The following is a 55,749-nucleotide window of genomic DNA, read 5'->3' on the forward strand; positions in this document are numbered from 1 at the left end:
CGGCGGGGCGACGCAGGTCGAGCGCCGGGAACGGGGTGTGGTCGAGGGTGATGCTCATGATGGCCTCCGGGGAAGTTCGGGCTGTCGTGCTGTTCGATTCGATCAGGTGTTCTATCGAACACACGAACGACTGTACGGGTCGGCTCCGACAGAATCGAGCATCGTCGAAATTTTGTTCGAATCGGCGTGTCGTGCGGGCCGCCGCACGCGCCGCTAGCGTCGAGGCATGTCGATCGTGCGCACCTTCCTCACCGCGTGGCGTCAGGCCTCGGCCCGCCAGGCGCCACTGCTGGCCGCGGGCGTCGCCTTCTACCTGTTCACGTCGCTCTTTCCCGCGCTCATCGCCGCCGTCTCGATCTACGGCCTGGTCGCCGACCCCGAGACGGTGGCCGAGCAGACGACCCGGATCTCCGACGCCCTGCCCGCCGACGCGGCGTCGCTCGTCAACGGCCAGCTCGAGCAGCTGACCTCCGCCCCGTCCGGCTCGCTGGGACTCAGCGCCGTGATCGCCATCGTGCTCGCCGTCTACGCCGCGTCGGGCGGCATCGGCAACCTCGTCACCGCGATCAACCAGCTGTACGGCGTGCAGGACGGACGGTCGTTCGTGAGGAGCAAGGCGCTCGCCCTCGGCCTGACGGGTGCCGGCGTGGTGTTCGGCCTCGTCGCGATCTCCCTCGTGGCCGTGGTGCCCGCCGTCCTCAACCTCGTCGACGTCGTGCCGGGGATCAGGCTGCTGGCCAACGTGCTGCGCTGGGTGTTGCTGGCCGGCGGCATCGTCGTGGCGATCGGCGTGCTCTACCGGGTGGCGCCCGACCGTCCGGCCACGGGCAGCATCGTCACGAAGGGCGTGCTGATGGCGTCCGCGCTGTGGCTGCTGGTGTCCGTGGGCTTCTCGCTGTACGTCGACCTGTTCGGCAACTACTCGAAGACCTACGGCGCGCTCGCCGGCGTGGTCGTGCTGCTGCTGTGGCTCTGGATCGGCATGTACGCGATCCTGCTGGGCGCCTGCGTCGAGGCCGCCCGCGAGCACATCGTCACGCGCGAGACCCTCAGCGAGGATGAGGAGCTGGCACGCCGGCGCTCCCACGAGGCCGAGATCGCGGCGGGTCTCGACCGCTTCACCGACGAGCTCGACGACCAGACCCGGCGCTAGGACTCAGCCGAGCAGGCGGCCGAGGAGGAAGGCGAGCGCGCCGACCACCACGACCAGCGCGATGACCCCGCTGACGATCTCGACCGGGCGCAGCCCGTGGTCGGGCACGCCGCGACGCTGCAGGTCGACCTCGAAGTCGGGCAGCAGCAGCTGCAGGTCGACCGTGGCGTGGTCGGCGACGCCGTGCTCGCGCAGCACCTCGCGGGCCGACGCCTCGATCTCGGCCAGGTCGTCGGCCGTGGAACGACCCACCCCCGACACGTCGACCGTCCAGCCGTCGCCCTCGCGCGTACCCACGACCACGTAGCTCACGCCCACACCCTAGGCCACCGACACCGGACACGCCGTATCGAACACGTGTTTGATCCGCGGTCGCCCCGCGGCTACCGTCGTGCCATGAGCGAGAACCTGGACGAGCCGGTCGACCTGACGGGACTGACCAAGCGCCAGCGGCGCATCCTGGTCTTCCTGAAGGACCACATCGAGTCACGCGGCTACCCGCCGAGCATGCGCGAGGTCGGCGCCGCGTGCGACCTGGCCAGCACGTCCTCGGTCTCGCACCAGCTCCGGATGCTCGAGCGCAAGGGCTTCATCCGCCGCGACCCGAACCGTCCGCGCGCGCTCGAGATCTTCCTGCCCGACGCGAAGCCCGCGATGCGCAGCCGTCCGGTCGAGGTCGACGAGACCGACAGCGGCGACGCGGTCCCCCAGCCGGCCTACGTGCCGATGGTGGGCCGCATCGCGGCCGGCGGCCCGATCCTGGCCGAGCAGCGCGTCGAGGAGGTCATGCCGCTGCCCCGCTCGCTCGTCGGCGACGGCACCCTGTTCCTGCTCGAGGTCAAGGGCGACTCGATGGTCGAGGCGGCGATCTGCGACGGCGACTACGTCGTGATCCGCCAGCAGCAGGTCGCCGAGAACGGCGAGATCGTCGCCGCCATGATCGACGGCGAGGCCACGGTGAAGACGCTCAGCCGCAAGGACGGCCAGGTCTGGCTGCTCCCCCAGAACGCGGCCTACGAGCCGATCGACGGCACCGACGCGCAGATCATCGGCAAGGTCACCGCGGTCCTGCGTCGCGTCTGACGCTCAGTCGTCGGCAGGCTCGACCGGTCGGGCCTGCCACGCACTGGCGACCATGTCGTCGAGGGTGTGCGTGAGCTTCCAGTCCAGGTCGCGCGCCGCCCGCTCCCCCGAGGCCACGATGCGGGCCGGGTCGCCGGGGCGTCGTCCCATGACCTCGGGCTCGAAGTCCACGCCCGTGGCGGTCGAGACCGCCTGCATGATCTGGCGCACGGACACGCCGTCGCCGTTGCCGAGGTTGTAGACCGGCTCGAGGTCCCGGCCGTCCAGCAGTCGGCGCACCGCGGTGACGTGCGCCTCGGCGAGGTCGGCCACGTGCACGTAGTCACGCACGCACGTGCCGTCGGGCGTCGGATAGTCCTCGCCGAAGATTCTCGGTCGGTGTCCCTGCGAGAGCGCCTTGATCACCAGCGGGAAGAGGTTGTGCGGGCTCGAGTCGTACAGGTCGGGCTCACCCGAGCCGACCACGTTGAAGTACCGCAGCGAGGTGTGACGCAGTCCGGTGGCGACCCCCTGATCGCGGATCATCCACTCCCCCACGAGCTTGGACTCGCCGTACGGCGACTCCGGATGGGTCGCGGTGTCCTCGGTGACCACCTCGACGTCGGGCGTGCCGTAGACCGCGGCGCTGCTGGAGAACACGATCGCACCGATGTCGAGACGCTCCATGGCTCGGAGCAGACTCAGCGTGCCGCCGACGTTCTGGCGCCACGTGTGCACCGGCTGCTCCACCGAGACGCCCGCGTACTTGAACGCGGCCAGGTGGATGACTGCCTCGATCGGGTGATCGGCGAGCTGGTCGACCAGCTGCTTCGCGTGCAGGACGTTGAGGTCGATGAACGGGACGCCTGGCCGGACGAACTCGCGGTGGCCGCTGGAGAGGTCGTCGACGACCACCGACTCCAGACCCGCCCGCTCGAGCGCCCGCACCACGTGCGCGCCGATGTAGCCGGCTCCGCCGGTGACCAGGATCGCCATGGTGGCAGCCTAGGACGCCGGACTACTGCCGGAAGCGCAGGGTGCCGACCGACTTGTTCTTGCCCCGGGTGACCTTGACGGTCTTGGCCCCGGAGAAGCCGCGCGAGATGCCGCGCCACGAGTCGGCGTTCACGACGATCCGGTAGCGACCCGACGCCAGGCCGGTGACCTTGAACTTGCCGGCGCCGTCGGTCATCGCGGTGCGGTAGACCTTCTTGCCGTCGGTGGACGTCAGGCGGATCATCAGCTCGGTGCGGGGCTTGACCTTCGCCGCCGTCACGCGGCCGCTGACCGAGCCGCCCTTGTAGTTCTTCAGGCCGACCCGCATCGACGAGCCCTTGACGTAGACCAGCTTGTAGGTGCCCGAGGTCCAGGCACGGCAGTGCTGGCGGTACATCCGGTAGTTCTTGGCCTTCCACTTCTCGAAGCCACGGTCGAGGCCGTTGAAGTAGCCGTCGTTGTTCTTGTAGCGGCTCTTGTACCAGGCGTGGCAGCCGGTGCGGCGGCCCATCTCGAACCAGTACCAGCCCTCGCCGAGGCTGACCTTGCGGCCGGTGCCGGCGCGCACGACGTCGGAGGCCAGGATCTTGCGGCCCTTCGCGTACTCACGGACGGTGAGGTAGCGGTCGACCTTGGCCGAGCTGGCCTTGCCCTGGTAGCCGCCGGCGACGACGCTGACCGTGGTGCGGCCGCGGCCGATGTTCTGCACGCGGCCGGTCAGGCCGGCGTTCGGCAGGTGCAGCATGCGCGCGGTGGAGCGCGACTCGCCGCGGTTGTTCACGACGGCGTGGCACGTGCCCCAGGCACGGTCGTTCGAGCCGAACCACAGGCTGCCCGCGGGCTTGACCGCGTAGATGCGGTTCGCCGAGGTGGGCAGGAAGCCGACCTCGTAGCGGCCGCTGGAGTTCGTGCGGGTACGGCCGTAGACGTTGCCGCAGGACATGAAGTCGAGGTCACGCAGCACGCGCGAGGACCTCGACCAGTACGGCGGGCGGCCGACGACCGTGACCTCGGTGCCGGAGACGGCCTTGGAGCCGTTGACGACCTGGCCGCGGATCGAGGAGTAGCGGGCGTTGGCCACGTAGCGGTAGTTGAGGCCGCGGGTCACCTTGATCTTGGTGCCGGCGCCCATGTCGCGCGCACCGCCGACGAAGGCACCCTTGCCGTTGCCGCGCCACCACCAGGAGCGACGCTCGCCACCGGAGGTGCCGATGACGTGCAGCTTGTACGTGGCCGACGGCGAGTTGTTCGCGCCCATGCGGACGCGGAACGCGAACCGACCGGCGTTGCGCTCGACGTCGGAGGCGGTGGAGACCAGCACGTTGCGGTTGCGCGAGCCGATGCGCCACAGCTCGACCTTGACGCCGGTGGCGGCCGCGCCGCCCGTGCGGGCGACGGTGCCGGCGATCGTGCCGTAGGTGACCTTGGCCTGCTGGGTGATGGGGCGCGGGGACGCGCCGCTCATGCGCACCACGGCCTTGGGCTTGGCGCGCCAGTTCGTGTTGCGGAAGGTGACGTAGCCGGCGGACCTCGCCTTGACCTTGAAGCTGCGCTTCTGCGCGGAGGCGCCCTCGACCCAGATCGTGCCCTTGCAGGCCTTCTTCTTGGTGCAGCGCGCCCAGACCGAGCCGTAGCCGGCGTTGGTCATGGCGACGAGGGACGTCTTGGTCGACAGCGTGCCCGCGGCCTCCGCGGGTGCGACGGTGACGAAGAGAGATCCGACGAGCGCCAGGCATGCAGCGGCGAGCGAGGGAAGACGGAACGGCATGGGATCCCCGAGCTGGTTGAGCGATGAGTCCGGGCCACGGTATCAAACCGCGGCCGGATCCCCCGCCTTCGCCGACTCGTCGAGGCGTCGCAGTGCGGCGGTCACGACCTGACGGTCGGTGGTGCGCCACAGCGGCGGCAGGGACGACGCGAGGAACCCGCCGTAGCGTGCGGTGGCGATGCGCGGGTCGAGGATCGCGACCACGCCGCGGTCGGTGGAGCGCCGGATCAGGCGGCCCACGCCCTGCGCCAGCAGCAGTGCGGCGTGCTGGGCGGCGACCTGCATGAAGCCGTTGCCCCCGCGACGCTCGACCAGCCGCTGGCGCGCACTGCTGAGCGGGTCGTCGGGTCGCGGGAACGGGATCCGGTCGATGAGCACGAGGGTGCAGGTGTCGCCCGGGAGGTCGACGCCCTGCCACAGGCTGAGGGTGCCGAACAGGCACGCGCTGGGCTCGTCGGCGAATCGACGCGCGAGCTCGGGCAGCTGGGCGTCGCCCTGGCAGAGGATCTCGAGCTCGGGCAGCGACTCGCGCACGTACTGGGCGGCGCGCTCGGCCGCGCGACGCGACGAGAAGAGCCCGAGGGTGCGGCCTCCGGCCGCCTTGATGAGGGCCGTGATCTCGCCGAGCTGCTCGGCCTCGAGCCCGTCGCGGCCGGGGGCCGGCAGGTGCTTCGCGACGTAGAGGATGCCCTGGCGCTGGTAGTCGAACGGCGAGCCGACGTCGAGCCCGGTCCAGTCCGACCCCTTGAGGTCGAGGCCGAGCGAGGCGGCGACGGGGGCGAAGGAGCCGCCGAGCGTGAGCGTGGCGCTGGTGAGCACGACGGTCTTCTCGCCGAAGAGCTTCTCGCGCAGGGCGCCCGACACGTCGATCGGCGCGATGCGCAGGTGCAGACCGCTGCGGCCCTCGCCCAGCCACAGCACCTCGGTCTCGCGGCCGGCGGCCATCCGCTCGGCGACCTGGCGGACGTCGTCGATCGTGCTGCGGGCCTGCTGGCGACCGGGGTCGGCCTCCTCGCCCTTCTCCTTCGTGAAGTTCGAGAAGCAGGCGCGGGCGCTGTCGCGCACGAGCGCGAGCGCACCGGCCAGGGCCGGGTCGATCGCGTCGATGCGGCCGGGCTGGACGTGGGTGAGGGCGTCGGCCAGAGCGTCGGCGGCGTCGCCGAGGTCGTCGGCCGCGCCGCCGTCGTCGAGGTACGGACGGGCCCGGCGGGCGGCCCGCTCGACGAGGCCGGGATCGAGCTCGTCGGTGGAGGCCTGGGTGACGCGCGCGGCCAGCTCGTGGGCCTCGTCGACCACCACGGCGTCGAACTCGGGCAGCATCGGCACGCCCTCGATCGCGTCGATCGCGAGCATCGCGTGGTTCGTGACGACGACGTGGGCGTTGGCGGCGTCCTCCTTCGCCCGCTCGGCGAAGCACTCGGCCGCGTACTCGCAGCGAGAGGCTCCCAGGCACTCGCGCGACGACACGCTGACCTGGCGCCAGGCTCGGTCGCCGTGGGACGGGGCGCCGTCGCGATCGCCGGTGTGGCCGCCCTCGGCCTGCTCCTCGGCCCACTCGCGCAGCTGGACGACCTCGGCCCCCAGCGACCCCTCGGGCACCTCGACGAGGACGCCCTGGTCGTCGGGGGCGCCCTGGCGCACGCGGTGCAGGCAGGCGTAGTTCGCGCGACCCTTCAGCACGGCATGGTGCGGCACCGTGGACATGGTGTCGCGGGCCGCCTCCTTGAGCGCGGGGATGTCGCGCTCGACGAGCTGGTGCTGGAGGTTGAGCGTGGCGGTGGCGACGACGACGCGCTTGTCGTGGAGCAGCGCCGGGACCAGGTAGCCGAGCGACTTGCCGGTGCCGGTGCCCGCCTGCACGAGCAGGTGGCGCTCGTCGGCGAGGGCCTGGGCGACGGCCTCGGCCATCGCGACCTGTCCGGGGCGCTCGGCCCCGCCGACCGCCGCGACGGCGGCACCCAGGACGTCGGTCACACCGGGTCGGGAGGGCATGCGAGAACGCTACCCGGCTCTACCCCGGCAGCGAGCACCGATCCACAGCCCGCCCCGTCACGGGGCCGGCTGGGGTGAGCGGTGAGTCCTCAACCCCTCCCGCACGGCTCCGGTGACCCTTCGACCTCATCCCCGGCCATACGGTTGATCACCCACCGGGACAGCCGGCGAAGGGTTGAGGACTCACCGCCCCCGAGGCCGCTCAGGGCTGCTGCGCGAACGGGGCGAGGTCGTTGGCGAGCTCGGGATGCACCCGCGCGACCACGTGGGTGCCCTCGGCGACGTGCTCGAGCGTCTCGATCTCGGCGTGCAGGTGCAGTTGGTTGACCAGGTCGCCGCGCGAGTACGGGACGACCGCGTCGACCAGCACCTCGGGCACCGGCAGGTCGGCCTCGATGGCGCTCAGCAGCTCGTCGATGCCCTCGCCCGTGCGGGCGCTCACGACGACGGCGTGCGGCTCACGCGCCAGCAGCGCCTTCAGCACGAGCGGGTCGGCCTGGTCGGCCTTGTTGATGACGATGATCTCGGGGACCTTGAAGGCCTCGATCTGCGCGAACACCTCGCGGACCGCCGCGATCTGGCTCTCGGGATCGGGGTGCGAGCCGTCGACCACGTGCAGCACGAGGTCGGCGTCGGCCACCTCCTCCAGCGTGGACCGGAACGCCTCGACCAGCTGGTGGGGCAGGTGCCGGACGAAGCCGACCGTGTCGGACAGCGTGTAGACGCGGCCGTCCGAGGTCTCGGCGCGACGCGTGGTGGGGTCGAGGGTGGCGAACAGCGCGTCCTCGACGAGCACGCCCGCACCCGTGAGCCGGTTGAGCAGGCTCGACTTGCCGGCATTCGTGTAGCCCGCGATCGCCACGGACGGGATCTTGTTGCGGCGGCGCTCGGCCTTCTTCGTCTCGCGCGTGCCGCGCAGCTCCTTGAGCTCACGGCGCAGCTTGGCCATCTTGGCCTGGATGCGACGACGGTCGGTCTCGAGCTTGGTCTCACCGGGGCCGCGGCCGCCGATGCCCTCGCCGCCGGCCGCCCGCCCGCCGGCCTGACGCGACAGGTTGCCGCCCCAGCCGCGCAGGCGCTGGGTCTGGTACTGCAGCTGGGCCAGCTCGACCTGGGCCTTGCCCTCGGCGCTCTTCGCGTGCTGGGCGAAGATGTCGAGGATCAGCGCGACGCGGTCGACGACCTTGACCTTGACGCGGTCCTCGAGGTTGCGCAGCTGGCTGGGCGCGAGCTCGCCGTCGCAGATCACGGTGTCGGCACCGGTGGCCTGCACGGCGTCGCGCAGCTCGTCGACCTTGCCGCGGCCGATGAAGGTCGCCGGGTCGGGCTTCTGACGACGCTGGACGAGGGCGTCGAGCACGTCGGAACCTGCCGTCTCGGCGAGCGCCTTCAGCTCGGTGAGCGAGTTCTCGGCGTCCTCCACCGAGCCCTCGGTCCACACGCCGACGAGGACGACCCGCTCCAGCCGCAGCTGGCGGTACTCGACCTCGGTGATGTCCTCGAGCTCGGTGGACAGGCCGGCGACGCGGCGCAGCGAGGACCGGTCCTGCAGGTCCATCTCGCCGGGCTGGAGCTCGACGTCGGGACGGGTCTCCTCGGTCATCCGCGCCACTCCATGGTGCCCGCGGCGACGATGCGCGCCGGGCCCCTCAGGATCGTGCGATCGGGTGAGACGGTGACGTGCAAGGTGCCTCCGGGGACGTCGACGCGGTAGGTGGTGGGGTCGGGGGCGCCGTCGGCCTTCGCGGTGGCGATCGCCACGGCGCAGGCACCGGTGCCGCAGGAGCGGGTCTCGCCCGAGCCGCGCTCGTGCACGCGCATCGCGACGTGGTGCGTGCCGCGGCGCTCGACGAACTCGATGTTGACGCCCTCGGGGTAGACGGACTCGGCGTACCCGGGCTGCTCGAGCAGGGGGCCGGCGTCGGCCACGCGGTCGACGAACGCGACGGCGTGAGGGTTGCCGGTGTGGACCTCGAGCGCCTCCCAGGACTGGCCGCCGGCCGAGACCTTCGAGTGGGTGCCCGTGGTGAACGCGCCCATGTCGACGGCGATCTCGTCGCCGACGACGGTGAGGAACTTCAGTCCGTCGCGGGTGTCGATGGGGAACTCGGGACCCTCGACGAGGCCCTCCTCCAGCAGGTGCCGGGCGAAGACGCGGATGCCGTTGCCGCACATCTGGCTCAGCGAGCCGTCGGCGTTGCGGTAGTCCATGAACCACTCGGCGGGCGAGTTGTGACCGAGCGCGGTGCACCGCACGACCCGCATGACGCCGTCGGCGCCGAGGCCGCGGCGACGGTCGCACAGGGCGGCCACGAAGGCGGGGTCGAGATCACCGTGCAGGGTGCCGTCGTGGTCGGGCAGCAGCACGAAGTCGTTCTCGGTGCCGTGTCCCTTGAACCACGTGAATTCCATGTCCTCAGCCTACGGGGCTCCGGCGAGTGCCACAGCACGCGCGAGCAGGTCGGGATCGTCGAAGGGCAGCCAGTGGATCCGGGGGTCCTTGCGCATCATCCGGTCCTGGCGGCGGGCGAAGCGACGGGTGCCGGACTTCGTCTCCTCCTTCGCCTCCTCCTCGGTGAGGTCGCCCGCGAGCATCGCGAGCACCTGCTGGTAGCCCAGCGCCCGCGACGCGGTGGGCGAGCCGGCGAGTCCGGGCAGTCCTCGCACCTCGTCGACGAGGCCATCGGCCCACATCTGCTCGACCCGGGCGTCGATGCGCGCGTCCAGCACGTCGCGCGGCACGTCGAGGCCGATCATCACGACCTCGGGGTAGATCGACGCGTACGCGGGCATCGTGGCCGCGAAGGGCTCCCCGGTGAGCTCGCCGACCTCCAGGGCGCGCACGATGCGGCGCCCGTTCGTGGGCAGGATCGCCTCGGCCGCGGCCGGGTCGCGCCGCGCCAGCTCCTCGTGCAGCGCTTCGGGGCCGACCTCGTCGAGGCGCTCGGTCCAGCGGCGACGCACGGCGGGATCGGTGCCGGGGAAGTCCAGCGGGTCCAGGACGGCCCGCACGTACAGCGAGGACCCGCCGACGAGGATCGGGACGGCGTCGCGAGCGCGGATCTGCTCGATCGCGGCCCGCGCCTCGCGCTGGAACGCGGCGACGCTGGCCTCCTGGACGGGGTCGAGCACGTCGAGGAGGTGGTGCGGGACTCCCCCGCGCTCGTCCGGAGTCGCCTTGGCGCTGCCCACGTCCATCCCGCGGTAGAGCTGCACGGAGTCGGTGTTCACGACCTCGCCGTGCACGGCGCGCGCGAGGTCGACCGAGAGCCGCGTCTTGCCCGAGGCCGTCGGGCCCACCACGGCGACGACGGGACGGGGCGCGCTCATGGGGCCAGTCTTTCAGGCCGCCCGCGCCCGACCGCAGTACCGTGACGACCGGGACCCGACCGGCGGGACCGCAACACACGAGAGGGGAACCCCGTGGGCTTCCTGGACAAGTTCAAGGGCAAGGACGCGGAGCAGATGGTGGCCCGGGTCAAGGAGGAGGTCGCGCAGCGCGACGAGGAGGTCGACGCCGCGATCGACAAGGTGGCCGACCTCGCCGACCGCGCCACCGATGGCAAGTTCACCGAGAAGATCGACGACGCCGCGGCGAAGCTCAAGGAGGCCGCCGAGCGCCTCGACGACGAGCCGAAGGCCTGACGCAGCGCTGGGAGTGACGTGGGCGGGCCGATTACGGCGTGTCAGCCCCGGAGACGTCACGCTCAGCGCGCTCGCGGTAGTGGCGGCCCGCCCACACGAAGTACGCGAGGGCGAGGCAGAAGACCACGATCGAGGTCCAGATGTTCAGCCGGAACGGGCCGAGGTGGTTCACGGTGTCGATGCGCAGGGCCTCGATCCAGCCGCGACCCAGCGTGTAGAGCATCACGTAGAGCGCGAACACCCTGCCGTGGGTCAGCGCGAACCGCTTGCCCAGCCACACCAGCAGCGCGGCCGCCGCGAGGTTCCACAGCGCCTCGTAGAGGAACGTCGGGTGGAAGGTGGCGAACTGCTCGTAGCCGTCGGGCCGGTGACGCTCGGAGATCTCCAGGGCCCACGGCACCGTGGTGGGGCGTCCGAAGAGCTCCTGGTTGAAGTAGTTGCCCAGACGTCCGATCGCCTGCGCGACGAGCAGGCCGGGCGCCAGCGCGTCGGCCATCTTCAGGAAGTCGATGTCGTACCGCTTGCAGGCGATCCACGCGCCGACACCGCCGAACGCGATGGCGCCCCAGATGCCCAGGCCGCCCTCCCAGATCTTCAGCGCGTCGATGGGGTCGCGGCCGTCGCCGAAGTAGAGCTCGGGATCGGTGAGGACGTGGTAGATCCGCCCGCCGATGATGCCGAAGGGCACGGCCCAGATCGCGATGTCGCCGATCGCGCCCGGGCGGCCGCCCGCGGCCACGAAGCGCTTCTCGCCGATCCAGATCGCGGCGACGACGCCCGCGATGATGCACAGGGCGTAGGCGCGCAGCGGCAGCGGCCCGAGGTGCCAGACTGCCTGCTCCGGCGACGGGATGAAGGTGGCGATCGTCATGTCAGTCCCGTTCGACGCCGGCGCGCAGGTCGGCCGCGAGCTCGCGGATGGCGGCGAGGCCGGACGCCTCGTCGGGCTGGTCGAGCAGGCAGCGCACGAGCGCCGAGCCCACGATGACCGCGTCGGAGAACGCGGCGATCTCGTGGGCCTGGGCGCCGTTGCTGACGCCGAGGCCGACGCCCACGGGCTTGTCGGTGACCTTGCGCAGCCGTCCCACGAGCTCGGGAGCGAGGCTGCTGGTCTGCTCGCGCTGACCCGTCACGCCCATGACGGCCGTGGCGTAGATGAAGCCGCTGGCCGCGTCGGCCGTCATCGCGAGCCGCTCGTCGGACGAGGACGGCGAGACGAGGAAGATGCGGTCGAGGCCGTGGGCGCGCGAGGCGCGGTCCCACTCGGTGGCCTCGTCGGGGATCAGGTCGGGCGTGATGAGGCCCGCTCCCCCGGCGGCGGCCAGGTCGGCCGCGAACCGGTCGACGCCGCGGCGCTCGACCGGGTTCCAGTAGGTCATGACGACCGTCACGGCCCCGGCGGCGGAGGCCGCCTCCACGACGCGGAACACGTCGTCGACGCGGGTGCCGTTCACCAGCGCGGCCTCGGCGGCGGCCTGGATCGTGGGACCGTCCATCACGGGGTCGCTGTAGGGCAGGCCGACCTCGACCAGGTCGACGCCGGCCTCGACCATCGCCTCGATCGCGCGGATGGAGCCGTCGACCGTGGGGAACCCGGCCGGCAGGTAGCCCACCAGCGCGGCGCGGTTCTCGGCGCGCGTGCGCTCGAACAGCTCGTCGATCGGGCTCGTGACGCTCATCGGTCGGTCTCCGCCCGGTCGTTCTCGTCCAGCAGGCCGAAGTACGTCGCCGCCGTGTGCACGTCCTTGTCGCCGCGCCCCGAGAGGTTGACCAGGATCGTGGCGTCGGGCCCCAGCTCCTCGGCCAGGGTCACCGCGCCGGCCAGCGCGTGGGCCGACTCGATCGCCGGGATGATGCCCTCGGTCTTGCACAGCAGGTCGAACGCGGCCATGGCCTGCGCGTCGGTGGCCGGGCGGTACTCGGCACGACCTGTGTCGGCGAGGTAGGCGTGCTCGGGGCCGACGCCCGGGTAGTCCAGGCCGGCGCTGATCGAGTGCGACTCGATGGTCTGGCCGTCCTCGTCCTGCAGCAGGAAGGAGCGCGCGCCGTGCAGCACGCCGACCTCGCCCGCCGTGATCGTGGCGGCATGGCGGCCGGTCTCGAAGCCGTCGCCCCCGGCCTCGACGCCCACGAGGCGCACGCCCTCGTCGGGCACGAAGGCGGTGAACAGGCCGATCGCGTTGGAGCCGCCGCCGACGCACGCCACCGCGGCGTCGGGCAGCCGGCCGTCGAGCTCGAGCACCTGGGCCCGGGCCTCGTCGCCGATGCCGCGGGTGAGCTCGCGCACCATCGTGGGGAACGGGTGCGGGCCGGCCGCGGTGCCGAACAGGTAGTGCGTGGTGTCGACCGTGGTGACCCAGTCGCGCAGCGCCTCGTTGATCGCGTCCTTGAGCGTGGCGCTTCCGGTGGTGACCGGGATGACCTCGGCGCCCAGCATCTGCATGCGCGCGACGTTGAGCGCCTGGCGCTCGGTGTCGACCTGGCCCATGTAGACGGTGCACTCGAGATCGAGGTAGGCGCACGCGGTGGCCGAGGCGACGCCGTGCTGGCCCGCGCCCGTCTCGGCGATGCAGCGCGGCTTGCCGATGCGCTTGGCCAGCAGCGCCTGGCCGATGACGTTGCGGATCTTGTGCGCGCCGGTGTGGTTGAGGTCCTCGCGCTTGAGCAGGATCCGCGCGCCGACGGCGCGGCTGAAGCGGTGCGCCTCGTACAGCGGGCTCGGCACGTTGGCGTACTCGCGCAGCATCCGGTCGAGCTCGTTCCGGAACGCGGGATCGGCCTGCGCGGCCTCCCACTCGCGGGTGATCTCGTCGAGCGGGGCGATGAGGGCCTCGGGCATGAAGCGGCCGCCGAAGCGGCCGAAGTGCCCGGGCCCGTCGGGAAGCGCCGATCGCGACGGCGATCGGCCGGAGATGTCAGTCATGGTCGTCCTGGGTGAGGGGTCGGCAGGGAGCTGGAGGAGTCAGCTGGGCTGCCATCGATGCTGCAGGGCCGGATGAAGCCCCGCGGCGACCAGGTCGGCGACGGTGGCGCGCGGGTCGTCGCCCTTGACGAGCGTCTCGCCCACGAGCACGACGTTGGCGCCGAAGCGCGCGTACTCGATGACGTCGTGGGGTCCACGGACGCCGGACTCGGCGACCTTGACGATCGAGTCGGGGATCTGCGGCGCGAGGCGCTCGAACGTCTGGCGGTCGACCTCGAGCGTCTTGAGGTTGCGGGCGTTCACACCGATGAGGTCGGCGTCGGCCGCGACGGCGCGGCGCACCTCCTCCTCGTCGTGGACCTCCACGAGCGGCGTCAGGCCGATCGAGCGCGCGCGATCGATGAGCGACTCGAGCGCGTTCTGGTCGAGCGCGGCGACGATGAGCAGCGCCATGTCGGCCCCCGCGGCCCGGGCCTCCCACAGCTCGTACGAGGTGGTGATGAAGTCCTTGCGCAGCACCGGCACGTGGACGTCGGCGCGGACGGCGCGCAGGTCGTCGAGCGAGCCGCCGAAGCGGCGCTGCTCGGTCAGGACGCTGATGGCCGAGGCGCCACCGGCGGCGTAGTCGCCGGCCAGGGCGGCGGGGTCCTTGATGTCGGCGAGCGCGCCCTTGCTGGGGCTGGACCGCTTCACCTCGGCGATCACCGAGACGCCGTCGGACCGGAAGGCGGGCATCGGGTCGAGCGCGGGCGGCTGCTTGTCGGCCTGGCGCTTGAGATCGTCCAGGCTCACCCGGGCCTGGCGCTCGGCCCGGTCCTCGGCCACCCCCGCGAGGATGTCGTCGAGCACGGTCATCGCACTCTCCCTTCCCCTGTCGGGACTCGGCTCCGAACTGGCCTCCAGCGTAGCCCCGGGACGCCCGGAAGTGGCACGCGCCCTCCGTTTCGGGACGACAACACGGGGCGGAAGCGGTATACGGCCTCCTCGATCCTCCCTATGCTCGGCGCATGTCGACGAACGAACCGCCCCTCGGCCCCGACCCCGAGCGCCCGGACGGTCCCGTGCCCCCGCCGCCCCCGCAGCCGCCGTCCGACGGGCCGGCCTACCCGCCCCCGCCCGGCGACGCGCCCGGCTACGGCGGCAGCGCCTACCCGCCGCCGCCCGGCGGTGGTGGCTACGGCGGCTACCCGCCGCCGCCCGGTGGCGGCTCCGGGTTCGTCGAGCCGTTCAGCGCCCCGGACGCGATCGGCTACGGCTGGCGCAAGCTCACCGCGAACCTCGGGCCCTGGCTGGTCCTGGGCCTGATCGCCCTGGCCCTCATGGCCATCTTCTTCATCGCGATCTTCTTCTCCTCCGTGGGCGTCGCGCTGGCGGGTGACGAATCCTCCTTCGGCGGTCTCCTCGTCTTCTTCCTCATGGGATTCGCGCTGACGGTGGCCCTGTCCATCCTCAATGCGGTCGCCGTCCGCGGTGCGCTCGACGCCACCGAGGGAAGGGCATTCGACCTCGGCAACGCGCTGGGCCGGATCGATCTCGCGCCGGTCATCGTCCTGTCGGTGATCCTGGCGCTGATCGGCAACCTCGGCAGCCTCCTTCCGGGGTTCCTCGGCGCGATCCTGTCGCTGGTCGGCTTCGTGCTGACCTTCCTGACCTACTTCGCGATGACGTTCCTGGTGGATCGTGGGCTCTCCCCCGTCGACTCGCTCAAGGCGAGCATCGATCTCGTCCGGGCCAACCTCGGGAATTCGATCCTCTTGGCGCTCCTGTCCTTCGTGGTCATCCTCATCGGCGCCTGCCCGTGCGGCCTGCTGCTGTTCCTCGCCTATCCCGTCGTGGCGATCGCCTCGGCCTACGCCTACAAGAAGTTCCAGGACCAGCCCGTCGCCGCCTGATCGACCCCCACGGCGCGGCCCGGCGAGCAGCCGGGTCGCGCCGTCCTATGCTCGACCGGTGTCGAGCCATCCCCCGCCGCCGGGCGGCCAGCCCCCGTACGGCTACGTCTACGGACAGCCGGTCCCTGGCGACAGTGGCAACCAGGGCGTGTGGGCGCTGGTCGTCGCCATCGTGAGCATCCCGGCCGGCAGCTGCTGCGGGATCCTCGGCGTCGCTGGCGGCATCGTGGCCGTCGTGCTGGCTCGCGCCGAGCGCAGCCGGCTGCAGCAGTGGGGCGGGCCCTACGCCGACACGTCGATGGTCACGGCCGCCTTCTGGGTGGGTGTCGCCGCCATCGTGCTGGGCGTGCTGGGCACCCTCGTCTCGATGGGCAGCGCTTTCATCGACCTGGCCACACTCAGCTGACCCGGCGGGGCAGCAGCAGCGCCCCCACCGCCGCCGCCACCGCGAGCGCGCCGGCCAGGATCCACGCGGACGTGTAGTCGCCCGACGCCGCGCGCATCGCGCCGCTGGCCGCCGCGGCGACGCCCGCGCCGATCATGTGGGCGGCGAACACCCAGCCGAAGACGATGCCGCCGCGCTCGGCGCCGAAGGCCGAGCGGCACAGCACCACGGTCGGCGGCACGGTGGCGACCCAGTCGAGTCCGAAGAGCGCGATCACGACGAGCAGCGGCGGCTCCACCGACGGTCCCAGCAGCGCCGGCACGGCGAGCAGCGCCAGGCCCCGGAGTCCGTAGTAGGCGGCCAGCAGGACGCGCGGGTCGTAGCGGTCGGTGAGCCAGCCGGAGCCGATCGTGCCGACGATGTCGAAGACGCCCACGACCGCGAGCAGGCCTGCCGCGGTGGTCGCGGCCATCCCGTGGTCGTGCGCGGCCGGCACGAAGTGGCTGCTGATGATGCCGTTGGTGGTCCAGCCGCAGACGAAGAACGTGCCGGCCAGCAACAGGAACGCGCGGGTGGCGAAGACCTCGCGCAGCACGGTGACGGCATGGACCACGGCGGCCGTCGCGGTGGGCGGCGCGGCCACGACCACCTCGTCGTCGACGCCGCCGTAGGGCTCCAGCCCGACATCGGACGGGCGGTCGCGCAGCACGAGGGCGACGACCGGCAGCAGCACGGCGCAGCAGCCGGCGATGACGTAGGCGGCGGCGCGCCAGCCGAAGGCGTCGACCGTGGCGGCGAGCAGCGGCAGGAAGATCAGCTGACCGGTGGCCCACGCGGCGCCCAGGATGCCCAGCACGAGCCCACGGCGCGCGACGAACCAGCGGTTGACGACGATGGCGCCGAAGACGAGGGCGACCGAGCCGGTGGCGACGCCGATCACGCCGCCCCACAGGACGGACAGCTGCCACGGAGCGGTCATGACGGTGGACGCCAGGCAGCCGAGGCAGATGAGCAGGAGCGCCACGACGGCGGTGCGGCGGACGCCGATGCGCTCGAGCAGCGCCGCCGCGAACGGGGCGGCGACGCCGTAGACGATGAGGTTGATCGAGACCGCGATCGAGGTGTCGGTGCGGCTCCAGCCCAGGTCCTCCTCGATCGGGACCAGCAGGACGCCCAGGCTCGACCGGAACGCGGCCGAGGCGAGCAGGACGAGGAACGTGACCCCGGCGACCAGCCACGCGCGGTGCACCCGCGGCGCGCGACCGCGCCCCGACCCGGCGACCTCGGCCCCCGCGGCGGCGGGCGTCCCCCTGTCGGTCACGGCACTCCTTCGGACTCGCGGATCGTCACGCCCCTCCGGGACGCGAGATCTGTAGCAGTATCCCCCGGAATTCGGTGGATCCGAGGGACTTTCGGTGGCCAGCGCTACACATCTGGCTCACGTCAGGGAGCGAGCCAGGCGCCCCACGGGGTGAGGCGGGCGAGACCGAAGACGGCAGCGGCGACTCCCAGCACGGTGACGGTGCGGGCCGACCAGGTGAGATAGCGCGCCGGGATCCCCCGCGCGCGGCGCACGAGCCACACCGCCCACGCCACCACGGCGATCGCCACCAAGCTGACGGCGAACAGGTTGCTCGACACGGCGGCGACGAGGTCGCCGCGGGTCAGCAGGTTGACCGCGCGCAGGCCCCCGCAGCCGGGACACGGCTCCCCGGTGAGCACCAGGAACGGACAGAACCCGTAGGAGCCCTGGACGTGGGGGTCGCGCACGTGCAGCAGCGCGAGCGCGGCGGCGCCGGCGGCACCCGCGATCAGCGGGCCGCGCAGCAGGTGACCGCGCGAGGCGGTCGTCAGGATGACCGGGCTGGTCAGTGCTCCTTCACCCGGCTGGTGCCGTAGCCGGCGAGCGACATCACCTTGCCGAGCGGCAGGGCGCCCACCGCGAGCACGACGCCGATCGTGAAGATGACCCAGTTCGGCTCGGGGATCAGGCCGATCCCGCCGACGAGGAAGCCGGCGAGGCTGACGAGGACGGCGGTCCAGGCGGCCGGCGACGATCCGTGCGACATGGGGTGTGCTCCTAGAGGTGCTCGGGGTGGTTCGGACGACAGCCTACTCGGTCGTCAGGCGGTGGGATCGACGCCGTCGTCCATCGCCTTCCAGAGGTCGCTCGCGTCGGGCTCGCGCGCGGCCGGGGCGTCGTACTTGCGGCCCATCGTGGCCCACCGCGGACCCAGCCACGCGACCGCGGCGCCGACCACGACCACGAGCGCGAACCCGGCGACCGCGAGGGGCTGCGCGGCGGTGGTGCTCCACTGCACGTCGATGCCCGAGGCGGCCGCCTCGTCGATCGCGCGGCGCTGGGCGGTGGCGATCGCGTCGCCGGCCCGGGCCGTCAACACGACGCCGACGACACCGGCCAGCGCGACGAGCGTGCCGATCGCGCGGCGCAGCCGCGGGCCGGACGCGAGCACGCCGAGGCCGGCCGCCATCACGAGCACGGCGAGGCCGACGGCGCCGGGCACCGCGTCGGCGCCCGAGACGCTCAGCTCGATCTCGGGCAGTCCCGCGGCCTGCGCGGTGGCCGTGGCCCACGCCGCGCGGACGGCGAGCAGCGTGCCGCCGCCCAGCGCCAGCAGCAGCAGGACGGACGGGCCGAGAAGGTTGCGCCTCACGTCAGCAGGTCCTCGTCGAAGCACGTCGTGGCGCCGGTGTGGCACGCCGGACCGACCTGGTCGACGACGACGAGCAGCGTGTCGCCGTCGCAGTCGAGGCGGACCTCGCGCACGTGCTGGGTGTGGCCCGACGTCTCGCCCTTGACCCAGTACTCGCCGCGGCTGCGGCTCCAGAACGTGGAGCGGCCGGTGGTCAGCGTGCGGTGCAGCGCCTCGTCGTCCATCCAGCCGACCATGAGGACGGCGCGGGACGTCGCGTCCTGCACCACCGCGGGGACCAGGCCCGAGTCGTCGCGCTTCAGCCGGCCGGCGATCGCCGCATCGAGAGAGCTCACGTCCCTCATTCTCTCAGGCCGCGCCCGGCGGCCGGCATCAGGCGAGGGTGGCCTGCGCGACCCACGAGGCGTGCAGGCGGGCGTAGACGCCGCCGGCGGAGACGAGGTCGCGGTGGTGGCCGTCCTCGACGAGCCGCCCCTGGTCGAAGACGAGGACCCGGTCGGCGTTCTCGGCGGTGGAGAGCCGGTGCGCGATCGTGACGCTGGTGCGGCCCTCGAGCAGGCGGTCGAGGGCGCGGGTGGCGCGCAGCTCGGTCTGCGGGTCGACCGCGCTCGTCGCCTCGTCGAGGACGAGCAGCGCCGGATCGGCCAGCGCAGACCGCACGAGCGCGACGAGCTGGCGCTCTCCCGCCGAGAGCGACTCGCCGCGCTGGCCGACGCGGGTCTCCAGGCCGCGCGGCAGCGCCGCGAACCAGTCGGCCAGGCCCAGCCGCTCGACGGCGGAGACGAGGTCGGCGTCGGTGGCCTCGCGCGCCCCGTAGCGCAGGTTCTCGCCGAGCGTGGCGTCGAACAGGAAGCCCTCCTGCGGCACCATCAGCACGTGACGACGCAGGTCCTCGAAGGCCACGCGCGAGATGTCGACCCCGCCCAGCACGACCCGTCCCTCGACGGGATCCATCAGTCGGGTGAGCAGCTTCGCGAACGTGGTCTTGCCCGAGCCGGTCTCGCCGACGACCGCGACGCGCTGGCGCGCCTCGATGGTCACATCGACGCCTGCCAGCACCGTGGGTCCCTCGGGGTAGGCGAACGAGACCTTCTCGAAGCGGGCCTCGAGGTCGCCGGCGGGCAGCGGCTCGGCCTCGGCGCCGGGATCGACGACGTCGGCCGGGGTGTCGAGCAGGTCGAGCACGCGGCGCCACGACGAGATCGCGTTCTGCGCCTCGGAGATCACCTGCGTGGCCATCTGCGCCGGGCCGGTGAACAGGCCGACGAGGAACACGAACGCGACGATCGTGCCGACGGACAGGTCGCCCAGGACGCCCAGCCACACGCCGATCGCCAGCACCGCGGCGTTCGCGATGCCGCCGACCAGGATCGCGGCCGAGAACGCGCCCGCGGTGATCGTCTGCGCGCGGATGTTGTTGCGGTAGTTGGCGCGGACGGCGACGTCGACGCGCTGCTGCGTGCGGTCCTCGATGCCGTACGAGCGCACGACGGAGGCGCCGACGACCGGCTCGGCGATGACGGCGAGCATCTCGCCCACGCTGGCCCGCACGCGGTCGTAGGCGCGCGACATCGCGCCGGCCAGCCACCGCAGGCTCAGCGCGAGCGGCACGAAGCTGATGAGGACGACGAGCGTGAGCTGCCAGGACAGGAACGCCATGACGATCGTGGCGACGATCATCTGCCCGACGCTGATGATCATCATGATCCCGGTGAACTGCAGGAACTGGCTGATCTGGTCGACGTCGGACGTGACCCGCGAGACGAGCGAGCCGCGGCGCTGCGTGTTCTGGGTGAGCATCGACAGGTCGTGCACGTGGCGGAAGGCCGCGACGCGCAGGTTGGCCAGTCCCCGCTCGCTCGCCGTGAAGATCCGCACCTTGGACCAGTAGCCGGCGATCGCGATGCCCACCATGAGGACCGCGGCGATCGCGACGTAGCGGGTGACGAGGCCGGTGTCGACGTCGCCGGCCGCGAAGCCGTCGTCGAGCGCGGCGCGCACCACGATCGGCACGAGCGAGCCGCCGGCGGTGCTGATCAGCGCCAGCAGCAGGGTCACCCAGATGCCCTCGGTGATCTCGGGGTTGCGGCGCATGCCGCGCACCAGGACGGAGATGCCGCCCTCGCGCTTCGGGTCACTCATGGTCGACCTCCTCCCGGGCCTGGTCGTACGCGTCGACGAGGTTGCGGTAGGCCGCGGACCGCGCGCGCAGCTCGGCGTCGGTGCCGCGGTCGGCCACGCGTCCGTCGGCGAGGAAGACGACCTCGTCGGCGAGGGCGATCGTGGCCTTGCGGTAGGCGACGACCACCGTGGTGGGCGAGCCGGCCCGGTCGGCCAGGGCGCGCAGGATGCGCTGCTCGACCTCGGGGTCGAGCGCGCTGGTGGCGTCGTCCATCACGAGCACACGCGGGTCGCGCACGAGCGCGCGGGCCAGTGCCAGGCGCTGGCGCTGGCCGCCCGAGAGCGACGTGCCGCGCTCCCCCAGCTGGGTGTCGAGGCCGTCGGGCAGGGCACTGACGAAGCGGTCGGCCTGCACGATGCGCAGCACCTCCCAGACCCGCTCGTCGGGGACGTCGAGGTCGAGCGCGACGTTGGCGCGCACGGTGTCGTCGAACAGGAACGTGGACTGGGGCACGAGGGCCACGGCGCGCGTGAGCGCCTGCTGCGAGAGGTCGCGGGCATCGGTGCCGCCCACGCGCACGGCGCCCCGGTCGGGGTCGACGAGGCGGGTGACGAGCGAGGTCAGGGTGCTCTTGCCGCTGCCGGTGGCGCCGACGACCGCGGTGACCTTCCCCGCCGGGACCTCGAACGCGATGTCGCGCAGAACCGCCGTGTCGGGCTCGTCGGGGTGGCTGTAGTCGAGGCCGTCGACGGTGAGGTCGACCGGACCGGCGCCCGGGACGTCCTGGGTGCCGTAGTCCATCGCGTCGTCCTCGTTGATGACGCGCGAGACGCGGTCCCAGCCGACGACGGCGCGGGGCAGCTCGCCGAGCACCCAGCCGAACGAGCGGATCTGCATGCCGATCACGGTGAACAGGTAGGCGACCTGCACGACGTCGCCCGCGTCGGCGGCGTCGGAGCCGACCCGCCAGGCGCCGATCGCCAGGACCGCGAGCACGGCGAGGTTGGGCAGCGCCTCGATCACGGGGTCGAAGATCGCGCGCACGCGGCCGATGCCGATCGCGGCGTCGCGCAGCCGCTCGCTGGCGGCGCGGAAGCGGGCGGTCTCGTCGGCCTCGCGACCGAGCGACTTCACCACGAGGGCGCCGTCGAAGGACTCGTGGGCGACGGTGGAGACGTCGCCGCGCAGGCTCTGGGCCAGCGCGATCCGCGGCCCCTGCCAGCGCTGGTAGACCGCGTTCGCGGCGAACAGCAGCGGGATCACGACGAGGCCGACGATCGTGAGGACCGGGTCGGCCAGCACCATCGTGACGATGGCCGCGACGAGCATCGCGATCGTGCCGAGGGCCATCGGCAGCGGCATGAACACCGACCACGTGGCCTCGACGTCGGCGTTGGCGTTGCTGAGCAGCTGGCCGGCCGGGTGGCGGTGGTGCCAGCGCAGCGGCAGCTGGAGGTAGCGGCGGGTGACGCGCAGGCGGTCGTCGCGCACGAGCCGGTAGAAGACGACGCCGCCGAGCAGGCGACGGCCGACGACGCCCACGGTGCGCAGCAGCGCCGCGAGGATGAACAGCCCGACGCCGGTCCACAGCGTGGACCAGTCGATCGCGCCGGCCTCGACCGATGGTGTGATGACGTGGTCGGTGGCCCAGCCCAGCACCCACGCGTCGGCGACGGTCATGACGCCGAACAGCAGCGAGGCCAGCGCGGCCCACGTGAACATGACCTTCTGGCGCGCGATGCCGCGCCCCATGACGCGGAAGCCGCGCCGGGTCAGCCGGTCGGTGCCGCCGCCGCTGAGGGTGTCGAGAGCCGGGGCGCTCACCGGACCACGTGTCCGGCGGCTCGCAGCGTCTCCTTCACCGCGGGGATCGTCAGCGTGCCGAAGTGGAAGACACTGGCGGCGAGCACGGCGTCGGCGCCCGCGTCGACCGCGGGCGCGAAGTGCTCGAGGCGACCGGCGCCGCCGCTGGCGATGAGGGGGACGTCCGTGACGCCGCGGGCGGCACGGATCATCTCGAGGTCGAACCCGGCCTGCGTGCCGTCGGCGTCCATCGAGTTGAGCAGGATCTCGCCCGCGCCGAGCTCGGAGCCGCGGCGCACCCACTCGATCGCGTCGATGCCGGCGGAGCGCCGGCCGCCGTGGGTGGTCACCTCGAACCCGCTGGGCTGATCATCTGCACGTCGAGCGTCAACGCTCAGCACGAGCACCTGATTCCCGAAGCGGTGCGCGATCTCGCCGATCACGTCGGGTCGGGCGATCGCGGCGGTGTTGATGCCGACCTTGTCGGCGCCCGCGCGCAGCAGCCGGTCGACGTCGTCGACGGTGCGCACTCCCCCGCCGACGGTGAGCGGGATGAAGACCTGCTCGGCGGTCTGGCCGACGATGTCGTAGGTGGTGGAGCGGTCGCCGCTGGAGGCGGTGATGTCGAGGAACGTCAGCTCGTCGGCGCCCTCGGCGTCGTACACGCGCGCCATCTCGACCGGGTCGCCCGCGTCGCGCAGGTCGACGAAGTTGACGCCCTTGACGACGCGACCGCCGTCCACGTCCAAACAGGGGATCACACGGACGGCTAGGCTCACGGCCATGAGCGTAGTCCGTGGGTCCGCCGTCGCGACGAGCCGCCTGTGGGTGGTCGCCGCGGTCGCTGCCCTGACCCTCGCCGCGTGCTCCGACTCGCCCGAGGAGACGCCCGCTCCCACCGGGTCGACGACCTCGGCCTCGCCCAGCGCGACCACCGAGTCGCCCACCGCCGAGGCGCCCGCGCCGCTGCCGGCGATCGAGGAGCTCACCGTCGTGCCCGGCGCCGTCGGCCCCGTCACCACCGGGATGTCGAAGGACGAGGCGCTCGCCACCGGCCTGTTCGACGCCGACGTCGACGTGCCCGGCGAGGAGTGCGGCCGCACCGAGCCGCTGGGCTGGAAGTCCGCGTACGCCTCCTCGCTCGACGTGCTGACGAAGGAGGACGGCACCGTCGTGTCGCTGGGCGTGCGGGGCGAACAGCCGCGCACCGCCGACGGCCTCGGTGTCGGCAGCACGCTCAAGGACGTCACCGGCGTCTACGAGACCGCCGAGATGACCGAGGCCGGCTACGGCCAGACCGGGGTGTTCGTCACCGAGGGCGACGCGTGGCTGGGCTTCCTGTTCGCCGAGGACACCGAGGCGGTCGGCCCGACCAGCAAGGTCCTGATGCTCGAGGTCACCACGGGCACGCGTCCCGACCTCATGCGCGACGGCTGCTGAGCCTCAGTCCTCCGTCGTCTCGCGGCGGTGCCGCACGATGCGGCGCTCGTGGTGCTCGATGCGGTCCTTGCGCTTGAGGACCTGCATCAGCCAGCCGGCGCCGACGCCCAGGATCGGGAAGACCGGCCAGAAGAAGCCGGCCTGCCCCGCGAGGATGTCACCGAAGTTCGTGGCGCCCCAGATGCCCGTGGTCAGGACGCTGATGCCCACGAACCCGTTGCGGGCGTCGCGCGCCTCGCGGCGGTAGCGCCGCACCGCCTGCTCGTGGACCGACGACTCCTGCGGCAGCTGCGGCTCGAGGTCCTGCAGCAGCGGCGCGAACTCGCCGAGCAACGTCGCAGCGAGCGCGTCGGCGGAGCGCCGGTCGAACTCGATGCGGTCGAGCCGGCCGTCGGCGTACGCCTCGCGCAGGCACTCGATCGCGGTCTCGCGATCGGCGTCGGACGCGCGCACGCCCGCGACCTCGGGACGGCGCGGGTCGGCGCTGAAGCGGCTCCAGTCGACCTGCGCGCCCATGTCAGTCCCGGACCGCGTCGAGCGCCTCGGGCAGCGTGAACGCTCCCGCGTAGAGCGCCTTGCCGACGATCGCGCCCTCGACGCCGATCCCCGTGAGGGAGGCGATCGCGCGCAGGTCGTCGAGGCTGGAGACGCCGCCGGAGGCGACGACGGGCTGGTCGGTCTGCTCGCAGACCTGGCGCAGGAGGTCGAGGTTGGGGCCGGACAGCGTGCCGTCCTTCGTGACGTCGGTGACGACGTAGCGGGCGCAGCCGTCGGCATCGAGCCGCGCCAGGGTCTCGAAGAGGTCGCCGCCCTCCTTGACCCAGCCGCGGGCGGCCAGCGTGCGGCCGCGGACGTCGAGGCCCACGGCGATGCGGTCGCCGTACCGGGCGATCGCCGAGCGGCACCAGTCGGGATCCTCGATCGCGGCGGTGCCGAGGTTGACCCGGCGGCAGCCGGTGGCCATCGCGGCGTCGAGCGACGCGTCGTCGCGGATCCCGCCCGACAGCTCGACCTTCACGTCGAGGCGGCCGACGACCTCGGCCAGCAGCTCGCGGTTGCTGCCCTTCCCGAACGCGGCGTCGAGGTCGACCAGGTGGATCCACTCGGCGCCGTCGGCCTGCCATTGCAGGGCCGCGTCGAGCGGGGAGCCGTAGGACGTCTCGCTGCCGAGCTCGCCCTGGACGAGGCGCACGGCCCGTCCCTCGGCGACGTCGACGGCGGGGAGGAGTTCGAGAGTCACCCCGCGATCGTATCGAGGCACCTCCGTAGAGTGAGCGGGCCATGAACGACAGCCACGCCGAGCATCCGTCCCCCGAGGACGACGACCCCACCGAGCCGACCGCCGTCACCCTGCCCCACACTCCCGCCGAGGACGTCCTGGGCGTCCTGACGGGCACGTGGCTGGCCTCGCTGGGCCTGCACCTGCTCTACGAGGCGCACGCCGTCACGGGCGGCACCGCGGGACTCTCGCTGCTGATCACCTACGCCGTGGCGCTGCCGCTCCCGGTGGTCCTGCTCGTGGCGAACGTGCCGTTCTTCGCGCTCGCGCTGTGGAAGAAGGGCCTGCAGTTCACCGTCCGGTCGGTGATCGCCGTCGCGCTGCTCTCGTTCTTCACCGCGATCCACGCCGAGATGATCCCCTCCCCCGACCTCGCCCCGGTCTACGGCATCGTCACCGGCAACCTGCTCGCCGGCACGGGCATCCTCATCCTCTTCCGGCACGGCTCGAGCCTCGGCGGCTTCAGCGTCCTGGCGCTCATCGCGCAGGAGCAGGCGGGCCTGCGCGCCGGCTACGTGCAGATGGCGCTCGACGTGCTGGTGGTGCTGGCGGCGATCCTCGTCGTGCCGTGGGACAACGTGCTGCTGTCCGCGATGGGCGCGGTCATCCTCAACATCGTGCTGGCGTTCAACCACCGTCCCGAGCGCTACCGGGCCTGAGGGACGCAGGATGAGGCATACGGCCCCGCTGGGGTACCCGAATGCCTCATCGTTCGTCGGCTAGAGGGTGGCGATCCAGTTCTCGAGCAGGCGGCGGCCCGCGTCGCCCGACTTCTCGGGGTGGAACTGCGTGGCCCACAGCGGGCCGTGCTCGACGGCCGAGACGAAGCGGTCGCCGCCGTACCCGGTCCACGTGACGCCGGGCGGCGTGAACGCGGTGCCCTCGGCGTCGACGAGCCAGTCCCGCACGCCGTAGGAGTGCACGAAGTAGAACCGCTCGGACTCCAGGCCTGCGAACATCCGCGACTCGGCGGGAGGCTCGATCGTGTTCCAGCCCATGTGGGGCACGATCGGCGCCTGGAGGCGCTCCACCGTGCCCGGCCACTCGCCGCAGCCGGTGGTCCGCACGCCGTGCTCGATGCCCTCCGCGAACAGGATCTGCATGCCGACGCAGATGCCCAGCACGGGACGGCCCGCGATGAGCCGGCGCTCGATGATCCGCTCGCCGTCGACCTCGCGCAGGCCGCGCATGCACGCCGCGAACGCGCCGACGCCGGGCACCAGAAGACCGTCGGCCTGCTCGGCGACCGAGCGGTCGGAGGTCAGCACGACCGACACCTGGGTGGCCTCGCCGGCACGCTCGACCGCGCGCACCGCGGAGCGCACGTTGCCCGAGCCGTAGTCCAGGACCGCGACCGTGGTCATCGGGCCGCTCCGCTCACAGCGCGCCCTTCGTGGACGGGATGCCCGTCTCACGCGGGTCGGGCTCGACGGCGGTGCGCAGGGCGCGGGCGAGCGCCTTGAACTGGCACTCGGCGATGTGGTGAGGGTCGCGACCGGCCAGCAGGTTCATGTGCATCGTGATCCCGGCGTGGTGCGCGATCGACTCGAAGACGTGCGACGTCAGCGAGCCGATGTAGGAGCCGCCGATGATCGCGGTGATCTGGCGCTCCGGCTCACCGGTGTGCACGAAGTAGGGACGGCCCGAGACGTCGACCACGCACTGCGCGATGGCCTCGTCGAGCGGCACCATCGCGTTGCCGTAGCGGCGGATGCCGGCCTTGTCGCCGAGCGCCTCGCGGATCGCCTGGCCGATGCAGATCGCGGTGTCCTCCACCGTGTGGTGGGCGTCGATGTGCAGGTCGCCCTCGGAGCGGACGGTGAGGTCCATCAGCGAGTGGCGGCCCAGCGCCGTGAGCATGTGGTCGTAGAAGCCCACGCCCGTGCTGATCTCCGTGCGGCCGCTGCCGTCGAGGTCGAGCTCGACGACGACGTGCGACTCGGAGGTCTTCCGCTCGATCCGTGCGGTCCTGCGCTCGCTCATCGGGGGTCTACCTCCATCAGTGCGGCGCGGAACGCCTGCATCTCCTCGGGGGTGCCGATCGACACCCGCAGCCAGCCCTCGGGCCCCACCTCGCGGATGAGGACGCCTCGGTCGACCAAACCCTCCCACACCGCGTGGCGATCGGCGAAATGCCCGAACAGCACGAAGTTGGCGTCGGAGGCGGCCACGTCGTACCCGCGTCCGGACAGCCAGTCGGCCGTCTCGTCGCGGGTCTCGCGCAGCGCGTCGACCTGGGCGAGCAGCTCGTCGGTGTGCCGCAGGGCGCCGAGCGCGGTGGCCTGCGTGACGGCCGACAGGTGGTACGGCAGCCGCACGATCCGCAGCGCGTCGACGACCGCAGCGTCGGCCGCGAGGTAGCCGAGCCGGCCACCGGCCAGCGCGAACGCCTTGCTCATCGTGCGCGTGACGATGAGTCGCGGGTGGTCGTCCAGCAGCTCGAGTGCCGTGGGCGTGCCGGCGCGGCGGAACTCCGCGTAGGCCTCGTCGACCACGACCATGCCGGGAGCGACGTCGAGCACGGCGCGCAGCTCCTCGGGCGCCAGCGCGGTGCCCGTGGGGTTGTTCGGCGAGGTCAGGAAGACGACCTCGGGCTGCTCGGCCTCGATCAGCGCGACCGCCGCGGCGGCGTCGATCGCGAAGTCCTCGCGCCGGCGTCCGGCCACCCAGCGGGTGTGGGTGTTGCGGGCGTACTCGGGGTACATCGAGTAGGTCGGCGCGAAGGACACGGCGGTGCGGCCGGGGCCTCCGAAGGCCTGCAGGATCTGCTGCATGACCTCGTTGGAGCCGTTGGCCGCCCACACGCGCTCGGCCGTGAGGCCGTGCCCGAGATAGCCGGCGAGGGCCTCGCGCAGCGCCCACGCCTCGCGGTCGGGGTAGCGGTTCAGCTCGAGCGCGGCCTCCTGCACGGCCGCGGCGATGTCGGCCGCGGCCTCCTGGCTGGGACCGTACGGGTTCTCGTTCGTGTTGAGGCGCACCGGGACGTCGATCTGCGGGGCGCCGTAGGGCACCTCGTCGCGCAGCTCGTCACGGATGGGCACCCAGGCGGGGACCGTCATCGCGTCGTCGCCTCGCGCTCCAGGCGGACCGTCACGGCGGCGCCGTGCGAGGGCAGGTCCTCGGCCTCGGCGAGCGTGACCACCTGCGGTCCGACCTCGCGCAGGGCGGCGTCGCTGTAGGTCACGACGTGCATGTTCTTGACGAACGCGCGCACCGAGAGGCCCGACGAGTGGCACGCGCAGCCCGCGGTGGGCAGCACGTGGTTCGAGCCGGCGGCGTAGTCGCCCAGCGACACGGGCGCGAACGACCCGACGAAGACCGCGCCGGCGTTGACGATCCTGGCGGCCACGGCCGCCGAGTCGGCGGTCTGGATCTCGAGGTGCTCCGCGGCGTACGCGTTCGCCACGTCGACGCCCTGGCCGGTGTCGCGCACCAGGACGGTCGCCGACTGCTGGCCCGCGAGCGCGGTGCGGATCCGCTCCTCGTGGCGCGCGGTGGGCACCTGGCGCTCCAGCTCGGCGTCGACGGCGTCGGCCAGCTCGAGCGAGTCGGTGATCAGCACCGCGGCGGCCATCGGGTCGTGCTCGGCCTGGCTGATGAGGTCCGCCGCGACGAACGCGGGATCGGCGGTGGCGTCGGCCACGATGGCGATCTCGGTGGGACCGGCCTCGGAGTCGATCGCGACGACGCCCTGCAGGTGACGCTTCGCGGCGGCGACGTAGATGTTGCCCGGGCCGGTGATGAGGTTGACCGGCTCGATCTCCTGCGTGCCGTACGCCAGCATCGCCAGCGCCTGCGCGCCACCGGCGGCGTAGACCTCGTCGATGCCCAGGCGCGCGCAGGCGGCCAGGATCGTGGGGTGCGGGAGACCGCCGAACTCGGCCTGTGGCGGGCTGGCCAGGGCGATGCCCGGGACGCCGGCGACCTGGGCCGGGACGGCGTTCATGATCACGGTGCTGACCAGCGGCGCGAGACCGCCGGGCACGTACAGGCCGACGCGCTGCATCGGCACGATGCGCCGCTCGACGGTGGCGCCGGGCGCGACCTCGATCTCGACCGTGCGCTCGAGCTCGGCCTCGCAGGTGGCGCGCAGCCGGCGGATCGACTCGTCGATCGCGTCGAGCACGGCCGGGTCTAGTCCGGCGCGGGCCTTCTCGATGTCCTCGGCCGAGACGCGCAGCCGCTCGGGGCGCACGCCGTCGAAGCGCTCGCCCGCGTCGAGCACCGCCTCGGCGCCTCGATCGCGCACGTCGTCGCAGATCGGGACGACGGCCGCGAGGGCATGCTCGACGTCGACCTCGGCACGGGGCACCGCGTCGCGGTAGCCGTCGGTCTGGTCTCTCAGGTCGAGTCGTCGAAGCACGTGTGAAGTCTAGGTCGCGCCATGGCCTAGCCTCGCAGCGTGTCCCGCTCCCCCGACGCCGTGCGCTGGCAGCAGCCCGTCACGGCCGGCGCCGTCACCGCCCTCGTCGGCTTCACGTCGTCGTTCGCCGTCGTGCTGGCGGGCCTGCGCGCCGTCGGGGCGTCGCCGTCGCAGGCGGCCAGCGGCCTGCTCGCGCTGACCGTGGGCTTCGGCCTGCTCATCGTCGGGCTCGCGCTCGTGCACCGCGTGCCGGTGACCCTCGCGTGGTCCACGCCGGGCGCCGCACTGCTGGTCTCCACGGGCGCCGTCGAGGGCGGCTGGCCCGCCGCCGTGGGCGCGTTCGTCGTCACGGGCGTGCTCATCGCGCTGATCGGCGCGGTCCCCCTGCTGGGCGACCTCGTGGCGCGGATCCCCACCGAGATCGCCCAGGCGATGCTGGCCGGCATCCTGCTGCAGCTGTGCCTCGCGCCGTTCCTCGCCCTCGCGGACTCGCCGGGGTACGTCCTGCCGGTGATCCTCGCGTGGCTCGTGACGAGCCGCGTGGCTCCGCGCTGGGCCGTCCCGGTGGCGCTGCTCGTCGCCGTCGGCGCGATCGCGGTGGCCGCGAACCGCTCCGGACAGTCGCTCGACACCGCCTCGCTGGTCCCGCGGCTGGAGTGGACCACCCCGACGTGGACGTGGCCCGCGATCGTCGGCATCGCGCTGCCCCTGACGATCGTCACGATGGCCTCGCAGAACCTGCCCGGCGCAGCGGTGCTGCGCAGCTTCGGCTTCTCCGTGCCGTGGCGCTCGTCGGTGGTCGCGACGGGCGTCGGCACCGCGCTCGTCGCCCCGTTCGGCGGTCACGCGATGAATCTCGCCGCGCTGTCGGCCGCGCTCGCGGCCGGAAACGAGGCCGGCCCCCGGGAGCGCCGCTGGGTCGCCGCCGCGTCGGCCGGCGTGGGGTACCTCGTCATCGCGGCGGCCGCGGGACTCGTCGTCGCGCTGGCCGCGGTCGCTCCCCCGGGAATCATCGAGGCGGTCGCGGGACTCGCGCTGATCGGCGCGCTCGTCGGATCGCTGCAGGGCGCGTTCGAGCAGTCTCGGCACCGCACGAGCGCGGGACTCACGTTCCTGCTCGCCGCCTCGGGGATCTCGCTGCTGTCGGTCGGCGCCGCGTTCTGGGCCCTGCTGCTGGGCCTCGCGGTGCGCGCCACCCTCGAGCGCCCCTGACGATTCACCGGCCGAGGAAATGGTCCGTAACGCCGGAAATCTGACCCCGGACGGAGGTAGCCTCTCGCTCGTGGCCAACAAGAAGGTCGGCGAGGCGACCCCCGCGCTTGCGGCACTGCACCGTGCCGGCGTCGAGGTCACCGCCCACACGTACGAGCACGACCCCCGCGCCCGGTCCTACGGTCACGAGGCGGCCGACGCGCTCGGCCTCGAGCACGCGCGGGTCTTCAAGACGCTGATGATCGACGTCGACGGCCTCCTGGCGGTCGCGGTGGTCCCGGTCTCGGGAAGCCTCGACCTCAAGCGCGCCGCCTCGGCGCTGAACGGCAAGCGGGCCCAGCTGGCGGACGCCGCGGCGGCCCAGCGGGCCACCGGCTACGTCCTGGGCGGGATCAGCCCGTTCGGCCAGCGCAAGCTGCACCGCACCGTGGTCGACGTCAGCGCGCTGACGCACCCGACCGTGTTCGTCTCGGGCGGCCGGCGCGGCCTCGACCTCGAGCTGGCGCCCGAGGACCTCGTGGCGCACACCCGGGCGGTCACCGCTCGGATCGCGCGCTGACGTCGTCGATCTCCTCGTCGTCCTCGGTCCCGTCGGTGCTGAGGTAGAGCGAGAGCGTGTAGCTCAGCACCGAGACGAGCGGCCACACCAGGAACGGGACGAGGGCGTCGACCGCGAGCGGGGCCGACACCTGCTCCCCTGCCTTCAGACCCGTGACGTCCTCGAGCGGGCCGGGGCCGAGCCAGATGCCGAGGCGCCAGCACAGCAGCGCGGCGGCGGTGGACGCCGCCGTGAGGCCGAGCACGATCTCCCAGCGGACGGCCCGGGTGACGCGGTGGACCACGACGCCCGACACGACGCCCAGCACGATCCCGATGATCGTGAACACCGCGACGACCTGGAACGTGCCGGCGGCGTTGCCCTCGGTGAGGACGAGGCCGCGCTCGGTGGCCAGCCACTGGGAGGGCTGCGCGAACGCCCACCAGGCGAACGCTGCGGGAATCCCGGCGGCGACGACGGCGAGCAGCACGCGGGTGGTGCGGGTCACGCGAGGCACCCCGGGCCGAGCAGCTCCTTGAGGTCGGCGAACAGCGACGACGTCGTGGACACGCGCAGGCCCTTGTCGAGGCGCATCGTGGTGGTCTTGCCCTGACCCGTGAGCCGCAGGTGCACCTCGGTGACGCCCGGGTGCGAGCCCAGCACCTGCTTGAACGCGTTGATCGTGTCGATCGTGCAGCGCGACGCCGCCAGGCTGACGACGAGCGGCTGGTCGGTGCGGCCCTCGCCGATCGCGGGCCGGGTGACCTCGTTGGCCGACAGGTCCATGCCCTCGTCGTTGCGCCGCACGCGGACCTTGGCCACCACGAGCGAGTCCTGCGTGAGCACCGACGACGCGAGGTTGTAGGCGGCCGGGAACACGGCGATGTCGACCGAGCCCTCGAGGTCCTCGAGCGTGATCGTGGCCCAGGTGTCGCCCTTCTTGCTCATGCGGCGCTGCACGTTGGTGACCAGGCCGCACAGCTTGAGGACGTCGCCGTCGGGACGGTCGCCGTCGAGCAGGGTGCCGATCGAGGAGTCGGAGTTGGCGGCCAGCACGTGCTCGAGCCCGCCGAGCGGGTGGTCGGACACGTAGAGGCCGAGCATGTCGCGCTCGAAGGCGAGCTTCTGGGTCTTGTCCCAGTCGGCGATGTCGGGGACGGTGATGCCGAGCCCGTCGAACTCCTCCTCGAACGCGCCGAAGAGCGAGTCCTGGCCGATCGCGGCGTTGCGCTTGATGTCGATGTACTGGTCGACCGCCTCCTCGGCGATCGACGCGAGCGCCCGCCGCCCGTGGCCGAGCGAGTCGAACGCGCCCGCCTTGATGAGCGAGTCGAGCACGCGCTTGTTGCACACCTGCGTGGGGACCTTGTCGAGGAAGTCGGCGAAGTCCGTGAACGCGCCCTTGGTCTCGCGGGCCTCGATGATGCCGGCCACGACGTTGGCGCCGACGTTGCGCACGGCGGTGAGGCCGAAGCGGATGTCGGGGCCGACCGACGCGAAGTTCGCGACCGAGTCGTTGACGTCGGGCGGCAGCACCTTGATGCCCAGGCGCCGGCACTCGGCCAGGTAGAGCGCGGACTTGTCCTTGTCGTCCTTGACGCTGGTGAGCAGGGCCGCCATGTACTCGGCGGGATAGCGCGCCTTGAGATAGGCGGTCCAGTAGCTGATGACGCCGTACGAGGCCGAGTGCGCCTTGTTGAAGGCGTAGTCGGCGAAGGGGACGAGGATCTCCCACAGCGTCTTGACCGCGGCCTTGGAGAAGCCGCGCTCGATCATGCCCGCCTCGAAGCCCACGAACTCCTGCTGCAGGACCTCGCGCTTCTTCTTGCCCATCGCGCGACGCAGGTTGTCGGCCTGTCCGAGCGAGTACCCGGCGAGCACCTGGGCGATCTCCATGACCTGCTCCTGGTACACGATCAGCCCGTACGTGGTGCCCAGGATCGGCTTGAGGGCCTCGGTCAGCTCAGGATGGATGTAGTCGATCTCCTGGCGACCGTTCTTGCGCTTCGCGTAGTTCGTGTGGCTGTCGGCGCCCATCGGTCCGGGGCGGTACAGCGCGATGACGGCGCTGATGTCCTCGAAGTTGTCCGGCTGCATCTGCTTGAGCAGCTGGCGGATGGGCGGCGAGTCGAGCTGGAAGACGCCGAGGGTGTCGCCGCGGCACAGCAGCGCGTAGGCCTCGGGGTCGTCGAAGCCCAGGTCCTCCAGCACGAGGTCGACGTCGCGATTGGCCTTGATGTTCTCGATGGCGTCGTTGAGGACCGTGAGGTTGCGCAGGCCCAGGAAGTCCATCTTGACCAGGCCGAGCGACTCGCACATCGGGTAGTCGAACTGGGTGATGACCGAACCGTCGGCCTCGCGCTTCATGATCGGCACGATGTCCAGCAGCGGGTCGCTGCTCATGATGACGCCGGCGGCGTGCACGCCCCAGTTGCGGATCTGGCCCTCGAGGCCGAGCGCGATGTCGTAGACCTTGCGGACGTCGGGGTCCTGCGCATGCAGGTCGCGGAAGTCCTTGCCGTCGTTGTAGCGGCTGTGCGACTCATCGAAGATGTCGCCGAGCTTGACGCCCTTGCCCATCACATCGGCGGGCATCGCCTTGGTGATCTTGTCGCCCATCGCGAACGGGTAGTCCAGGATGCGGCTGGCGTCCTTCACCGCGGCCTTGGACTTGAGTCGGCCGAACGTGGCGATCTGGGCGACCTTGTCGGTGCCGTACTTGCGCGTGACGTACTGGATGACCTCGCCGCGACGACGCTCGTCGAAGTCGATGTCGAAGTCGGGCATCGAGGGGCGCTCGGGGTTGAGGAAGCGCTCGAAGATCAGGCCGTTCTGCAGCGGGCACAGGTCGGTGATCCGCAGCGCGTAGGCGGCGATCGAGCCGGCGCCCGAGCCACGGCCGGGTCCGACGCGGATGCCGTTGTCCTTCGACCAGTTGATGAAGTCGGCGACCACGAGGTAGTAGCCGCAGTACCCCTTCTGGGCGATGACCGCGAGCTCCATCTCGGTACGGGCGCGGACGTCGTCGCCGAAGTCCTTCCCGTAGCGGGCCTCGATGCCGCGCCAGACCTCCTGGCGGAACCAGGACTCCTCGGTCTCGCCGTCGGGGACGTCGGCGCGGGCCATGTAGCCGCCCGTGGACTCGGTGAACTCGACGTCGCAGCGCTCGGCGATGAGCAGCGTGTTGTCGCACGCCTCCTTCATCCCGTGCTTGTCCTCCCACAGGGACCGCATCTCGGCCGCGGACTTGATGTAGTAGCCACCGCCGTCGAAGCGCAGGCGCTTCTCGTCGCTGATGCGCTTGCCCGACGCGACGCAGATGAGCGCGTCGTGCGCGGCCGCGTCCTGCGGGTGCGTGTAGTGCGAGTCGTTCGTGGCCACGGGCGGGATGCCGAGCTCGCGGCCGAGGCGCAGCAGGTCCTCGCGGACCCGGCGCTCGACCGAGATGTCGTGGTCCATCAGCTCGAGGAAGAGGTTCTCCTTGCCGAAGATCTCCTGCAGCTCGGCGGCCTCGCGGCGGGCCTCCTCGTACTGGCCCAGCCGCAGCCGGGTCTGGACGGCGCCCGACGGGCAGCCCGTGGTGGCGATGAGTCCGGTGGAGTAGCGCTCGAGCAGCTCGCGGTCGGCGCGCGGCTTGTAGTAGTAGCCCTCGAGGCTGGACAGGGACGACAGCCGGAAGAGGTTGTGCATGCCCTCGGTGGACGAGGCCCACATCGTCATGTGGGTGTACGCGCCACCGCCGGCGACGTCGTCGCCGCCCTCCTCGGCCGCGTTGCCACGGCCCCAGCGGACGCGCTTCTTCTCGCTGCGGTGCGTGCCCGGCGTGAGGTAGGCCTCGAGGCCGATGATCGGCTTGACGCCGTGCTTGCGGGCGGTGTTCCAGAAGTCGTAGGCGCCGTGCACGTTGCCGTGGTCGGTCATCGCGATGGCGGGCATCTCCTGCTGCGCCGTGCGCTCGAACAGCCCGTCCAGCAACGAGTGTCCGTCGAGCATCGAGTACTCCGTGTGGACGTGCAGGTGCACGAAGCTCGAGTCACTCGCCATGGTCGCCGTCGGCCTCCGCTACGTCGTTCTGGTCCCGGATCCGGGGACAGTGGTCGAAGCCGCAGACAGGGTCGGCGGCGGGGATCGGGGAAGGACTCCAGCCTACGTGAGCGCCCGACCGGAGTCGGTAGGGCACGCCCGCGCGGGAGTCCTCCCCCGGTGCGCTACTTGCTCGCGGCGCGCTGGTAGGCGCGCACTGACAGCGGCACGAACAACGCGACGATCAGCACCGCCCACAGGAGCGTGTAGATCACGGGGTGCTGCAGGCTCCACACGTCGGGTACCGGCGCATTGTCGGGGATGTTGCCGAACAGGTCGCGCACCGCCTGGGTGACCGCCGAGACCGGGTTCCACTCGACGAACGGCTTGAGGAAGTCGGGGAACGACTCGGTGGGCACGAACGCGTTGGAGACGAACGTCAGCGGCATGATCACGATGAACGACGCGTTGTTGATCACGTCGACGCTGGGCACGATCAGGCCGATCCACGCCATGATCCAGCTGATCGCGTACGCGAAGACGAGCAGCAGCGCGAAGGCCGCCAGCATCTTCGGGATGCCGTTGTGCGCGCGCCAGCCCACGAAGAGGCCGGTGAGCGCCATGATGATCAGCGAGAGCACGTTGTAGACGACGTCGGCGCCCGTGCGCCCGACGAGCACCGCCGAGCGGGACATCGGCAGTGACCGGAACCGGTCGATGAAGCCCTTCTGCATGTCCTCGGCCATCGCCGCGCCCGAGAACGTGGCGCCGAACACCACGGTCTGCGCGAAGATCCCGCCGATCAGGAACTCCTTGTAGTCCAGTCCCGGACCGACGTCGATCGCGCCGCCGAACACGTAGGCGAACAGCAGGACGAACATGATGGGCGAGATCAGGACGAAGACCATGATCTCGGGGACGCGCTTGATCTTGATGAGGTTGCGCTTGGCGCAGACCCAGCCGTCGCTGAGCACGCGGAGCGGACCGCTGCGCTGGGTGAGGGTGGTCATCGCGTGACCTCCTGGTCGGTGGTGGCGTCCTCGGCCTCGTGGCCGGTCAAGGACAGGAACACGTCGTCGAGGGTGGGACGCCGCAGGCCGATGTCGAGCACGTCGATGCCCGCCCCGCGGATGTTGCCCAGGACCTGCATGAGGTCGTCGGCGCCAGAGCCGCTGACCGCGGCGGCCACGGAGCGCTCGCGCACCGTGACCTCGCCCTTGGCGACCTCGGCGAGGAAGTCGCGGACGCGCGACGCGTGGGCCGGGTCGTCCACCACGACCTCGATCCGCTCGCCGCCGACCTGGGACTTCAGCTGGTCGGCCGTGCCCTCGGCGATCGACCGCCCGCGGTCGATCACGATGATGTTGTCGGCCAGCAGGTCGGCCTCCTCGAGGTACTGCGTCGTGAGCAGCACCGTCGCGCCGGAGGAGACGAGGTCGGAGATGACCTCCCACATCTGCTGGCGGCTGCGCGGGTCGAGGCCCGTGGTGGGCTCGTCCAGCACGATCACCGGCGGCTCGGCGACCAGAGCGCCCGCGAGGTCGAGCCGGCGACGCATGCCGCCGGAGTAGGTCTTCGAGGGCCGGTCGGCCGCGTCGGACAGGCCGAACCGGGCGAGCAGGTCGCGGGCGCGCGCGCCGGCGTCCTTGGCCTTCATCCCGTACAGCCGCCCGACCATCTCGAGGTTCTCGTAGCCCGTCAGGTACTCGTCGACCGCCGCGTACTGCCCGGACAGGCCGATGCGCCGGCGCACGCCGTCGGGATCGGCCCGGACGTCGACCCCGGCCACCGTGGCCTGGCCCTCGTCGGGCGTGAGCAGGGTGGTGAGGATGCGGACCGCCGTGGTCTTGCCCGCACCGTTGGGCCCGAGCAGTCCCAGGACGGTGCCCTCGGGCACCGCCAGGTCGAGCCCGGCGAGGGCCTCGACGTCGCCATAGCGCTTGACCAGTCCGGTCGCGCGGATCATGTCGCTCATCCCTCGATCATGGGCCACACACCCGACAGAAATCAGCCCTTGGCTGCCGACTCGTTCCGTCAGTGGTAGAAATTGCCCAGCACTGACTCGAACTCGGGGGGTTCATCATGGCTGTCGACCTGCAGCAGGTCATCCGTTTCCATCCCGACGCACTCGACGTCCCGGGCGATCCGGATCGTCTGCGTCACGGTGCCGAGAAGCTCCAGGACCTCGTGGCCGAGCTGACCGACGTCGGCAAGCGCCTGCGCGAGGCCGACGCGCCGCAGGAGACGCGCGGACCCACCGTCCGCGCGATGTCGCGCGTCGCCGGCACGCTCGGCCAGGTCCTGGAGGCCGACGCCGATCAGCTCTCCGATCTCGTCGAGCTGATCCGTCGCCAGGCCGATCGCATGACCGACGCCCTGGGCACCCTCGACGAGACCCGTCGCCGCTGGCGTCAGGCCCGCCAGGACCTGCGCGACCAGGTGGGCGACCTCAACGAGCAGGCTGCCCGCGAGCACCGCGAGGCCGAGCGCGAGCGGGCCGAGCGTCGCGAGCGCGAGCGGGCCGAGAGGGACCGCAAGGGCGGCGGCGGTGGCGGCGGCGCCGATCGCGACCACGAACGCCGCGAGCCCGAGCCGCCCACCGAGGCGAGCGACCTGATCAAGATGGCGGACCAGCAGGTCCTGAACCAGGTCGAGGGCCCGCTGCGGCGCCTCGCCGGCCTCGAGTTCACCGACCGGCACGGGTCCGTCGCGATCATGCTCGACGGCAAGGCCGACCAGATCGCCGAGCGCTACCGCCAGACCGTGCAGGCGATCTTCGACGAGCTCGTCGAGGCGCTGCGCGGGGTGAACCGCCTCGACAACCAGCTCGTCGAGCAGCTCCCCCGGCAGCGGCAGGCGATCGCCGGGCCGGTGAAGTCCGGGGACGACCAGTCCACGCCCGATCCCACACGGCTGTCGCGCCCCGACGACATCGCCTCCGTCGGCGAGGAGCTGCAGGACTGCGCGCGCGCCCTCGACACGGCCGCCGAGCGCCTGCAGGAGATCCGCCTCGCGATCCGCGAGGGCCGTCTCACCCCCGAGGACGAGCGGATCGGCAGCATGAACGGCTTCGAGCGCACCTGGAAGGAGCACCTGCAGGAGGTGCGCGAGGACCTGAGCCACGCCCGCAAGGCCAGCGCCGACATCGCCCGCGAGCTGCGCGAGCTCGACGAGCGCGGCGCCCGCGAGGTGCGGCGCAGCTTCCGCAACGGCTGACACGCCGGACCGCCGATTCCCTCGCGGAACGGCCCGCCGAGCCGGTACGGTGAGCGGAATTTCGCCTCGTGACGCACGGGGCGTGCTGAGCAGGGGGTGACCCATGAGTCGATCCGACGAGCCGTCCGGCGTGGTGCCGGCGGAGCGCACGGACTACTGGAACGCGTTCTACGCGGACGGCGGCGTCGCCCGGCGTCCCGTCCCGTCCCAGTTCGCCGCCTTCGTGGCCGGCGAGCTCGACGGGCCCACGCGGATCCTCGAGTTCGGCAGCGGCTCGGGACGCGACTCGCTCTTCCTCGCCGCGCACGGGCACGACGTGACCGGCGTCGACGGCTCGAAGGCCGCGGTCGAGGCGTGCTCCGAGCTGGCCGAGGAACTGGGGCTCGACGTCGAGTTCGTCAGTGCCTCGATCGACCAAGAGGGGCTGGCCGCGCAGCTGCGCGTCGAGCCCGGGAACACCCTCGTCTACGCACGCTTCTTCGTGCACGCGATCACCGACGACGAGCAGGCGGCGTTCCTGCGCCTGGTCGCCGAGCTCACCTCGCCCGGCGACCGGCTCGCCGTCGAGTACCGCACGCTGCGCGACTCCAGCGGCGCCAAGGTCACCGGCCGCCACTACCGCCGCTTCGTCGACCCCACCTCGTTCAACGCCCAGGCCGTCCTGCACGGCTTCGACGTCACCTACGCGGTGGAGGGCTACGGCTTCGCGAAGTACCGCGAGGACGACGCCTACGTCGCGCGGGCGCTGCTCACGAGGCGTTGAGGTGGAGACGCTCGGCGAGCTCCTGACCGAGACGGTCCGGTCGGCCCGCGCCGCCTTCCCCGACCTCGACTTCGTCCGGCCCGCCGGCCAGCTGCACGTCGCCCTCCCACCGACCACGGTCGACCGCGTGCGCGTCGAGCTGGCCTCGCCGTCCATCCTGCGGCTGCAGTCCCTGGGCGTGTCCACCACGCCGGCGCTCTCCCCCGTCGAGCTGGCCGCTCGCGTCACGATCACGGCGAGCAGCTTCGCCGACGGGTTCCGCGAGACGTTCGATCCCGAGCGTCTTCTCGACGCGGAGCACCCGCACGGCGTGCAGATCCGCACCGAGCACGAGGCTCTGCCGTGGGCCGAGGTCGCGTTCGCCGAGCCGGTCGAGCTCACCGCCCTGCACCTGCGTGGCATCGCGGCCCGCGCCGCGATCGAGAGCCGCGACGTGCGCGTGCTGATCGGCTCCCCCGGCGGCCCCTGGGTCACGGTCTACGACGCGCCCGGCCGCGCCGAGGAGCTGCAGGCCTGGGTCCGGGCCCGGACGGTCGACGTCCCCGACGACCTGCGGCCGACGTTCGAGCTGCTCGCCGGACCCCTCGCGCTCACCGTCGCGGGGCACTACCAGCCGGCCCGCACGGCCATGAAGTCGGCGGCGAAGCAGCTCAGCGACGAGGCGCGCCGCGAGTTCGTCCGCACCGTGAGCGAGGGCGTGCTCCACGACCGCTCCCTCGACTGGACGGCGCACGGTCCCACGCGGTCCTTCCGGTTCTGGTCGGCCGAGGAGAAGCAGGACTACGTCCGCTCCACCGTCGCGGTGGCCGACGCGCTCCGGGACCTGACGCCTCACGTGTGCTTCGGCTACGGCGCGGCGCTGGCCGTGGTGCGCGACGGCGACCTCATCCCGCACGACGACGACCTCGACCTCATCGTGGCGTTCGAGCCGCACGAGGCCGCCACGCTGCCCGAGGCCCACGCGCTGGTCGAGGACTTCCTGCGGGCGCGCGGCTTCACGGTCAAGGGCGACTTCTTCGGCCACCGGCACGTCGCGCCCGCCGGGGGCGGCAAGAACGTCGACGTGTTCTCGGCGCTGTTCGAGGGTGACCGGATCGCCTGGTACCCCGGCACGCGCGGTGCCCTCGACCGCGCGACCATGTTCCCCACCAGCGAGCGGGAGTTCCTCGGCGTGACGGTGCCGCTGCCGGCCGACCCCGTGGGCTACCTCGAGACGATCTACGGTCCGGGCTGGAGCACGCCCGACCCGGCCTTCAAGCACCGGTGGCGCAAGAAGGACTTCGCCGACCAGGCGGCGACGCCGCCCCCGCCGGAGCCCGAGCGGCGCACTGGCTGGCTGGGGAGGCTGCGTCAGTCCTGGCGGTAGGTGCTGAGGAAATGGCCCATGCGCTGGATCGCCTCCGCCAGGTCGCGCGACCACGGCAGGGTGACGATGCGCAGGTGGTCGGGATCGGGCCAGTTGAAGCCCGTGCCCTGGGTCAGCAGGATCTTCTCCGACATCAGCAGGTCCAGCACGAACTGCTGGTCGTCCTTGATCGGGTAGACCTCGGGGTCGAGGCGCGGGAACGCGTACAGGGCGCCGCGCGGCGCGACGACGCTGACGCCGGGGATCTTGCGCAGCTCGTTGACCGCGGTGTCGCGCTGCTCCAGCAGGCGGCCGCCGGGCAGGATCAGCTCCTTGATCGACTGGTAGCCGCCGAGCGCCACCTGGATCGCGTTCTGCGCCGGCACGTTGGGGCACAGCCGCATCGACGCCAGCAGGGTGAGGCCCTCGAGATAGTCCTGGGCGCGCTCGAGCGGACCGGTGACGACGAGCCAGCCGGCACGGTAGCCGCACACGCGGTACGCCTTGGAGAGGCCGTTGAACGTCAGCGTCAGGACGTCGGGCGCGATGCTGGCCAAGGGGATGTGGACGGCGTCGTCGTAGAGGATCTTGTCGTAGATCTCGTCCGCCATGAGGATCAGGTCGTGCTTGCGCGCGAGATCGGCGATCGCGGTGAGGGTCTCACGGCTGTAGACGGCGCCCGTGGGGTTGTTCGGGTTGATGACCACGATGACCTTGGTGCGATCGGTGATCTTCGCCTCGAGGTCGGCCAGGTCGGGGTTCCAGTCGTTGTCCTCGTCGCAGCGGTAGTGCACGGGGCGCCCACCGGCGAGGTTCGTCACCGCGGTCCACAGCGGGTAGTCCGGCGTGGGGATCAGCACCTCGTCGCCGTTGTCGAGCAGCGCCTGCAGGGCGATCTGGATCAGCTCGCTGACGCCGTTGCCGAGCCAGACGTCGTCGATGTCGAGGGCCGGGAAGCCCTCCTGCAGCTGGTAGTGGTGCACCACCGCACGCCGCGCGGACTGGATGCCGCGCGAGTCGGAGTAGCCCTGCGCCGTGGGCAGGCCGGCGATGACGTCCTGGAGGATCTCCGAGGGCGCGTCGAACCCGAACGGCTGCGGGTTGCCGATGTTGAGCTTGAGGATCCGATGACCCTCGGCCTCCAGCTGGGCAGCTCGCGCGCTGACGGGGCCGCGGATGTCGTACAGGACATCCCTCAACTTCTCCGACTGGCGCACGACAGGACTCATGCGCCCATTGTGCCGGACGCCCTCCACCTCCCGGCCGCGACTCCCGGCGGCGACTGAACGAGGTTTCCTGTCACTTCGCGAGGTTCGCGAACCTCGTGAAGTGACGGTTTCCCCGGTTAACCGGGGAAACTGCGGGTCAGTCCAGCTCGCGGACGACGTCGAGCGCGCGCTGGAGGTCGTCGGGGTAGGGGCTCTCGTACTCGACCCACTCCCCCGACGCCGGGTGGGTGAAGCCGAGCCGCACCGCGTGGAGCCACTGGCGCTCGAGGCCGACGCGCTTGGCCAGCACCGGGTCGGCGCCGTACAGCGGGTCGCCCACGCACGGGTGCTTGATGGCGGCCATGTGCACGCGGATCTGGTGGGTGCGACCGGTCTCGAGCTTGATCTCCAGCAGCGACGCGAAGCGGTGCGCCTCGAGCGTGTCGTAGTGCGTGACCGAGGCGCGGCCGTCGGCGCGGACCGTGAACTTGAAGTCGTGCTTGGGGTGCCGGGCGATCGGCGCGTCGATCGTGCCGGTGTGCGGGTCGGGGTGGCCCTGCACGAGCGAGTGGTAGGTCTTGTCGACCGTGCGGTCGCGGAACGCCTGCTTCAGCACGGTGTAGGCGCGCTCGGACTTGGCCACGACCATGAGGCCGCTGGTGCCGACGTCGAGGCGCTGCACGATGCCCTGGCGCTCGGGCGCGCCGCTGGTGGAGATCCGCACGCCCACGCCGGCCAGGTGACCCGAGACGGTGGGCCCGTCCCAGCCCACGCCGGGATGCGCCGCAACGCCGATCGGCTTGTCGACCACGACGATGTCGTCGTCCTCGTGCACGATCGACATGCCCTCGACCTCGGTGGGCACCACCACGGCGCGCCGGGGTGCGGGGATGGTGGCCTCGATCAGCGCGCCGGGCTCGACGCGCTCGGACTTGATCGGCTGGCTGCCGTCGAGCAGCACGAGCCCCTCGGCGACGAGGTCGCCGGCGCGCGTGCGCGAGACGCCGAAGAGCCGGGCCAGGGCGACGTCGACGCGCTCGCCGGCCAGGCCCTCGGGGATGTAGACGCTGCGCACCTGCGTGGCGTCGTCGGTCACGATTCCTCCCGGGTGCCGTCGAAGCGATGTCCTCGCCACGACCGCCAGATGATGACCACGGCCGCCACCGTCAGGGCGATGTCGGCCACGTTCCCCACGAAGAAGCCGGCGTAGTCGATGAAGTCCACGACGTGGCCCCGCAGGAACGACGGCTCACGGAAGAGCCGGTCGATCAAGTTTCCCACGGCGCCCCCGAGGAACAGCCCGAGCCCCACGGCCCACCACGGGTCGCGCAGCCGGGGCGCGATGACGATGAGGGTGACCGTGACGGCGATCGCGACGAGGCTCAGCACGATCGTGTAGCCCGCGGCGGTGCCGAGCGCGGCGCCGGGATTGAGCACGAAGCGCAGGCTCAGGAGGTCGCCCAGCAGCGGGATGGCGTCACGGCCGTCGAGCCGCGCGACCGCCCACCACTTGGTGAGCTGGTCGAGCGCCACGACCGCGATCGCGACGAACGCGAACAGGCCGACCCGGCGACGGCCGATCGGCTCGGTCGACGGGTCCGAGGACGGGGTCACGGGAGTCAGCGACGCTCCTCGCGACGCTTGCAGTCCATGCACAGCGTCGCGCGGGGGAACGCCATGAGGCGCAGCTTGCCGATCGGCTCGCCGCACTGCTCGCAGACGCCGTAGGTGCCGTCGTCGAGACGAGCCAGCGCCTTCTCGGTCTGCAGCAGCAGCTCGCGCTGGTTCGCGGCGAGCGAGAGCTCGGCGTCGCGCTCGAGGCTGTTCGAGCCGACGTCGGCCTGGTCGTTGCCCGCGCCGTCGACACCGCCCGCCAGGATGTCCTGCAGATCACGGGCGGAGTGGTCGAGCTCGGTCCTCAGGCGGGCGAGGTCCTCGACGAGCTCCTCGCGCACGGCCTTGGCCTCCGCAGGGGTCCAGGGCTCTTCGTCCGCGCGGACGGCCAACGTGGTCTTGGGCATGCCCGGGACAGTAGACCGACCACGGGACGCGTGCAAGTCGCCCCACCGTAGGATTGGCCGAGTGAGTCAGGACGCCCCGAACGCCCCCGCAGCACAGGCTGCATCCGGTCCCTCCGCCACCCCCGCTGAGTCGCTGCGATACCGGCCCGTGCCGGCCCACGTCGACCTGCCGGCGATGGAGCGCGAGATCCTCGACCTGTGGGCCGAGCAGGGCACCTTCGCCGCCAGCCTGAGCACCCGCGCCGACGCGCCGCGCTGGACCTTCTACGAGGGCCCGCCCACCGCGAACGGCGTCCCCGGCACCCACCACGTGGAGGCCCGCGTCTTCAAGGACGTCTTCCCGCGCTTCAAGACCATGCAGGGCTTCCACGTCGAGCGCAAGGCCGGCTGGGACTGCCACGGCCTGCCCGTGGAGATCGCCGTCGAGAAGGAGCTCGGCTTCAACGGCAAGCCCGACATCGAGGCCTTCGGCATCGCGGAGTTCAACGCGAAGTGCCGCGAGTCCGTCCTGCGCAACGTCGACCAGTTCGAGACCATGACCGAGCGCATGGCGTACTGGACCGACATGTCCGACCCCTACCGCACGATGGACGCCTCGTACGTCGAGAGCGTGTGGTGGGCGCTGTCGCAGATCCACGGCAAGGGCCTGCTGGTCGAGGACTACCGCGTCGCGCCGTACTGCCCGCGCTGCGGCACCACGCTGTCCGACCACGAGCTCGCGCAGGGCTACGAGACCGTCGTCGATCCCTCGGTCTACGTGCGCTTCCCGCTGACGTCGGGCCCGTGGGAGGGCACCGACCTGCTGGTCTGGACCACCACGCCGTGGACCCTCGTGTCGAACACGGCCGTCGCCGTGCACCCCGAGGTCACCTACGTCGTGGCCACGAACGGCACCGACCGCGTCGTCGTGGCGGAGCCGCTCGTCGCCTCCGCCCTCGGCGAGGGCTGGGAGACCGTCGAGACCGTCACCGGCCGTGACATGGAGCGCTGGACGTACGGTCGCCCCTTCGACCTCGTCGAGATCCCCGACGCGCACTTCGTCGTCCTGGGCGACTACGTCACCACCGACGACGGCACCGGCCTGGTGCACCAGTCCCCCGCGTTCGGCGCGGACGACATGGCGGTCTGTAAGGCGTACGGCCTGCCCGTGGTCAACCCGATCGCGCCCGACGGCCACTTCGAGGCCGACGTCCCGCTCGTCGGCGGCGCCTTCTTCAAGGAGGCCGACCCCACGCTGGTGGCCGACCTCGAGTCGCGCGGCCTGCTGTTCCGCGCGCTGGACTACGAGCACAGCTACCCGCACTGCTGGCGCTGCCACACGCCGCTCATGTACTTCGCGCTGCCCGCCTGGTACATCCGCACCACGGCGCGCAAGGACGAGCTGCTCGCGCAGAACGAGAAGACCAACTGGTACCCCGAGACCATCAAGCACGGCCGCTACGGCGACTGGCTGCAGAACAACATCGACTGGTCGCTCTCGCGCAACCGCTTCTGGGGCACGCCCCTGCCGATCTGGCGCAACGACGCCGATCCGAGCAAGGTCGTCTGCGTCGAGTCGCTGGCCCACCTGTCCGAGCTGACCGGCACCGACCAGTCCGACCTCGATCCCCACCGCCCGTACATCGACGACGTCACCTTCACGGTCGACGGCGAGCCCGGCACGTACCGTCGCGTGCCCGAGGTCATCGACGCGTGGTTCGACTCCGGCTCGATGCCGTTCGCGCAGTGGGGCTACCCGCACGTGGAGGGCTCGAAGGAGAAGTTCGAGCGCGCCTACCCCGCGCAGTACATCTCCGAGGCCATCGACCAGACCCGTGGCTGGTTCTACTCCCTCATGGCCGTCGGCACGCTCGTGTTCGACGAGTCCAGCTACGAGAACGTCGTGTGCCTGGGCCACATCCTGGCCGAGGACGGCCGCAAGATGAGCAAGCACCTGGGCAACATCCTGCTGCCCATGCCGCTCATGGACGAGCACGGCGCCGACGCGCTGCGCTGGTTCATGGCGTGCGCGGGCTCGCCGTGGTCGGCGCGCCGCATCGGCCCCACCGCGCTCACCGAGATCGTGCGCAAGGTGCTACTGACGTACTGGAACACCGTGGCGTTCCACGTCCTGTACGCCCGCGCCGCCGACTGGAGCCCGGCCACCGACGCTCCCCCGGTCGCCGAGCGCGGCGTCCTCGACCAGTGGCTGCTGTCGCAGACGCAGGACCTGGTCACCGACGTCACGTCCGCCCTGGAGGACTTCGACACCCAGCGCGCCGGCGCGGTCCTGGCGACCTTCGTCGACGACCTGTCCAACTGGTACGTGCGTCGCTCGCGCAAGCGCTTCTGGCGCGGCGACGCGGCCGCCCTGGCCACCCTGCACGAGGTGCTCGACGTGCTGACGCGTCTCATGGCGCCGCTCGTCCCGTTCGTCACCGAGCGGGTCTGGCAGGACCTCGTCGTTCCCGTCGACCCCGACGCCGCGCCGTCGGTGCACCTCGCGTCGTGGCCCGAGACCGACGCGTCGCTGCGCGTCGAGGGCCTGGCCGCACGCGTGGGCTTGGCCCGACGCGTCACCGAGCTCGGTCGCGCCGCCCGCGCCGAGGCCAAGGTCCGCACGCGCCAGCCCCTGCGCCGTGCGCTCATCGGCTCGGCCCACTTCGAGTCGCTCGGCGAGGACCTGCGCGCGCAGGTGTGCGAGGAGCTCAACATCGTCGAGCTCGGCTCGCTGGCCGACGCCGGCGCCGACCTCGTGGAGTTCTCGGCCAAGGCCAACTTCCGCCAGCTGGGCAAGCGCTACGGCAAGCAGACCCCGGTGGTCGCGCAGGCCATCGCCGCGACCGACGCGGGCGAGCTCGCCCGCGCGCTCGAGTCCGGCGAGGCCACCGTCACGGCTGGCGGCGAGTCGTGGCAGGTCGAGGCCGACGACGTCATCATCACCGAGCGTCCGCGCGAGGGCTGGTCGGTCGTCAACGAGCAGGGCGAGACCGTCGCGCTCGACCTGGCCATCGACGACGAGCTGCGCCGCGCGGGCCTGGCCCGTGAGGCCGTGCGCGTGATCCAGGAGGCGCGCAAGGCCGCCGGGCTCGAGATCACCGACCGCATCACCCTCACGTGGGCCGCCGAGGGCGAGACCGCCGAGGCGCTGCGCGAGCACGGCGACAGCATCGCCGAGGAGGTCCTGGCGGTCGCGTTCGCGCCCGGCGAGGCCGGCGACCTGCACGACGAGGATCTCGGCCTCGCGGTGAGCCTGGCGCGCGCCTGACCCTCGAACGAGAAAGCGGGGTGCCCGGACTTCGGTCCCGGCACCCCGCTCTCGTCTCTCCACCCGACGCCACGCGATCACGAACGACGACGGCGCCCGATCCCCGGAGGGATCGGGCGCCGTCGTTCGACTCAGTGACGCGGTGCCGCGAGATCAGTCCTTGCTGTCCAGCGCGGAGCCCTGCTGCGGCGCGACGGGCGAGCTGCCCTCGAGCTGCGCGAGCTGGTCCTGGAAGTAGGCCTTGAGGCGGGCGCGGTACTCGCGCTCGTAGGCACGCAGGTGGTCGATCTCGCCCTGGAGCTCCTGACGCTCACGCTCGAGGCTGGAGATGACCTCCTTGCGGCGCTGCTCGGTCTCGACGTCGAGCTGCTCGGCGCGCTTGCGCGACTCGTACTGCAGCGTGTCGGCGTTGCGACGGGCCTCGGCCGAGAGCTGCTCGGCCTCGACGCGGGCCTCACCGATGATCGTGTCGGCCTCCTCCTTCGCGGCGTCCATGAGCTGGTCGGCGTTGGCCGACGCGATCTCGAGGAGGCGCGCGGCGGCCGTGGAGGCCTCGGCGGTGGAGGTGACGCGCAGCTCCTGCGGAGCGGCGGGGGCCGGAGCGGCGGGGGCCGGCGTGGGCTCGGGCTCCTTGACCGGCTCGGGCTCCTTGACGGGCTCGGGCTTGGCGGCGGCGGGAGCGGGCTGGGCCTTGGAGGCCTCCTCGAGCGCGGCCTCGAGCTCGGCGACCTTGGCCTTCAGCTCGGAGTTCTCGTTGACGAGGCGTTCGAACTCGACCTCGACCTCATCGAGGAACTGCTCGACCTCACCCATGTCGTAGCCGTCGCGCAAGCGCACGGCAGTGAACTGCTTGTCGCGAATGTCCTGGGGCGTGAGCGCCATCTGGTCACCTCTGCGTGTGAGTCGGGTCTGTCGGGGGAAAGATTCGGGGCCTCGTCAACGGTACCGCCTCATCCTAAGCACCGGGCAGCGGGCCGGTGCTCAAGTCTCAACGATCACCTAAAAGATGACGACCACCAGGGACTGCGCGATGAACAACAGGAGCAACAGGACCATCGCCGAGACGTCGAGCATGACGCCACCCAGACGGATCGGCGGGATGACCTTGCGCAGGGCGCGCAGCGGCGGGTCGGTGACGGTGAAGATGAACTCGCACAGCACCGCGATGAAGCCGCGGGGCTGCCACTGGCGGGCAAGCAGCTGCACCCAGTCGACGACGAACCTGGCGATCACGAAGATGATCGCCAGGTAGATGAGGTTGTAGAGAATGGTCCCGATCGGTGACACGGGGCCTCAGCTCTGGTTGTAGAAGCCGCCGGCGGCGAGGGTGGCGCGGTCCTCGTCGGACACCTGCACTCCCTCGGGCGACAGCAGGAAGACCTTCGCCGTGATCCGGTTGATCGTGCCGTGGACGGCGAAGACCAGTCCGGCGGCGAAGTCGACGAGACGCTTCGCGTCGTCGTCGCCGATGTCGGAGAGGTTCATGATCACCGGCACGCCCGAGCGGAACGACTCGCCGATGGTGCGGGCATCGTTGTACGTGCGGGGTGTGACGGTCTCGATGCGCGCCAGGTCGGCCACGGACAGGCCGGGCTGACGGCGGTCGTCGAGGGCCGTCACGGTGCGCGGCGCGACCGGCTGGGGGGCAGCCTGACGCACCGGCGCGGCGGTGCGTGCCGGGGCCTCCGGCTCGTACTCCAGCGCCTCGTCGTACTCGGCCTGCTCGACGAGTCCGAGGTACTCGCCCATCCTCCGCATTGCGCCAGCCATGCTCACTCCCGATCTTCGGTCTTGACGTTGTTGAGACTACTGCAGTACAGGGCGCTGCCCCAGCACCGAACGACCCACGCGCACGTGTGTCGCGCCGTGCCGGATCGCGACCTCGAAGTCCTCGCTCATGCCGGCCGAGATCGTGGTCGCGGACGGCACGGTGCGCACCAGGTCGGCGCTGATCTCGCGCAGGTGCGCGAAGCTCGGCTCGGGGGCCTGCCCGAGCGGCGCGACGGTCATGACGCCCCCGAGCTCGAGGTGCGGGCACTCCCCCACGATCACGTCGGCGAGCGCCTGCACGCCGGCCGGCGGGACGCCCGCGCGGCCGGGGTCGGTGGTGTCGAAGTCGACCTGGACGAGGACGCGCAGCGTGCGCCCGGCGGCCTCGGCCCCGCGGTCGAGCGACCGGGCGAGCTTCGCGCGATCGACGCTGTGGACGACGTCGGCGTAGCGGGCGACGGCGCCGGCCTTGTTGGTCTGGAGCCCTCCGACGAAGTGCCAGCGCAGCGAGGCCCCGCTCGCCGCGACCTCGGCCTGCTTGTCGGCGGCCTCGGGGTGGCGGTTCTCGCCGACGTCGGTGACGCCGAGGTCGGCGAGCAGCTCGACGTCGCTCGCCGGGTGGGTCTTGGTGACGACGACGAGGGTGACCTCGCCGGGATCGCGGCCGGCCTGCTCGCAGGCGCGGGCGATCCGCTCGCGGACGGCCGCGAGGTTCTGCGCGAGCGCGTCACGGCGCGACATCGGCACTCCCCTCGCGCAGGACGACCGCGGCGCCGAAGCGTCCTGCGGCCTCACCCTGACGCCGGTGCGACCAGAACTGCTCGTCTTCGATCGTGCAGCCACCGAGGTCGTGGGCGACCACGCCGTCGTGCTCGAGCTGGGCCAGCACGCCGGCGCCGATGTCGAGGCCGGGCGTGCCCTGCCGGGTGGTGGCCCGGGCGGCGGGCTCGGCCGCGGCGACCTCGTCGGCCATCGCCTGCGGCACCTCGTAGCAGGAGCCACAGGCCCGGGGTCCGACCCACGCCTCGAGCCGGTCGGCGCCCCGCTCGCGCAGGGCGGCCACGGCCGCGGGGACCACGCCGGACGCCATGCCCACGCGACCCGCGTGCACGACGGACGCCAGTGGCCGGTCGGGCGACGCGATGACGATCGGGACGCAGTCGGCCACCCGGACGATCGCGACGACGCCCGGCCGGTCGAGCACGAGCGCGTCGGCCTCGGGCTGGGCGTCAGGGTCGGCGACCGCCACGTCGGCGCCGTGGACCTGGCGCATCAGGGCCGGCCGGCCCCCGAGCGCCGCGGCCACGACGCCCGGGCCCTCCGCGGGTGATCCGTCGATCGGGCCCCGACCCAGGTCGGTGCGCGCGTCGGTGAAGCCGAACGACGCGACCCCGAGGTCGGACCGGAACCAGAACGGCGCGGAGGAGCCGGGCGTGCTGTCGGGCACGGTCAGCGCAGGAAGTCCGGGATGTCGAGGCCGTCGCCGAACTCCTGGCCCGCGGGCTGGGACACCGGGACGGGCTCGGACACGACACGCTGCTCGGAGGCCTCGGTGCGCTCGGCGGGCTTGCTCGGGGCGGCCGGGGCCGACTCCTTCGCGGGCGCCTGCTGGTCGCGACCCCGCAGCGCGGGCTGGGCGGCGTCGCGCTGCTTCGGCTCGCCGCCGTCGAAGCCGGCGGCGATGACCGTGATGCGCACCTCGTCGCCGAGCGAGTCGTCGATGACCGTGCCGAAGATGATCTTGGCGTCGTCGTGGACGGCCTCCTGGACCAGCTCGGCGGCCTCGTTGATCTCGAACAGGCCGAGGTCGGAGCCACCCGCGATGGACAGCAGCACGCCGCGGGCGCCCTCGATGGAGGCCTCGAGCAGCGGGCTGGAGACGGCCAGCTCGGCGGCCGTGGCAGCACGGTGCTCGCCGCGCGCCGAGCCGATCCCCATGAGGGCCGAGCCGGCGTCGCTCATGATCGACTTCACGTCCGCGAAGTCGACGTTGATCAGGCCGGGCGTGGTGATGAGTTCGGAGATGCCCGAGACGCCCTGGTAGAGCACCTGGTCGGCCTGGCGGAACGCGTCCAGCAGACTGATGTTCTGGTCGCTGATCGAGAGCAGTCGGTCGTTCGGGATGACGATGAGGGTGTCGACCTCCTCGCGGAGTCGCTGCACGCCCACGTCCGCCTGGGCCGCGCGGTTGCGGCCCTCGAACTTGAAGGGTCGCGTGACGACCCCGATGGTGAGGGCGCCGAGCGAGCGCGCGATGCGCGCCACCACCGGAGCGCCGCCGGTGCCCGTGCCGCCGCCCTCGCCCGCCGTGACGAAGACCATGTCGGCGCCCTTGAGGGCCGCCTCGATCTCCTCGGCGTGGTCCTCGGCGGCCTTCTTGCCGATCTCGGGATCGGCGCCGGCGCCGAGGCCTCGCGTGGAGTCGCGCCCCACGTCGAGCTTCACGTCGGCATCGGTCATCAGCAGCGCCTGGGCGTCGGTGTTGATCGCGATGAACTCCACACCCTTGAGCCCGGCCTCGATCATGCGGTTGACGGCGTTGACACCACCGCCGCCGATGCCGACGACCTTGATCACCGCAAGGTAGTTCTGGACCGCCATGTCGTCTTCCCCTTCGAAACCTTAACGTTCAAGTCGAGGCTTATAGTTATGTCAACCTCGTCGATGTCTTGACACTAGGTGGGTACGCCGGATCGATCTCGGAAGACACGCCGCGCCGGCGGCGTGTTGTTCGTCTACTCGGGGGACGCGCGTCTACTCGAGCGTCGTCGGGCGCTCGGGCGCGCTGACGTCGTAGCTGCTGGCCTCGATCTGGAGCAGCGGTCGCAGGACGGCGAGCTTGGGCCCGGCCTCCTCCGCACTCCCCCACACGACGGTGCGGTCCTTCGTCAGCGCGAGCTCGATCGAGTCGCGCGTCTCGGCCGTGATGGCGTTCGTGTCGGCGAGCAGCTCGCGGTCGCCGTCGGCGATGTCGGCCGCCACGCGGGCGGTGGCCGCGACGACGCGGCGGTCGTCGGCGTCGACGTCCAGCTGCGGCAGGTGGCCCGGGCGCGAGTTCAGCGGCCGGTAGACCACGCCGGTCGCGTCGACGGCCCACGGCGTGCCCGAGCGGTCGACCCACGCCACGGCCGTGCGCTCGGTGACGACGATGCGGATCGTGTGCGGGAGGTCGCGCTCGACGCGCACCGACCGGACGGGCTTGAGCGCGGCGACCCGCTCCTCGATCGCGTCGGTGTCCACGCGCAGCACCGGCTCGCCGAGCGGCACCTGGGCGACGCGCACCACGCGCTCGACCGGGACGTGCTCGGTGCCGGAGACCGTGGTCTCGCGCGTCTCGAACAGGCTCGAGAACCAGATCGCCCAGACCGCGCCCGCGACGAGGAGGACGAGCAGCACGATCCCCGCGATGCGCCAGCGCGACCTGCGCCGCTTGAGCCGGAGCTTCTCGCTGAAGCGGTCACTCATCGCCGGAGTCCCGCAGGAGGTCCAGCAGCGCCGGGCCCACGGTGGTGACGTCGCCGGCGCCGAGCGTCAGCACGAGGTCGCCCGGGCGCAGCATCGGCTGCAGGAACGCGGGCACGTCCTCGACCGGACCGCCCAGGTGGGCGTCCGGGCCGGCCGCGTCGACGACGAGGGCCGAGGTGACCGCGGGATCGGCGGCCTCGCGCGCGAGATAGAGGTCGGCCACCACGACGAGGTCGGCGGCGGCGAGCTCCTGGCCCATGCGCTCGCCGAACAGGCGGGTGCGGCTGACCAGGTGGGGCTGGAAGACCACGACGAGACGGTCGTCGCCGGCGAGCGCGCGGGCGGCAGCCAGGTCGGCCGCGATCTCGGTGGGGTGGTGCGCGTAGGAGTCGACGACGCGCACTCCCCCGGCCTCGCCCTTGGGCTCCATGCGGCGCGCGGCCCCGGTGTAGCCCGCCAGGCCCTCGACCATCCCGGCGAGGTCGTGCCCCAGCTCGAGGCCGATGGCGAGCGCGAGCAGGGCGTCGGCGGCGTAGTGCCGTCCGGGGACGGCGAGGACGACCTCGGTGGGCTCCAGGCCCGGCACGTGGAGGGTGAAGCGGGTGGTCGAGCCAGCGACCTCGACGTCCGTGCCGCGGATGTGCGCGTCCTCGGCGAACCCGGCGGTGAGGATCCGCGGGCTGCTCACGGTGTCGCGCAGGCGACGGCAGCCGGGGTCGTCGGCCGAGACCACGACGACCTCGTCGACCGTGGCGGCGAACTGGGCGAAGGCGAGCTCGTACGCCTCGACCGTGCCCCATGTGTCGAGGTGGTCGGCGTCGATGTTCGTGACGACGGCGGCGTGCGGGCGGTAGTGCAGGAAGGCGCCGTCGCTCTCGTCGGACTCGACGACGAACTCGGGACCGGCGCCGCGGCGGGCGTTGGTGCCCAGCCCCGCGACCTCGGCCCCGATCGCGAACGACGGGTCGGCGCCGGCGCCGCGCAGCGCGAACGTCAGCATCGCGGTGGTGGTGGTCTTGCCGTGCGTGCCCGCGATCGCGATCCGGCGGTCACCGAGCATCGTCGACATGAGGCCGGCCGAGCGCGGCCACAGGCGCAGGCCGCGGCGGCGCGCCTCGACGACCTCGGGGTTGTCCTCGGGCACCGCGGTGGACGCGATGACCGTGTCGCGGTCGGCCAGGTGCGCGGCGTCGTGACCGACGTGGCACGTGATGCCGGCGGCACGCAGGCGGTCGAGCACGGCGGAGTCCTTGCCGTCGCTGCCGCTCACGTCGACGCCGGCCTCGTGCATCAGCAGGGCGATGGCCGAGAGCCCCGCGCCGCCGATGCCGATGAGGTGCACGCGGCCGAGCCGGTCGGCGGGCAGGACCTCGGACGGCAGGTCGATCCTCACCGGCCGGCCTCCCCCGCCTCGTGCACCATCTGCGCGAGACGCTCGGCGGCGTCGCGCCGGACGATGCCGGACGCGGCCTGCGACATGCGCTCGAGGCGCTCGGGCGAGGTGACGAGCGAGACGATCGCGCTGTCGACCCACGCCGGCGTGAACGCGCCGTCCTCGATCAGCAGCGCACCGCCGGCACCCACCACCGGGTGGGCGTTGAGGGCCTGCTCGCCGTTGCCGATCGGCAGCGGGACGAAGACGGCCGGCAGGCCGACGGCCGCGACCTCGGTGACGGTGTTGGCGCCCGAGCGGCACACCACCAGGTCCGCGGCGGCGTAGGCGAGGTCGATCCGGTCGATGTACTGCTCGACGACGTAGGGCGGGTCGTCCGCACGGCTGTCGAGCTCGACCTCCTCGGGACGACCGGCCGCGTGCAGCACCTGAATGCCGGCGTCGGCGAGGTCACGCGCGGCGGCGGCCATCGTGGTGTTGATGCGACGGGCGCCCTGCGAGCCTCCGGTGACCAGGATCGTCGGGCGATCGGGGTCGAGGCCGAAGTGCCGGCGGCCCTCGGCCCGCGAGGCGTGCCGGTCGAGGTCGGCGATCTGCCGACGGATCGGCAGGCCCGTGTAGGTGCCGTGGCGCAGCTCGGTGTCGGGGAAGCTGGTCGCCACGTGACGGGTGAGGCGCGCGCCGAGCTTGTTCGCGATGCCGGGCAGCGCGTTGCCCTCGTGGACGACGAGGGGCAGCTTGCGCCTGCGGGCCGCGAGGTAGGCCGGCACCGAGACGTAGCCGCCGAAGCCGACGACGACGTCGGGACGGAACCGGTCGAAGACCTCGAGCGTGGCCGAGACCGAGCGGCGCAGGTTGGCGGGCAGCTTCACCAGGTCGGCGTTGGGGCGGCGCGGCAGCGGCACCGGCGGCACCAGCTCGAGCGCGTGGCCGGCCTGCGGGATCAGCGTGACCTCGAGGCCGCGCGGAGTGCCCAGGCAGACGATGTCGTCGCCCGCGTCGGCCAGGACCGCGGCGGTCGCGAGCAGCGGAGACGTGTGACCGGCGGTACCACCGCCGGCGAGCAGGACACGCATCGTCAGCGACCCGCCCGCTGCTTCTTGCGCGCCTTGGCACGACGCGAGACGGACAGGGCGCGGGCGGCGCCGGGTTCGGTGGTGGCGCAGTTGGCCAGGAGGCCCAGCGCGGCGAGTGTGGCGAGCATGCTGGAACCACCGTACGAGACGAGCGGAAGCGGCACGCCGATGACCGGCAGCAGGCCGAGCACCATGCCGATGTTGATGATCGCCTGCGTCGTGAGCCAGATCGTGATGCCGGCGGCGAGGTAGCGCGCGAAGCGGTCGCGGCTGCGGTGAGCGATGCGGAAGCCGGTGTACGCCAGCAGGCCGAACAGGGCCAGGATCACGAGGCTGCCGGCCAAACCGAGCTCCTCGCCGATGACCGCGAGGATGAAGTCGGTGTGCGCCTCGGGCAGGGCGCCCCACTTCTGACGACTGCTGCCCAGGCCCAGGCCCCAGAAGCCCCCGCGGGCGAAGCCCATCATCGCCTTGATCGCCTGGTAGCCCGACTGCTCGGGATCGGCCATCGGGTTGAGGAACGACATGAAGCGGTCGACGCGGTGCTGCGCCGTGGCCACGAAGAACAGCAGCAGCACGACGAGGCCGGCGCCGAAGCCCAGCATCGGCTTGAGCGGCAGGCCGGCGACCCACAGCATGCCCGCGATGATCGCGAACAGGATGACCGCGGTGCCGAGATCCTTCTGGAACACGACGAGCGCCGAGACGGCTCCCGCGATGGGGACGACGGGCGTGATGACGAATCGCGGCGTGCCGAGGTGTCGGTGTCGGCGGGTGTAGAGGTCGGCGATCCACATCACGATCGCGAGCTTCGCGAACTCGGACGGCTGGAGGTTGAAGCCGGCGAACAGCGGGATCCAGTTCCGGTTGCCGTTGATGTCCATGCCCAGCGGCGTGAAGGTCAGCCCGATCAGCACGACGACCACGAGCAGGACGGGTCGCGACAGCTGGCGCACCCGCTCGAGCGGGATGCG

At 72.0% G+C, this 55,749-nt stretch carries 57 protein-coding genes (2 of these 57 running past the window's edge); 13 read left to right on the plus strand and 44 right to left on the minus strand.

Annotation, left to right across the window (positions count from 1 at the left end):
* Window positions 1-58 carry the 5' portion of a LysM peptidoglycan-binding domain-containing protein gene (locus O3S82_RS09985; RefSeq protein WP_269302552.1) on the minus strand. It extends 341 nt beyond the left edge of the window, so only the first 58 of its 399 coding nucleotides appear in the window; its start codon is at window positions 56-58; the stop codon falls past the left edge of the window.
* A 168-nt stretch (window positions 59-226) separates the two neighbouring features.
* Between O3S82_RS09985 and O3S82_RS09990 the strand changes: the two genes are divergently transcribed.
* Window positions 227-1,153, plus strand: a complete 927-nt coding sequence (locus tag O3S82_RS09990; protein ID WP_179424152.1) for a YihY/virulence factor BrkB family protein — start codon at window positions 227-229, stop codon at window positions 1,151-1,153.
* 3 nt (window positions 1,154-1,156) lie between these two features.
* Here O3S82_RS09990 and O3S82_RS09995 read toward each other — a convergent pair whose 3' ends face one another.
* Entirely contained in the window at window positions 1,157-1,465 is a 309-nt protein-coding gene (locus O3S82_RS09995; protein ID WP_179424151.1) for a hypothetical protein, read from the minus strand.
* An 84-nt stretch (window positions 1,466-1,549) separates the two neighbouring features.
* Between O3S82_RS09995 and lexA the strand changes: the two genes are divergently transcribed.
* Window positions 1,550-2,236: a transcriptional repressor LexA gene (lexA, locus tag O3S82_RS10000; RefSeq protein ID WP_269302555.1), complete on the plus strand. Its 687-nt coding sequence runs from the start codon at window positions 1,550-1,552 to the stop codon at window positions 2,234-2,236.
* 3 nt (window positions 2,237-2,239) lie between these two features.
* On the opposite strand, the gene galE is transcribed toward lexA, so the two are convergent.
* From galE to miaA, 6 genes are all read right to left on the minus strand, one after another.
* Window positions 2,240-3,211: a UDP-glucose 4-epimerase GalE gene (gene galE / locus O3S82_RS10005; RefSeq protein WP_269302557.1), complete on the minus strand. Its 972-nt coding sequence runs from the start codon at window positions 3,209-3,211 to the stop codon at window positions 2,240-2,242.
* Window positions 3,212-3,233: 22 nt separating this feature from the next.
* Complete coding sequence (locus tag O3S82_RS10010; RefSeq protein ID WP_179424149.1) at window positions 3,234-4,979, minus strand: carboxypeptidase-like regulatory domain-containing protein; 1,746 nt, start codon at window positions 4,977-4,979, stop codon at window positions 3,234-3,236.
* A 42-nt stretch (window positions 4,980-5,021) separates the two neighbouring features.
* Window positions 5,022-6,971, minus strand: coding sequence for an ATP-dependent DNA helicase (locus O3S82_RS10015; RefSeq protein WP_269302559.1), 1,950 nt, complete (start codon window positions 6,969-6,971; stop codon window positions 5,022-5,024).
* Between the two features lie 202 nt (window positions 6,972-7,173).
* Entirely contained in the window at window positions 7,174-8,574 is a 1,401-nt protein-coding gene (gene hflX, locus O3S82_RS10020) for a GTPase HflX (RefSeq protein WP_269302561.1), read from the minus strand.
* The gene (gene dapF / locus O3S82_RS10025) at window positions 8,571-9,383 is read right to left on the minus strand and encodes a diaminopimelate epimerase (protein ID WP_269302563.1); all 813 of its coding nucleotides are present in this window, start codon (window positions 9,381-9,383) and stop codon (window positions 8,571-8,573) included. The genes hflX and dapF overlap by 4 nt, the downstream gene beginning before the upstream one ends.
* Before the next feature lie 9 nt (window positions 9,384-9,392).
* Window positions 9,393-10,301: a tRNA (adenosine(37)-N6)-dimethylallyltransferase MiaA gene (miaA, locus tag O3S82_RS10030; RefSeq protein ID WP_269302565.1), complete on the minus strand. Its 909-nt coding sequence runs from the start codon at window positions 10,299-10,301 to the stop codon at window positions 9,393-9,395.
* 93 nt (window positions 10,302-10,394) lie between these two features.
* Between miaA and O3S82_RS10035 the strand changes: the two genes are divergently transcribed.
* Window positions 10,395-10,616, plus strand: a complete 222-nt coding sequence (locus tag O3S82_RS10035) for an Rv0909 family putative TA system antitoxin (protein ID WP_179424144.1) — start codon at window positions 10,395-10,397, stop codon at window positions 10,614-10,616.
* Window positions 10,617-10,647: 31 nt separating this feature from the next.
* Here O3S82_RS10035 and lgt read toward each other — a convergent pair whose 3' ends face one another.
* Genes lgt through trpC form a run of 4 tightly spaced genes read right to left on the minus strand, consistent with a single transcriptional unit; the run spans window position 10,648 to window position 14,394 of the window.
* Complete coding sequence (gene lgt, locus O3S82_RS10040) at window positions 10,648-11,487, minus strand: prolipoprotein diacylglyceryl transferase (protein WP_179424143.1); 840 nt, start codon at window positions 11,485-11,487, stop codon at window positions 10,648-10,650.
* Between the two features lies 1 nt (window position 11,488).
* On the minus strand, window positions 11,489-12,295 hold the full coding sequence (gene trpA / locus O3S82_RS10045) for a tryptophan synthase subunit alpha (protein ID WP_179424142.1): 807 nt from the start codon (window positions 12,293-12,295) through the stop codon (window positions 11,489-11,491).
* Window positions 12,292-13,539: a tryptophan synthase subunit beta gene (gene trpB / locus O3S82_RS10050; RefSeq protein ID WP_179424141.1), complete on the minus strand. Its 1,248-nt coding sequence runs from the start codon at window positions 13,537-13,539 to the stop codon at window positions 12,292-12,294. Before trpB ends, trpA begins: the two co-directional genes overlap by 4 nt.
* A 39-nt stretch (window positions 13,540-13,578) precedes the next feature.
* Window positions 13,579-14,394 carry an indole-3-glycerol phosphate synthase TrpC gene (trpC, locus tag O3S82_RS10055; protein WP_179424140.1) on the minus strand — a complete coding sequence of 272 codons (816 nt, stop codon included), beginning with the start codon at window positions 14,392-14,394 and terminating at the stop codon, window positions 13,579-13,581.
* 152 nt (window positions 14,395-14,546) lie between these two features.
* Here trpC and O3S82_RS10060 point away from each other — a divergent pair, with 152 nt between their 5' ends.
* Both O3S82_RS10060 and O3S82_RS10065 read left to right on the plus strand, forming a co-directional pair.
* Window positions 14,547-15,431, plus strand: coding sequence for a hypothetical protein (locus O3S82_RS10060; protein ID WP_179424139.1), 885 nt, complete (start codon window positions 14,547-14,549; stop codon window positions 15,429-15,431).
* A gap of 58 nt (window positions 15,432-15,489) precedes the next feature.
* Window positions 15,490-15,837 (plus strand): hypothetical protein, encoded by a 348-nt coding sequence (locus O3S82_RS10065; RefSeq protein ID WP_269302570.1) that lies wholly within the window; start codon window positions 15,490-15,492, stop codon window positions 15,835-15,837.
* Here the strand turns inward: O3S82_RS10065 and O3S82_RS10070 are convergent.
* From O3S82_RS10070 to hisF, 8 genes are all read right to left on the minus strand, one after another.
* Window positions 15,830-17,137, minus strand: coding sequence for an MFS transporter (locus tag O3S82_RS10070; protein ID WP_269302572.1), 1,308 nt, complete (start codon window positions 17,135-17,137; stop codon window positions 15,830-15,832). The two genes, O3S82_RS10065 and O3S82_RS10070, sit on opposite strands and share 8 nt — an antisense overlap.
* A 122-nt stretch (window positions 17,138-17,259) precedes the next feature.
* On the minus strand, window positions 17,260-17,586 hold the full coding sequence (locus O3S82_RS10075; RefSeq protein ID WP_218845740.1) for a DUF2752 domain-containing protein: 327 nt from the start codon (window positions 17,584-17,586) through the stop codon (window positions 17,260-17,262).
* Window positions 17,587-17,684: 98 nt separating this feature from the next.
* The gene (locus O3S82_RS10080) at window positions 17,685-17,885 is read right to left on the minus strand and encodes an HGxxPAAW family protein (RefSeq protein WP_179424137.1); all 201 of its coding nucleotides are present in this window, start codon (window positions 17,883-17,885) and stop codon (window positions 17,685-17,687) included.
* Window positions 17,886-17,939: 54 nt separating this feature from the next.
* A complete protein-coding gene (locus O3S82_RS10085; protein WP_269302575.1) occupies window positions 17,940-18,491 on the minus strand; it encodes a Trp biosynthesis-associated membrane protein in 552 nt (183 codons plus the stop codon).
* Entirely contained in the window at window positions 18,488-18,835 is a 348-nt protein-coding gene (gene hisI / locus O3S82_RS10090; RefSeq protein ID WP_179424135.1) for a phosphoribosyl-AMP cyclohydrolase, read from the minus strand. The genes O3S82_RS10085 and hisI overlap by 4 nt, the downstream gene beginning before the upstream one ends.
* A gap of 28 nt (window positions 18,836-18,863) precedes the next feature.
* Window positions 18,864-20,633 (minus strand): ABC transporter ATP-binding protein, encoded by a 1,770-nt coding sequence (locus tag O3S82_RS10095; RefSeq protein ID WP_269302578.1) that lies wholly within the window; start codon window positions 20,631-20,633, stop codon window positions 18,864-18,866.
* On the minus strand, window positions 20,626-22,437 hold the full coding sequence (locus O3S82_RS10100; protein WP_269302581.1) for an ABC transporter ATP-binding protein: 1,812 nt from the start codon (window positions 22,435-22,437) through the stop codon (window positions 20,626-20,628). Before O3S82_RS10100 ends, O3S82_RS10095 begins: the two co-directional genes overlap by 8 nt.
* A complete protein-coding gene (gene hisF, locus O3S82_RS10105) occupies window positions 22,434-23,195 on the minus strand; it encodes an imidazole glycerol phosphate synthase subunit HisF (protein ID WP_269302582.1) in 762 nt (253 codons plus the stop codon). The genes O3S82_RS10100 and hisF overlap by 4 nt, the downstream gene beginning before the upstream one ends.
* A gap of 4 nt (window positions 23,196-23,199) precedes the next feature.
* On the opposite strand from hisF, the gene O3S82_RS10110 reads away from it, so the two are divergent.
* Window positions 23,200-23,856 (plus strand): hypothetical protein, encoded by a 657-nt coding sequence (locus O3S82_RS10110; protein ID WP_269302584.1) that lies wholly within the window; start codon window positions 23,200-23,202, stop codon window positions 23,854-23,856.
* A 3-nt stretch (window positions 23,857-23,859) separates the two neighbouring features.
* Here the strand turns inward: O3S82_RS10110 and O3S82_RS10115 are convergent, their stop codons facing one another.
* Together O3S82_RS10115 and priA are read right to left on the minus strand one after the other, a co-directional pair.
* A complete protein-coding gene (locus O3S82_RS10115; RefSeq protein ID WP_179424131.1) occupies window positions 23,860-24,372 on the minus strand; it encodes a DUF1707 SHOCT-like domain-containing protein in 513 nt (170 codons plus the stop codon).
* Between the two features lies 1 nt (window position 24,373).
* Window positions 24,374-25,096 carry a bifunctional 1-(5-phosphoribosyl)-5-((5-phosphoribosylamino)methylideneamino)imidazole-4-carboxamide isomerase/phosphoribosylanthranilate isomerase PriA gene (gene priA, locus O3S82_RS10120; RefSeq protein ID WP_269302587.1) on the minus strand — a complete coding sequence of 241 codons (723 nt, stop codon included), beginning with the start codon at window positions 25,094-25,096 and terminating at the stop codon, window positions 24,374-24,376.
* 41 nt (window positions 25,097-25,137) lie between these two features.
* On the opposite strand from priA, the gene O3S82_RS10125 reads away from it, so the two are divergent.
* The gene (locus O3S82_RS10125) at window positions 25,138-25,794 is read left to right on the plus strand and encodes a YitT family protein (protein ID WP_179424129.1); all 657 of its coding nucleotides are present in this window, start codon (window positions 25,138-25,140) and stop codon (window positions 25,792-25,794) included.
* A gap of 60 nt (window positions 25,795-25,854) precedes the next feature.
* On the opposite strand, the gene hisH is transcribed toward O3S82_RS10125, so the two are convergent.
* Genes hisH through hisD form a run of 4 tightly spaced genes read right to left on the minus strand, consistent with a single transcriptional unit; the run spans window position 25,855 to window position 29,498 of the window.
* Window positions 25,855-26,499 (minus strand): imidazole glycerol phosphate synthase subunit HisH, encoded by a 645-nt coding sequence (hisH, locus tag O3S82_RS10130; protein WP_179424128.1) that lies wholly within the window; start codon window positions 26,497-26,499, stop codon window positions 25,855-25,857.
* Window positions 26,500-26,512: 13 nt separating this feature from the next.
* Window positions 26,513-27,118 carry an imidazoleglycerol-phosphate dehydratase HisB gene (hisB, locus tag O3S82_RS10135; RefSeq protein ID WP_179424127.1) on the minus strand — a complete coding sequence of 202 codons (606 nt, stop codon included), beginning with the start codon at window positions 27,116-27,118 and terminating at the stop codon, window positions 26,513-26,515.
* The gene (locus O3S82_RS10140) at window positions 27,115-28,194 is read right to left on the minus strand and encodes a histidinol-phosphate transaminase (protein WP_269302590.1); all 1,080 of its coding nucleotides are present in this window, start codon (window positions 28,192-28,194) and stop codon (window positions 27,115-27,117) included. Before O3S82_RS10140 ends, hisB begins: the two co-directional genes overlap by 4 nt.
* Window positions 28,191-29,498 (minus strand): histidinol dehydrogenase, encoded by a 1,308-nt coding sequence (hisD, locus tag O3S82_RS10145; protein WP_269302592.1) that lies wholly within the window; start codon window positions 29,496-29,498, stop codon window positions 28,191-28,193. Before hisD ends, O3S82_RS10140 begins: the two co-directional genes overlap by 4 nt.
* 39 nt (window positions 29,499-29,537) lie before the next feature.
* Between hisD and O3S82_RS10150 the strand changes: the two genes are divergently transcribed.
* Both O3S82_RS10150 and ybaK read left to right on the plus strand, forming a co-directional pair.
* Entirely contained in the window at window positions 29,538-30,710 is a 1,173-nt protein-coding gene (locus tag O3S82_RS10150; RefSeq protein WP_269302594.1) for a benzoate/H(+) symporter BenE family transporter, read from the plus strand.
* 70 nt (window positions 30,711-30,780) lie between these two features.
* Window positions 30,781-31,269: a Cys-tRNA(Pro) deacylase gene (ybaK, locus tag O3S82_RS10155; protein WP_269302596.1), complete on the plus strand. Its 489-nt coding sequence runs from the start codon at window positions 30,781-30,783 to the stop codon at window positions 31,267-31,269.
* On the opposite strand, the gene O3S82_RS10160 is transcribed toward ybaK, so the two are convergent.
* The 4 genes from O3S82_RS10160 to O3S82_RS10175 form a co-directional block, all read right to left on the minus strand.
* Entirely contained in the window at window positions 31,247-31,756 is a 510-nt protein-coding gene (locus O3S82_RS10160; protein ID WP_269302598.1) for a hypothetical protein, read from the minus strand. The genes ybaK and O3S82_RS10160 overlap by 23 nt on opposite strands.
* Window positions 31,753-35,292, minus strand: a complete 3,540-nt coding sequence (dnaE, locus tag O3S82_RS10165; RefSeq protein WP_179424121.1) for a DNA polymerase III subunit alpha — start codon at window positions 35,290-35,292, stop codon at window positions 31,753-31,755. Before dnaE ends, O3S82_RS10160 begins: the two co-directional genes overlap by 4 nt.
* Window positions 35,293-35,456: 164 nt before the next feature.
* Window positions 35,457-36,281, minus strand: coding sequence for an ABC transporter permease (locus O3S82_RS10170; RefSeq protein ID WP_269302601.1), 825 nt, complete (start codon window positions 36,279-36,281; stop codon window positions 35,457-35,459).
* Complete coding sequence (locus tag O3S82_RS10175; protein ID WP_179424119.1) at window positions 36,278-37,246, minus strand: ATP-binding cassette domain-containing protein; 969 nt, start codon at window positions 37,244-37,246, stop codon at window positions 36,278-36,280. Before O3S82_RS10175 ends, O3S82_RS10170 begins: the two co-directional genes overlap by 4 nt.
* A 107-nt stretch (window positions 37,247-37,353) precedes the next feature.
* Between O3S82_RS10175 and O3S82_RS10180 the strand changes: the two genes are divergently transcribed.
* The 3 genes from O3S82_RS10180 (at window position 37,354) to O3S82_RS10190 (ending at window position 40,616) form a co-directional block, all read left to right on the plus strand.
* The gene (locus O3S82_RS10180) at window positions 37,354-38,487 is read left to right on the plus strand and encodes a hypothetical protein (RefSeq protein WP_269302605.1); all 1,134 of its coding nucleotides are present in this window, start codon (window positions 37,354-37,356) and stop codon (window positions 38,485-38,487) included.
* Between the two features lie 103 nt (window positions 38,488-38,590).
* Window positions 38,591-39,250 (plus strand): class I SAM-dependent methyltransferase, encoded by a 660-nt coding sequence (locus O3S82_RS10185; RefSeq protein WP_179424117.1) that lies wholly within the window; start codon window positions 38,591-38,593, stop codon window positions 39,248-39,250.
* A 1-nt stretch (window position 39,251) separates the two neighbouring features.
* Window positions 39,252-40,616 carry a hypothetical protein gene (locus tag O3S82_RS10190; RefSeq protein ID WP_179424116.1) on the plus strand — a complete coding sequence of 455 codons (1,365 nt, stop codon included), beginning with the start codon at window positions 39,252-39,254 and terminating at the stop codon, window positions 40,614-40,616.
* Here the strand turns inward: O3S82_RS10190 and O3S82_RS10195 are convergent.
* The 4 genes from O3S82_RS10195 to O3S82_RS10210 all read right to left on the minus strand — a co-directional run bounded on the left by O3S82_RS10195 (window position 40,601) and on the right by O3S82_RS10210 (window position 43,824).
* Window positions 40,601-41,824 (minus strand): pyridoxal phosphate-dependent aminotransferase, encoded by a 1,224-nt coding sequence (locus O3S82_RS10195; protein ID WP_179424115.1) that lies wholly within the window; start codon window positions 41,822-41,824, stop codon window positions 40,601-40,603. The genes O3S82_RS10190 and O3S82_RS10195 overlap by 16 nt on opposite strands.
* A 136-nt stretch (window positions 41,825-41,960) precedes the next feature.
* Window positions 41,961-42,899, minus strand: coding sequence for an RluA family pseudouridine synthase (locus O3S82_RS10200; protein WP_395487627.1), 939 nt, complete (start codon window positions 42,897-42,899; stop codon window positions 41,961-41,963).
* Window positions 42,896-43,417 (minus strand): signal peptidase II, encoded by a 522-nt coding sequence (lspA, locus tag O3S82_RS10205; RefSeq protein WP_269302607.1) that lies wholly within the window; start codon window positions 43,415-43,417, stop codon window positions 42,896-42,898. The genes O3S82_RS10200 and lspA overlap by 4 nt, the downstream gene beginning before the upstream one ends.
* A 5-nt stretch (window positions 43,418-43,422) precedes the next feature.
* A complete protein-coding gene (locus tag O3S82_RS10210; protein WP_179424113.1) occupies window positions 43,423-43,824 on the minus strand; it encodes a TraR/DksA family transcriptional regulator in 402 nt (133 codons plus the stop codon).
* 61 nt (window positions 43,825-43,885) lie between these two features.
* On the opposite strand from O3S82_RS10210, the gene ileS reads away from it, so the two are divergent.
* Complete coding sequence (ileS, locus tag O3S82_RS10215; protein ID WP_442864638.1) at window positions 43,886-47,071, plus strand: isoleucine--tRNA ligase; 3,186 nt, start codon at window positions 43,886-43,888, stop codon at window positions 47,069-47,071.
* A 153-nt stretch (window positions 47,072-47,224) separates the two neighbouring features.
* Here ileS and O3S82_RS10220 read toward each other — a convergent pair whose 3' ends face one another.
* From O3S82_RS10220 to ftsW, 10 genes are all read right to left on the minus strand, one after another.
* The gene (locus tag O3S82_RS10220; RefSeq protein WP_179424111.1) at window positions 47,225-47,953 is read right to left on the minus strand and encodes a DivIVA domain-containing protein; all 729 of its coding nucleotides are present in this window, start codon (window positions 47,951-47,953) and stop codon (window positions 47,225-47,227) included.
* Between the two features lie 117 nt (window positions 47,954-48,070).
* Window positions 48,071-48,358 carry a YggT family protein gene (locus tag O3S82_RS10225; RefSeq protein ID WP_179424110.1) on the minus strand — a complete coding sequence of 96 codons (288 nt, stop codon included), beginning with the start codon at window positions 48,356-48,358 and terminating at the stop codon, window positions 48,071-48,073.
* A gap of 6 nt (window positions 48,359-48,364) precedes the next feature.
* A complete protein-coding gene (locus tag O3S82_RS10230) occupies window positions 48,365-48,841 on the minus strand; it encodes a cell division protein SepF (RefSeq protein ID WP_269302611.1) in 477 nt (158 codons plus the stop codon).
* 36 nt (window positions 48,842-48,877) lie between these two features.
* Window positions 48,878-49,582, minus strand: coding sequence for a YggS family pyridoxal phosphate-dependent enzyme (locus O3S82_RS10235; RefSeq protein ID WP_269302613.1), 705 nt, complete (start codon window positions 49,580-49,582; stop codon window positions 48,878-48,880).
* Entirely contained in the window at window positions 49,569-50,288 is a 720-nt protein-coding gene (locus tag O3S82_RS10240; protein ID WP_269302615.1) for a polyphenol oxidase family protein, read from the minus strand. Before O3S82_RS10240 ends, O3S82_RS10235 begins: the two co-directional genes overlap by 14 nt.
* 2 nt (window positions 50,289-50,290) lie before the next feature.
* A complete protein-coding gene (gene ftsZ / locus O3S82_RS10245) occupies window positions 50,291-51,442 on the minus strand; it encodes a cell division protein FtsZ (RefSeq protein WP_179424106.1) in 1,152 nt (383 codons plus the stop codon).
* 153 nt (window positions 51,443-51,595) lie between these two features.
* On the minus strand, window positions 51,596-52,306 hold the full coding sequence (locus O3S82_RS10250) for a cell division protein FtsQ/DivIB (protein ID WP_269302617.1): 711 nt from the start codon (window positions 52,304-52,306) through the stop codon (window positions 51,596-51,598).
* Window positions 52,299-53,699, minus strand: coding sequence for a UDP-N-acetylmuramate--L-alanine ligase (gene murC / locus O3S82_RS10255; RefSeq protein ID WP_269302619.1), 1,401 nt, complete (start codon window positions 53,697-53,699; stop codon window positions 52,299-52,301). Before murC ends, O3S82_RS10250 begins: the two co-directional genes overlap by 8 nt.
* A complete protein-coding gene (murG, locus tag O3S82_RS10260; RefSeq protein WP_269302621.1) occupies window positions 53,696-54,775 on the minus strand; it encodes an undecaprenyldiphospho-muramoylpentapeptide beta-N-acetylglucosaminyltransferase in 1,080 nt (359 codons plus the stop codon). Before murG ends, murC begins: the two co-directional genes overlap by 4 nt.
* Before the next feature lie 2 nt (window positions 54,776-54,777).
* On the minus strand, window positions 54,778-55,749 hold the 3' portion of the coding sequence (gene ftsW / locus O3S82_RS10265) for a putative lipid II flippase FtsW (protein WP_179424102.1). The gene runs 246 nt beyond the window's last position; 972 of the gene's 1,218 nt are visible here — the last part of the coding sequence; the start codon falls outside the window, past its right edge — the gene reads right to left on this strand; its stop codon occupies window positions 54,778-54,780.

Source organism: Aeromicrobium sp. HA (genome assembly GCF_027171405.1).
Lineage (GTDB): Bacteria > Actinomycetota > Actinomycetes > Propionibacteriales > Nocardioidaceae > Aeromicrobium > Aeromicrobium tamlense.

Bases quoted from the DNA above. Each gene is read 5' to 3' on its own strand.
- O3S82_RS09990 (WP_179424152.1), top strand. From the start codon at position 227: ATGTCGATCGTGCGCACCTTCCTCACCGCGTGGCGTCAGGCCTCGGCC.
- lexA (WP_269302555.1), top strand. From the start codon at position 1,550: ATGAGCGAGAACCTGGACGAGCCGGTCGACCTGACGGGACTGACCAAG.
- galE (WP_269302557.1), bottom strand. From the start codon at position 3,211: ATGGCGATCCTGGTCACCGGCGGAGCCGGCTACATCGGCGCGCACGTG.
- O3S82_RS10010 (WP_179424149.1), bottom strand. From the start codon at position 4,979: ATGCCGTTCCGTCTTCCCTCGCTCGCCGCTGCATGCCTGGCGCTCGTC.
- O3S82_RS10015 (WP_269302559.1), bottom strand. From the start codon at position 6,971: ATGCCCTCCCGACCCGGTGTGACCGACGTCCTGGGTGCCGCCGTCGCG.
- hflX (WP_269302561.1), bottom strand. From the start codon at position 8,574: ATGACCGAGGAGACCCGTCCCGACGTCGAGCTCCAGCCCGGCGAGATG.
- dapF (WP_269302563.1), bottom strand. From the start codon at position 9,383: ATGGAATTCACGTGGTTCAAGGGACACGGCACCGAGAACGACTTCGTG.
- miaA (WP_269302565.1), bottom strand. From the start codon at position 10,301: ATGAGCGCGCCCCGTCCCGTCGTCGCCGTGGTGGGCCCGACGGCCTCG.
- lgt (WP_179424143.1), bottom strand. From the start codon at position 11,487: ATGACGATCGCCACCTTCATCCCGTCGCCGGAGCAGGCAGTCTGGCAC.
- trpA (WP_179424142.1), bottom strand. From the start codon at position 12,295: ATGAGCGTCACGAGCCCGATCGACGAGCTGTTCGAGCGCACGCGCGCC.
- trpB (WP_179424141.1), bottom strand. From the start codon at position 13,539: ATGACTGACATCTCCGGCCGATCGCCGTCGCGATCGGCGCTTCCCGAC.
- trpC (WP_179424140.1), bottom strand. From the start codon at position 14,394: ATGACCGTGCTCGACGACATCCTCGCGGGGGTGGCCGAGGACCGGGCC.
- O3S82_RS10060 (WP_179424139.1), top strand. From the start codon at position 14,547: ATGTCGACGAACGAACCGCCCCTCGGCCCCGACCCCGAGCGCCCGGAC.
- O3S82_RS10080 (WP_179424137.1), bottom strand. From the start codon at position 17,885: ATGTCGCACGGATCGTCGCCGGCCGCCTGGACCGCCGTCCTCGTCAGC.
- hisI (WP_179424135.1), bottom strand. From the start codon at position 18,835: ATGAGGGACGTGAGCTCTCTCGATGCGGCGATCGCCGGCCGGCTGAAG.
- O3S82_RS10095 (WP_269302578.1), bottom strand. From the start codon at position 20,633: ATGAGTGACCCGAAGCGCGAGGGCGGCATCTCCGTCCTGGTGCGCGGC.
- O3S82_RS10110 (WP_269302584.1), top strand. From the start codon at position 23,200: ATGAGCGTAGTCCGTGGGTCCGCCGTCGCGACGAGCCGCCTGTGGGTG.
- O3S82_RS10115 (WP_179424131.1), bottom strand. From the start codon at position 24,372: ATGGGCGCGCAGGTCGACTGGAGCCGCTTCAGCGCCGACCCGCGCCGT.
- O3S82_RS10125 (WP_179424129.1), top strand. From the start codon at position 25,138: ATGAACGACAGCCACGCCGAGCATCCGTCCCCCGAGGACGACGACCCC.
- hisH (WP_179424128.1), bottom strand. From the start codon at position 26,499: ATGACCACGGTCGCGGTCCTGGACTACGGCTCGGGCAACGTGCGCTCC.
- hisB (WP_179424127.1), bottom strand. From the start codon at position 27,118: ATGAGCGAGCGCAGGACCGCACGGATCGAGCGGAAGACCTCCGAGTCG.
- O3S82_RS10140 (WP_269302590.1), bottom strand. From the start codon at position 28,194: ATGACGGTCCCCGCCTGGGTGCCCATCCGTGACGAGCTGCGCGACGAG.
- dnaE (WP_179424121.1), bottom strand. From the start codon at position 35,292: ATGGCGAGTGACTCGAGCTTCGTGCACCTGCACGTCCACACGGAGTAC.
- O3S82_RS10170 (WP_269302601.1), bottom strand. From the start codon at position 36,281: ATGACCACCCTCACCCAGCGCAGCGGTCCGCTCCGCGTGCTCAGCGAC.
- O3S82_RS10175 (WP_179424119.1), bottom strand. From the start codon at position 37,246: ATGAGCGACATGATCCGCGCGACCGGACTGGTCAAGCGCTATGGCGAC.
- O3S82_RS10180 (WP_269302605.1), top strand. From the start codon at position 37,354: ATGGCTGTCGACCTGCAGCAGGTCATCCGTTTCCATCCCGACGCACTC.
- O3S82_RS10185 (WP_179424117.1), top strand. From the start codon at position 38,591: ATGAGTCGATCCGACGAGCCGTCCGGCGTGGTGCCGGCGGAGCGCACG.
- O3S82_RS10195 (WP_179424115.1), bottom strand. From the start codon at position 41,824: ATGAGTCCTGTCGTGCGCCAGTCGGAGAAGTTGAGGGATGTCCTGTAC.
- O3S82_RS10210 (WP_179424113.1), bottom strand. From the start codon at position 43,824: ATGCCCAAGACCACGTTGGCCGTCCGCGCGGACGAAGAGCCCTGGACC.
- O3S82_RS10220 (WP_179424111.1), bottom strand. From the start codon at position 47,953: ATGGCGCTCACGCCCCAGGACATTCGCGACAAGCAGTTCACTGCCGTG.
- O3S82_RS10230 (WP_269302611.1), bottom strand. From the start codon at position 48,841: ATGGCTGGCGCAATGCGGAGGATGGGCGAGTACCTCGGACTCGTCGAG.
- O3S82_RS10235 (WP_269302613.1), bottom strand. From the start codon at position 49,582: ATGTCGCGCCGTGACGCGCTCGCGCAGAACCTCGCGGCCGTCCGCGAG.
- ftsZ (WP_179424106.1), bottom strand. From the start codon at position 51,442: ATGGCGGTCCAGAACTACCTTGCGGTGATCAAGGTCGTCGGCATCGGC.
- O3S82_RS10250 (WP_269302617.1), bottom strand. From the start codon at position 52,306: ATGAGTGACCGCTTCAGCGAGAAGCTCCGGCTCAAGCGGCGCAGGTCG.
- murG (WP_269302621.1), bottom strand. From the start codon at position 54,775: ATGCGTGTCCTGCTCGCCGGCGGTGGTACCGCCGGTCACACGTCTCCG.